General features: G+C 36.5%; 52 protein-coding genes (2 of these 52 running past the window's edge). 34 read left to right on the top strand and 18 right to left on the bottom strand.

From position 1 onward, the window contains the following. The 3 genes from BLQ00_RS13295 to BLQ00_RS13285 form a co-directional block, all read left to right on the top strand. Positions 1–1,625, top strand: the 3' portion of a protein-coding gene (locus BLQ00_RS13295; RefSeq protein WP_093144809.1) for an alpha-ketoacid dehydrogenase subunit alpha/beta. Its footprint begins 790 nt before the window's first position; only the last 1,625 of its 2,415 coding nucleotides appear in the window; the start codon falls outside the window, past its left edge; the stop codon is at positions 1,623–1,625. Between the two features lie 271 nt (positions 1,626–1,896). Continuing rightward, positions 1,897–3,561: an asparagine synthase B gene (gene asnB / locus BLQ00_RS13290; protein WP_093144808.1), complete on the top strand. Its 1,665-nt coding sequence runs from the start codon at positions 1,897–1,899 to the stop codon at positions 3,559–3,561. Positions 3,562–3,699: 138 nt separating this feature from the next. After that, entirely contained in the window at positions 3,700–4,338 is a 639-nt protein-coding gene (locus BLQ00_RS13285) for an SDR family oxidoreductase (RefSeq protein ID WP_093144807.1), read from the top strand. A gap of 118 nt (positions 4,339–4,456) precedes the next feature. Here the strand turns inward: BLQ00_RS13285 and BLQ00_RS13280 are convergent, their stop codons facing one another. The 3 genes from BLQ00_RS13280 to BLQ00_RS13270 all read right to left on the bottom strand — a co-directional run bounded on the left by BLQ00_RS13280 (position 4,457) and on the right by BLQ00_RS13270 (position 6,332). Then, the gene (locus tag BLQ00_RS13280; protein WP_093144806.1) at positions 4,457–4,696 is read right to left on the bottom strand and encodes a hypothetical protein; all 240 of its coding nucleotides are present in this window, start codon (positions 4,694–4,696) and stop codon (positions 4,457–4,459) included. Continuing rightward, positions 4,697–5,383 (bottom strand): hypothetical protein, encoded by a 687-nt coding sequence (locus BLQ00_RS13275; protein ID WP_093144805.1) that lies wholly within the window; start codon positions 5,381–5,383, stop codon positions 4,697–4,699. It abuts the gene before it with no gap. A 109-nt stretch (positions 5,384–5,492) separates the two neighbouring features. Beyond that, complete coding sequence (locus BLQ00_RS13270) at positions 5,493–6,332, bottom strand: 1,4-dihydroxy-2-naphthoyl-CoA synthase (RefSeq protein ID WP_093144804.1); 840 nt, start codon at positions 6,330–6,332, stop codon at positions 5,493–5,495. Between the two features lie 89 nt (positions 6,333–6,421). On the opposite strand from BLQ00_RS13270, the gene BLQ00_RS13265 reads away from it, so the two are divergent. Both BLQ00_RS13265 and BLQ00_RS13260 read left to right on the top strand, forming a co-directional pair. Then, complete coding sequence (locus BLQ00_RS13265; protein WP_093144803.1) at positions 6,422–7,543, top strand: C1 family peptidase; 1,122 nt, start codon at positions 6,422–6,424, stop codon at positions 7,541–7,543. A 36-nt stretch (positions 7,544–7,579) separates the two neighbouring features. Then, positions 7,580–8,056 carry a hypothetical protein gene (locus BLQ00_RS13260; RefSeq protein ID WP_093144802.1) on the top strand — a complete coding sequence of 159 codons (477 nt, stop codon included), beginning with the start codon at positions 7,580–7,582 and terminating at the stop codon, positions 8,054–8,056. A gap of 37 nt (positions 8,057–8,093) precedes the next feature. Here the strand turns inward: BLQ00_RS13260 and BLQ00_RS13255 are convergent, their stop codons facing one another. Then, positions 8,094–8,933, bottom strand: a complete 840-nt coding sequence (locus BLQ00_RS13255) for a CvfB family protein (RefSeq protein WP_093144801.1) — start codon at positions 8,931–8,933, stop codon at positions 8,094–8,096. A 185-nt stretch (positions 8,934–9,118) separates the two neighbouring features. On the opposite strand from BLQ00_RS13255, the gene BLQ00_RS13250 reads away from it, so the two are divergent. Continuing rightward, the gene (locus tag BLQ00_RS13250) at positions 9,119–9,526 is read left to right on the top strand and encodes a hypothetical protein (RefSeq protein ID WP_093144800.1); all 408 of its coding nucleotides are present in this window, start codon (positions 9,119–9,121) and stop codon (positions 9,524–9,526) included. Between the two features lie 2 nt (positions 9,527–9,528). On the opposite strand, the gene menD is transcribed toward BLQ00_RS13250, so the two are convergent. From menD to BLQ00_RS13235, 3 genes are read right to left on the bottom strand one after another with little or no spacing between them, the layout of a single operon-like run. Beyond that, positions 9,529–11,193 (bottom strand): 2-succinyl-5-enolpyruvyl-6-hydroxy-3-cyclohexene-1-carboxylic-acid synthase, encoded by a 1,665-nt coding sequence (gene menD / locus BLQ00_RS13245; protein WP_093144799.1) that lies wholly within the window; start codon positions 11,191–11,193, stop codon positions 9,529–9,531. 31 nt (positions 11,194–11,224) lie between these two features. Then, entirely contained in the window at positions 11,225–12,292 is a 1,068-nt protein-coding gene (locus BLQ00_RS13240) for an isochorismate synthase (protein ID WP_093144798.1), read from the bottom strand. 6 nt (positions 12,293–12,298) lie between these two features. Next, positions 12,299–12,718 (bottom strand): hotdog fold thioesterase, encoded by a 420-nt coding sequence (locus BLQ00_RS13235; protein ID WP_093144797.1) that lies wholly within the window; start codon positions 12,716–12,718, stop codon positions 12,299–12,301. Between the two features lie 42 nt (positions 12,719–12,760). Between BLQ00_RS13235 and BLQ00_RS13230 the strand changes: the two genes are divergently transcribed. The 6 genes from BLQ00_RS13230 to BLQ00_RS13205 all read left to right on the top strand — a co-directional run bounded on the left by BLQ00_RS13230 (position 12,761) and on the right by BLQ00_RS13205 (position 19,928). Next, positions 12,761–13,408: an alpha/beta hydrolase gene (locus tag BLQ00_RS13230; RefSeq protein ID WP_093144796.1), complete on the top strand. Its 648-nt coding sequence runs from the start codon at positions 12,761–12,763 to the stop codon at positions 13,406–13,408. Positions 13,409–13,503: 95 nt separating this feature from the next. Beyond that, positions 13,504–14,208: a leucine-rich repeat domain-containing protein gene (locus BLQ00_RS13225; protein ID WP_093144795.1), complete on the top strand. Its 705-nt coding sequence runs from the start codon at positions 13,504–13,506 to the stop codon at positions 14,206–14,208. A gap of 163 nt (positions 14,209–14,371) precedes the next feature. Beyond that, a complete protein-coding gene (locus BLQ00_RS13220) occupies positions 14,372–16,033 on the top strand; it encodes a T9SS type A sorting domain-containing protein (protein ID WP_093144794.1) in 1,662 nt (553 codons plus the stop codon). A 76-nt stretch (positions 16,034–16,109) separates the two neighbouring features. Further along, positions 16,110–17,333 (top strand): alpha/beta hydrolase-fold protein, encoded by a 1,224-nt coding sequence (locus tag BLQ00_RS13215; protein ID WP_093144793.1) that lies wholly within the window; start codon positions 16,110–16,112, stop codon positions 17,331–17,333. A gap of 1,254 nt (positions 17,334–18,587) precedes the next feature. Next, the gene (locus BLQ00_RS13210; RefSeq protein ID WP_093144792.1) at positions 18,588–18,857 is read left to right on the top strand and encodes an ArsR/SmtB family transcription factor; all 270 of its coding nucleotides are present in this window, start codon (positions 18,588–18,590) and stop codon (positions 18,855–18,857) included. A gap of 54 nt (positions 18,858–18,911) precedes the next feature. Further along, positions 18,912–19,928, top strand: coding sequence for an LLM class flavin-dependent oxidoreductase (locus BLQ00_RS13205; RefSeq protein WP_093144791.1), 1,017 nt, complete (start codon positions 18,912–18,914; stop codon positions 19,926–19,928). A gap of 244 nt (positions 19,929–20,172) precedes the next feature. On the opposite strand, the gene dnaK is transcribed toward BLQ00_RS13205, so the two are convergent. The 6 genes from dnaK to BLQ00_RS13175 form a co-directional block, all read right to left on the bottom strand. Next, complete coding sequence (dnaK, locus tag BLQ00_RS13200) at positions 20,173–22,077, bottom strand: molecular chaperone DnaK (RefSeq protein ID WP_093144790.1); 1,905 nt, start codon at positions 22,075–22,077, stop codon at positions 20,173–20,175. Positions 22,078–22,404: 327 nt separating this feature from the next. After that, positions 22,405–22,893 (bottom strand): P-loop nucleotide/nucleoside kinase family protein, encoded by a 489-nt coding sequence (locus tag BLQ00_RS13195; RefSeq protein ID WP_093144789.1) that lies wholly within the window; start codon positions 22,891–22,893, stop codon positions 22,405–22,407. Positions 22,894–23,009: 116 nt separating this feature from the next. After that, complete coding sequence (locus BLQ00_RS13190; RefSeq protein WP_093144788.1) at positions 23,010–23,876, bottom strand: T9SS type A sorting domain-containing protein; 867 nt, start codon at positions 23,874–23,876, stop codon at positions 23,010–23,012. Positions 23,877–24,056: 180 nt separating this feature from the next. Further along, entirely contained in the window at positions 24,057–25,058 is a 1,002-nt protein-coding gene (locus BLQ00_RS13185) for a DUF4397 domain-containing protein (RefSeq protein WP_093144787.1), read from the bottom strand. Positions 25,059–25,172: 114 nt separating this feature from the next. Continuing rightward, positions 25,173–26,444: a Y-family DNA polymerase gene (locus tag BLQ00_RS13180; protein WP_093144786.1), complete on the bottom strand. Its 1,272-nt coding sequence runs from the start codon at positions 26,442–26,444 to the stop codon at positions 25,173–25,175. Beyond that, on the bottom strand, positions 26,441–26,809 hold the full coding sequence (locus BLQ00_RS13175) for a S24 family peptidase (RefSeq protein ID WP_093144785.1): 369 nt from the start codon (positions 26,807–26,809) through the stop codon (positions 26,441–26,443). Before BLQ00_RS13175 ends, BLQ00_RS13180 begins: the two co-directional genes overlap by 4 nt. Positions 26,810–26,966: 157 nt before the next feature. Between BLQ00_RS13175 and BLQ00_RS13170 the strand changes: the two genes are divergently transcribed. From BLQ00_RS13170 to BLQ00_RS13160, 3 genes are all read left to right on the top strand, one after another. Beyond that, a complete protein-coding gene (locus tag BLQ00_RS13170; RefSeq protein ID WP_093144784.1) occupies positions 26,967–28,256 on the top strand; it encodes an APC family permease in 1,290 nt (429 codons plus the stop codon). Between the two features lie 129 nt (positions 28,257–28,385). Continuing rightward, a complete protein-coding gene (locus BLQ00_RS13165; protein ID WP_093144783.1) occupies positions 28,386–29,810 on the top strand; it encodes an L-serine ammonia-lyase in 1,425 nt (474 codons plus the stop codon). 262 nt (positions 29,811–30,072) lie between these two features. Then, a complete protein-coding gene (locus BLQ00_RS13160) occupies positions 30,073–30,597 on the top strand; it encodes a hypothetical protein (RefSeq protein WP_093144782.1) in 525 nt (174 codons plus the stop codon). Positions 30,598–30,600: 3 nt separating this feature from the next. Here the strand turns inward: BLQ00_RS13160 and BLQ00_RS13155 are convergent, their stop codons facing one another. Next, positions 30,601–31,068 (bottom strand): nuclear transport factor 2 family protein, encoded by a 468-nt coding sequence (locus BLQ00_RS13155; RefSeq protein WP_093144781.1) that lies wholly within the window; start codon positions 31,066–31,068, stop codon positions 30,601–30,603. Positions 31,069–31,131: 63 nt separating this feature from the next. Between BLQ00_RS13155 and panB the strand changes: the two genes are divergently transcribed. Together panB and BLQ00_RS13145 are read left to right on the top strand one after the other, a co-directional pair. Then, on the top strand, positions 31,132–31,950 hold the full coding sequence (panB, locus tag BLQ00_RS13150; RefSeq protein ID WP_093144780.1) for a 3-methyl-2-oxobutanoate hydroxymethyltransferase: 819 nt from the start codon (positions 31,132–31,134) through the stop codon (positions 31,948–31,950). A gap of 94 nt (positions 31,951–32,044) precedes the next feature. After that, a complete protein-coding gene (locus BLQ00_RS13145) occupies positions 32,045–32,701 on the top strand; it encodes an RluA family pseudouridine synthase (RefSeq protein WP_229792631.1) in 657 nt (218 codons plus the stop codon). Here BLQ00_RS13145 and BLQ00_RS13140 read toward each other — a convergent pair. The 4 genes from BLQ00_RS13140 to BLQ00_RS13125 are packed head-to-tail and all read right to left on the bottom strand — an operon-like array spanning position 32,698 to position 35,163. Next, positions 32,698–33,351, bottom strand: a complete 654-nt coding sequence (locus tag BLQ00_RS13140) for a response regulator transcription factor (RefSeq protein ID WP_093144778.1) — start codon at positions 33,349–33,351, stop codon at positions 32,698–32,700. The two genes, BLQ00_RS13145 and BLQ00_RS13140, sit on opposite strands and share 4 nt — an antisense overlap. Then, on the bottom strand, positions 33,344–34,141 hold the full coding sequence (locus BLQ00_RS13135) for a sensor histidine kinase (RefSeq protein ID WP_093144777.1): 798 nt from the start codon (positions 34,139–34,141) through the stop codon (positions 33,344–33,346). Before BLQ00_RS13135 ends, BLQ00_RS13140 begins: the two co-directional genes overlap by 8 nt. Then, positions 34,114–34,803 carry a hypothetical protein gene (locus BLQ00_RS13130; protein WP_093144776.1) on the bottom strand — a complete coding sequence of 230 codons (690 nt, stop codon included), beginning with the start codon at positions 34,801–34,803 and terminating at the stop codon, positions 34,114–34,116. The genes BLQ00_RS13135 and BLQ00_RS13130 overlap by 28 nt, the downstream gene beginning before the upstream one ends. Before the next feature lie 3 nt (positions 34,804–34,806). Further along, positions 34,807–35,163, bottom strand: a complete 357-nt coding sequence (locus BLQ00_RS13125) for a hypothetical protein (RefSeq protein ID WP_093144775.1) — start codon at positions 35,161–35,163, stop codon at positions 34,807–34,809. Positions 35,164–35,421: 258 nt separating this feature from the next. Here BLQ00_RS13125 and BLQ00_RS13120 point away from each other — a divergent pair, with 258 nt between their 5' ends. The 17 genes from BLQ00_RS13120 to BLQ00_RS13045 form a co-directional block, all read left to right on the top strand. Further along, positions 35,422–36,015: a Pvc16 family protein gene (locus BLQ00_RS13120; protein ID WP_093144774.1), complete on the top strand. Its 594-nt coding sequence runs from the start codon at positions 35,422–35,424 to the stop codon at positions 36,013–36,015. Further along, the gene (locus BLQ00_RS13115; RefSeq protein ID WP_093144773.1) at positions 36,012–36,869 is read left to right on the top strand and encodes a hypothetical protein; all 858 of its coding nucleotides are present in this window, start codon (positions 36,012–36,014) and stop codon (positions 36,867–36,869) included. The genes BLQ00_RS13120 and BLQ00_RS13115 overlap by 4 nt, the downstream gene beginning before the upstream one ends. An 18-nt stretch (positions 36,870–36,887) precedes the next feature. Next, on the top strand, positions 36,888–38,822 hold the full coding sequence (locus BLQ00_RS13110) for a phage tail sheath family protein (RefSeq protein WP_093144772.1): 1,935 nt from the start codon (positions 36,888–36,890) through the stop codon (positions 38,820–38,822). A gap of 39 nt (positions 38,823–38,861) precedes the next feature. Then, positions 38,862–39,299, top strand: coding sequence for a phage tail protein (locus tag BLQ00_RS13105; protein WP_093144771.1), 438 nt, complete (start codon positions 38,862–38,864; stop codon positions 39,297–39,299). After that, positions 39,299–39,739, top strand: coding sequence for a phage tail protein (locus tag BLQ00_RS13100; protein WP_093144770.1), 441 nt, complete (start codon positions 39,299–39,301; stop codon positions 39,737–39,739). Before BLQ00_RS13105 ends, BLQ00_RS13100 begins: the two co-directional genes overlap by 1 nt. A 1-nt stretch (position 39,740) precedes the next feature. After that, complete coding sequence (locus tag BLQ00_RS17595) at positions 39,741–39,902, top strand: DUF5908 family protein (protein WP_175445453.1); 162 nt, start codon at positions 39,741–39,743, stop codon at positions 39,900–39,902. Then, on the top strand, positions 39,902–40,591 hold the full coding sequence (locus BLQ00_RS13095) for a CIS tube protein (RefSeq protein WP_093144769.1): 690 nt from the start codon (positions 39,902–39,904) through the stop codon (positions 40,589–40,591). The genes BLQ00_RS17595 and BLQ00_RS13095 overlap by 1 nt, the downstream gene beginning before the upstream one ends. Beyond that, on the top strand, positions 40,591–42,336 hold the full coding sequence (gene vgrG, locus BLQ00_RS13090) for a type VI secretion system tip protein VgrG (RefSeq protein WP_093144768.1): 1,746 nt from the start codon (positions 40,591–40,593) through the stop codon (positions 42,334–42,336). The genes BLQ00_RS13095 and vgrG overlap by 1 nt, the downstream gene beginning before the upstream one ends. A 4-nt stretch (positions 42,337–42,340) precedes the next feature. Then, a complete protein-coding gene (locus BLQ00_RS13085; RefSeq protein ID WP_093144767.1) occupies positions 42,341–42,628 on the top strand; it encodes a PAAR domain-containing protein in 288 nt (95 codons plus the stop codon). 11 nt (positions 42,629–42,639) lie between these two features. Next, the gene (locus BLQ00_RS13080; RefSeq protein WP_093144766.1) at positions 42,640–43,050 is read left to right on the top strand and encodes a GPW/gp25 family protein; all 411 of its coding nucleotides are present in this window, start codon (positions 42,640–42,642) and stop codon (positions 43,048–43,050) included. 5 nt (positions 43,051–43,055) lie between these two features. Beyond that, entirely contained in the window at positions 43,056–46,196 is a 3,141-nt protein-coding gene (locus BLQ00_RS13075; protein WP_093144765.1) for a baseplate J/gp47 family protein, read from the top strand. Next, entirely contained in the window at positions 46,184–48,850 is a 2,667-nt protein-coding gene (locus BLQ00_RS13070; protein WP_093144764.1) for a YegP family protein, read from the top strand. The genes BLQ00_RS13075 and BLQ00_RS13070 overlap by 13 nt, the downstream gene beginning before the upstream one ends. Before the next feature lie 11 nt (positions 48,851–48,861). After that, positions 48,862–51,531 carry a hypothetical protein gene (locus BLQ00_RS13065; RefSeq protein WP_093144763.1) on the top strand — a complete coding sequence of 890 codons (2,670 nt, stop codon included), beginning with the start codon at positions 48,862–48,864 and terminating at the stop codon, positions 51,529–51,531. A 235-nt stretch (positions 51,532–51,766) separates the two neighbouring features. Then, positions 51,767–53,308, top strand: coding sequence for a contractile injection system tape measure protein (locus BLQ00_RS13060; protein WP_093144762.1), 1,542 nt, complete (start codon positions 51,767–51,769; stop codon positions 53,306–53,308). A gap of 18 nt (positions 53,309–53,326) precedes the next feature. Continuing rightward, entirely contained in the window at positions 53,327–53,695 is a 369-nt protein-coding gene (locus BLQ00_RS13055) for a hypothetical protein (RefSeq protein ID WP_093144761.1), read from the top strand. Between the two features lie 11 nt (positions 53,696–53,706). Then, positions 53,707–57,294, top strand: coding sequence for an eCIS core domain-containing protein (locus tag BLQ00_RS17800; protein ID WP_229792630.1), 3,588 nt, complete (start codon positions 53,707–53,709; stop codon positions 57,292–57,294). A gap of 11 nt (positions 57,295–57,305) precedes the next feature. After that, positions 57,306–57,671 carry the start of a tetratricopeptide repeat protein gene (locus BLQ00_RS13045; RefSeq protein WP_093144760.1) on the top strand. 615 nt of this gene lie beyond the right edge of the window, so only the first 366 of its 981 coding nucleotides appear in the window; the start codon lies at positions 57,306–57,308; its stop codon lies off the right edge, out of view.

The following is a 57,671-nucleotide window of genomic DNA, read 5'->3' as shown; positions in this document are numbered from 1 at the left end:
TCGAAGAATATCAAAAAGCAGGAAAACTTGCAAGAGAAGAACACGTTCCTGTTTTAATTCACGTACAACAACTTACACAACCACAAGGTCACTCTACCAGTGGTTCACACGAACGATACAAAAGCCCTGAACGTTTACAATGGGAATCTGAGTTCGATTGTAATGTGCAAATGAGAATGTGGATGCTTGCCAATGACATGGCTACGGAAGAAGAACTTAGTGAGATTGAAAAGCAAATCAAAAAGCAAGTTAGAGAAGGTAAAAAAGCCGCTTGGGAAGCCTTTTTAGCCCCTCAAAAAAGAGAACAACAAGAAGCTGTTACCTTGTTAGGCAATTTAGCTGAAAGTTCTTCTAATAAAATATTTATTGAAAAGTTAAAAACTGATTTGGCTGCTGAAAAGGAACCAAATAGAAGAATGATTGCTGCTTCAACGAGAAAGGCGTTGCGTTATGTCGCTTCGGAAACTTCTCCTGAAAAAGGACAACTTCAAGATTGGATTAACAACTATTTTGAAATCATTCAACCAAAATACAGCTCAGATCTTTATTCTGAAGCAAAAGAAAATGCAACAACCGTTACGGAAATTAAACCTACTTACGACGACAAAGCAACTGATGTAGATGCCCGTTTGGTTTTACGCGATAACTTTGATGCTATTTTCACAAAACATCCAAATACATTAATTTTTGGAGAGGATGCTGGAACCATTGGCGATGTAAACCAAGGTTTGGAGGGTATGCAAGATAAATACGGTGAGCAACGTGTTGCAGATACTGGAATTAGAGAAGCTACCATTCTCGGACAAGGAATTGGAATGGCAATGCGAGGCCTACGCCCTATTGCCGAAATTCAATACTTGGATTACATTTTGTACTGCCTTCAAATAATGAGTGACGATTTGGTCACAGTTCGTTACAGAACCAAAGGAAAACAAAAAGCACCGCTTATTGTTCGTACTCGTGGTCACAGATTGGAAGGTATTTGGCATAGTGGATCGCAAATGGGTGGTTTAATTCACTTACTACGTGGAATGTACATTTTAGTACCACGAAACATGACGAAAGCTGCTGGTTTTTACAATACACTTCTTGAAACTGACGAACCAGCATTGGTCATTGAATGCTTAAATGGATACCGTTTAAAAGAAAAAATGCCAACAAACCTTGGAGAATTTAGAACTCCAATCGGTTTGGTTGAAACGATAAAAGAAGGAACTGATATCACTCTTATTTCCTACGGAAGTACCTTACGTGTGGTTGAAGAAGCTGCTAAAGAGTTAAACCAAGTTGGAATTGACGCTGAAGTAATTGACATACAATCATTATTACCGCTCGATTTAAATAAAGACATGGTGAAAAGTGTTCAAAAAACCAATCGTGTTTTAGTCATTGACGAAGATGTTTCTGGTGGTGCTTCTGCGTATATTTTGCAAAACTTATTAGATGAGCAAGATGGATACAAACATTTAGACAGTAAGCCACAAACACTTACTGCTAAGCCACATAGACCTGCTTACGGAACAGATGGAGATTACTTTTCTAAACCTTCAACCGAAGATATTTTTGAAAAAGTGTACGATATGATGCACGAAGTAAATCCTGTAAATTTTCCGAAGTTACGCTAATCGTTTAAAATAGTTTCAGAAGGACAATTATCAATAATTTTACATTTAATTCAATAAAAATTTGGATTCCATGTTTTTTTTATTGAATATTTACCAAAACAAATAAGATACATCAAGTATTATGTCACAATTCGTATTTAATAATAATAACATTAATAATAATCGTCTAACGTAACAGAAGCTTGTACCCTATACTAAACCGTCAAGTTTCCTAACTTGACGGTTTTTTTTTGAACTAATTTTAACAAAAACGAACTATAAATTAAAAATTATGTGTGGAATTGTATGCGCCTTCAAACTGAAAGAAACAGCAGAGACCTTGCGCCCTCAAGTATTAGAAATGTCAAAATCTATTAGACATCGTGGTCCAGATTGGAGTGGTATTTTCAGTAATGAGAACGCGATAATGGCACACGAACGTTTGGCTATTGTAGATCCAACTTCTGGAAAACAGCCATTATTTAGTGAAGACAAAAACCTAATACTAGCCGCAAACGGTGAAATTTACAATCACTTACAATTACGCAAACAATTTGAAGGCACGTATGCGTTTCAAACAAAAAGTGATTGTGAAGTAATTTTAGCGCTTTACAAAGAAAAAGGCAATGCCTTTCTTGACGAACTAAACGGGATTTTTGGATTTGCCATTTACGATGTAGAAAAAGATTCCTACCTAATTGCTCGTGACCATATGGGTATTATTCCGTTGTATATGGGATGGGATCAAAATGGAACTTTTTATGTAGCTTCGGAATTAAAAGCTTTAGAAGGAGTTTGTACAAAGATTGAATTATTTCCTCCAGGACATTATTTAGATAGTACTGAAGGCGAATTGAAACGTTGGTACACCCGCGATTGGATGGAATACGATGCGGTAAAAGAAAATGAAACCGACATTAAAAAACTTCGTAAAGCGTTAGAGGATGCTGTACACCGTCAGCTAATGAGTGATGTGCCTTACGGTGTTTTATTATCGGGAGGATTAGACTCGTCTATTACTTCTGCCATTGCCAAAAAATATTCAGACAAACGAATAGAAAGTGAAGATCAAGACAAAGCGTGGTATCCGCAATTGCATTCCTTTGCTATCGGATTAGAAGGTTCTCCAGATTTGGCTGCTGCCGAAAAAGTTGCCAAACACCTAGACACCATTCATCATGAAATTAAATTTACCATTCAAGAAGGTATTGACGCGATTAAAGATGTTATTTATCACTTAGAAACATACGACATTACAACCATTCGTGCCTCCACTCCTATGTATCTTATGGCTCGTGCTATTAAAGCGATGGGAATTAAAATGGTATTGAGCGGTGAAGGTGCAGATGAAATTTTTGGAGGGTATTTATACTTCCATAAAGCGCCAACTGCTAAAGATTTTCATGATGAGAATGTTCGCAAACTAGACAAATTACACATGTACGATTGTTTACGTGCTAACAAATCTCTTGCTTCTTGGGGCATTGAAGGTCGTGTCCCTTTCTTAGACAAAGAATTTATGGATGTCGCCATGAGCATCAACCCACAAGACAAAATGATTAATGGCGAACGCATGGAAAAATGGGTCCTTCGGAAAGCTTTTGAAGATATGCTTCCAGAAAGCGTTGCTTGGAGACAGAAAGAACAATTTAGCGACGGCGTTGGCTATAACTGGATAGATACGTTAAAAGAAATGGTAAATGCAGAAGTAACTGATGAACAATTGGCCAATGCACATTACAAATTCCCAATTCAGCCACCGACCAGCAAAGAAGAGTTTTACTACCGTTCTATTTTTACTGAACATTTTCCGAGTGACGCTGCTGCATTGAGTGTACCATCGGTTCCTAGTGTCGCTTGTAGTAGTCCTGTTGCTTTGGAATGGGACGAAAGTTTCAAGAACATGAACGACCCTAGCGGACGTGCTGTAAAAAACGTACACGATGAAGCTTATTAAATAGAATTCGCTCAATCATTTACAGAGGAGGTTTAACGACCTCCTCTTTTTGTTAAACAATCTTAAAACTTTGAAGATTGCACGTTAAAAGAAGTTAAGCTCTATTTCTACGCATAGTATATTAAGTATCTTGTATGTATGGAAAAAGTATTAATAGCAGGTGCGACAGGCACCACCGGAACTAAAATTGTCAATATATTAAAAGACTCAGATCAATATACTCCTGTTGCGATGGTTCGGAACGAGGATCAAAAAAAGAACTTTGAATCGCAAGGAATAGAAACCGTTATGGGAGATCTGGCTAAAGATGTTTCACAAACTACTAAAGGAATAGATAAAGTGATTTTTGCAGCAGGATCTGGAGGAAAAGATGTTGTTAATGTTGACCAGGAAGGCGCAAAACGATTAATTGATGCTTCTAAAAAAGATCGCATCTCAAAGTTTGTAATGCTGAGTTCTATGGGAGCCGATAAGCCAGAAGAAGCCACCGAATTAAAAGAATATATTAAAGCAAAGTACAACGCTGATCAGTATTTGGACATTAGCGGACTTACATTTACTATTGTTAGGCCAGGTGCTTTAACGAATAATGAAGGAACTGGGAAAATTCAATTAGACCAAAAGTTAAATACACGCGGAGAAATACCACGTTGGGATGTTGCACATACTTTAGTAGAAAGTTTAGAAAACAACGTTGCTAAAAATCAAGCCTTTGAAATTCTATCAGGAGAAACTATTATTCAAAAAGCTGTAAATTCCTTTCAAGTCCGCTCATAAACTTAGATACTACAATTACAAGCTACCTACTCACCTAGGTGGCTTTTTTTATGAACCTATTAAATAATTAATTTTAAATACTTAAACATTACGAAGAAGAAATTGTTAAAATATCCGTTTACTTTTCAGAAGTAATTTTCAACGACTTAAGGTAACTATCTTGAAATCTTTTAACAATTGTATTTCCCCAGAATTTCCAATAAAACATCGGTGTTATATGAATTCGATACCACGTAATATTTTCGACCTTTGTTTTATTTTCTGAAAGTTCAGTAAGCTTTACATCACCTCGTACAGATACGAAATAACCATTTAAATGCATAGGATGAATTTCCCAAAAAGGGTTATTCTCTATCATTTACATAGGAGACTTTTTTGTTTCAAAAGAAATTAAATTAGGAGCATCCCATGCTGTAACAGATTGCAAATAACTTCCCGTAGAAAAATTAAAGTCTCTAGTAGCGCCCACCCCTTTATTAAAAAAGGTAATTGACTTAGGATAGCCTATTCCAAATTTATCTAAAAATAAATCGGGTTTAGAAATCTCTATATTATTGGTTGTTACTTCCCAAATAGTTTCAATTGGTTTATCTATAACAATGCTAGAGGTTATAGGTATTAATTGGTTGGTATCATTTACGTAATCAAGTGTGAAAAAAGAAAGAATATATGCTAGTATAATTAATAAAATGATTCTAGGATTGTTAATTTTTTGAATATTAATGCGATCCACCAAAAGAATCCCTAGAAAAGTTGCAGCTATAAAAAGTGGTGAAGCCATTAAAATACATATTAAACCTTCAACACCTAGAACAACAAGCCCCAAACAAGCTAAAAAAAGAGAAGTAAACCCTAAAACATAAGACTTTTTTTTAGAAACAGGTTCTATATTAGATATTACAAAAGAAGGAGCAAAACCTAATAAAAAGGGAGCTAATAAAAATAGCAACCAACCATAATTTCCAAAAAACGCTATTGAAAGATACCCCAAAGCATACACAATTAATAGCGTATAAGAAATAGATATAATAACGAGTTTATTCAACGTATCATTTGGGGGTTAATGAGTAGCGTGCGAATTTAATAAAAATACTTAAAAGTAGGCTTTTTCTTACCTAAATATTTAGTGTATACAACCACTCATAAATAGTTCTTTATGGCAGCCATTTTTTGTCGAAATTTGGTTTTCTTTTTTCTAAGAAAGCATCGCGACCTTCTTTGGCTTCATCTGTCATATAAGCCAAACGTGTTGCTTCACCTGCAAAAACTTGTTGTCCAACCATACCATCATCCGTAAGGTTCATTGCAAATTTTAGCATTTTAATTGACGTTGGTGATTTTGCTAATATTTCTTGTGCCCATTCAAAAGCAGTACTTTCTAATTCATCATGAGGTATCACCGCGTTTACCATTCCCATCTCGTAAGCTTCTTGTGCGTTGTAATTTCTTCCGAGGAAAAAGATTTCACGCGCCTTCTTCTGCCCTACCATTTTTGCTAAATACGCACTTCCATATCCTCCATCAAAGCTAGTAACATCGGCATCTGTTTGCTTAAAAATAGCATGCTCTTTACTTGCCAAGGTTAGATCACAAACAACATGTAAACTATGTCCGCCACCTACGGCCCAGCCAGGAACCACACAAATAACTGCTTTAGGCATAAAACGAATTAATCGTTGCACATCTAATATGTTTAAACGATGGTATCCATCTTCACCAACATATCCTTGATGCCCTCTCGCCTTTTGGTCTCCACCACTACAAAAACTATACACACCATCTTTTGAAGAAGGTCCTTCAGCCGATAGCAAAACAACTCCAACGCTTGTATCTTCTTGCGCATCGTGAAACGCATCTAGTAGCTCTGCGGTTGTTTTGGGCCTAAAGGCATTCCGAACATCTGGACGGTTAAATGCGATACGCGCAACGCCATCACATTTTTTATAGGTAATATCTGTATATTCTTTTACAGTTTTCCAATTAGGTGTACTCATATTTATTAAATTTACATCAAAGATATAAATTAATCTTGGCTCGCAAACCAGAACAGTAGTCTTGCGCCAGAAATAACACCTTTTATAGAATGAAGTACTTGTTTTTTTTCTTCGGAATCCTTTTTACACTTAACGCTGTACGTGCTCAAGAAGCCTATGTTTTTACAGAACAAATTGATCTTGAAACAACTCCAGTCATAAGTCAGGGACGCACAGGAACCTGTTGGAGTTTTTCTACCTCTTCCTTCTTAGAATCTGAAATTATTCGACTGACAGGAAAAAACATTGATCTTTCTGAAATGTACACCGTTCGTAATACCTACCCAAAAAAAGCAGAAAACTTTGTCATGCGTCAAGGAAAAGCACAATTTAGTGAAGGAGGTCTAGCACACGATGTATTAAATTCGGTACGCGAGTATGGATTGGTTCCTCAAGAAGCCTTTAGCGGCTTATTTGCTTCAGAAACAAATCACAACCACGCTGAGATGGTTGCCGTATTAGAAGCCATGGTTAAAACCTATGTTGACAATCCTGGACGAAAGCTTAGTAAAAATTGGACAAAGGCAGTAGATGCTGTACTTGATGTGTATTTAGGGAAAAATACGACTCAATTTATGTTCGAAGGAAAACAATACACACCTGCTTCATTTAGAGAAATGACAAAAATTAATCCCGATGCTTATGAAACTATCACTTCGTTTACACAAGCTCCTTTTTACAGTTCTTTTATCTTAAATATTCCCGACAACTGGAGCAATGGAAGCATGCATAATGTCCCTTTAGACGAAATGATGGAAACAATTAACAATGCCCTTCAGAAAGGATTTACGGTAGAATTGGATTGCGATGTAAGTGAACGTACATTCTCTGCAAAAGATGGTGTAGCTGTCGTTCCGAAAGATTCAGAAAATAACATTAAAGCGTTACAGGGAATCTATCCTGAAATGGTTGTGACCCAAGAATACCGCCAAGATGAATTTGAAAACTACGATACCACCGACGATCACTTAATGCATATTACGGGAATGCTGAAAGATCAGAAAGGAACGACTTATTATAAAGTAAAAAATAGCTGGGGAACCGATGATACAAAAATCGCAAATGACGGTTATGTTTATTTTAGTGAAGCCTATATGCGTTTAAAAGCAATAAGCATTATGGTACACAAAGATGCAATCCCAAAAAATATTGCTAAAAAATTAAAGTTGTAATCTATCTTTGGTGTAATTCTTGTTATGAATAGGGAGATGAAAAAAATAATCTGTATTGTAGTTTTTTTGTTGCCACTTTTAGCGAGTGCGCAATTCGATTTTGATACACGTTATTTTACAATTAACGCCACTTCATTACCTGATGTTCCACAAATCAATGAAGATTTTCAAGTTAAAAGATCACCTTCAGAAAAAGCTGGCACCTTCACATTAGAAAATACTCCAACTTTTGCTGCGACATTAAATGCTATTAAAATAAGCGCTACCAATTATTGGGAGCCTGTGAATATGATGGATGCGGTAACGGTAAGTACTAATTATTTAGACAAAACATTAAGTATCGCACCCGTTGACTCCAATAGATTTGGTTTTAGTGGGTATACTTCAGATGCGTCATCAAAAGTGAAGAATACAGTTTATTCTGAGGTACGAGGTTTGGATATTTTAGATCCGTGCCCTCCTTTTGGAATTTGTCCACGCTGTGCTCCGTACCGCTTCCGAAGAGGGTATTAGAATTTGTAATGAACTTAAATTTTTAAGGATACATAGCTTACTCTGCTACAACCATCTCGATACCGTCCTCTTTCAGAATAATTTGCTTGTCTCTGTAAAGAGTCCCTATCGCCTTTTTAAAACTCTTTTTACTCATCCCTAATTCATTTTTAATGGTTTCGGGATCGGTTTTATCGTGAAAAGGAAGAAATCCTCCAGCGGCCTGCAACTCTTCTAATATAAAGTTTGCATTGGGCTCAATACTTCTATAACCAGGAGTTTGAAGTACAATATCAATTTTATTATCGTCTCTAATCTTCTTTACATACGCTTTGGTTCTATCGCCAGTACGAATGTCTTCAAAAATATCTTCTATGTAAATTAGTCCTTTGTGAACACCATTTACAATCACATTGGCCCCTTTTTCAGTAAGGTGCGTTACCAAGATATTTACTTCTTCAAAAGCAGAAACTGTAAGATTGTCATTTTGAACAAAACGATTGGTTTTACTAGAACCTACCAAACGTTGTGTAAGTTCGTCAATATATAAATAGACAATATACCAACTTCCTGCCTTCATAGGTCTTGCTTGTTCTTTAAAAGGAACAAATAATTGCTTTTCTAAGCCCCAATCCATGAAAGCTCCGTATTTGGTAACATCACTACAATACAAATAGCCAAAAGTATTCAGTTGTAAAAAAGGTTCTAATGTTGTAGCAATAGGACGCTCTTCATTATCTAAATACACAAATACTTCTATTTCGTCATCAATCTCAAAATGTTCAGGTTTGTACTTGTGCGGAAGCAAAACGACATTCTCTTCGTCATCACCTAAATACAGGCCTGGATCGGTCTCTCGAAGTATTGTAAGCGTATTATATTCACCAATTTTTATCATACTGCAAAGATACACTTTCCGACGTAAAAATAATACTAAATATACGTATCAAAAGAAAGGGCGTAGCGCATAGAATTCTGGACATTTACAAAACAGCTTTTTTTTCCATGCGTTTTGTCGAATAATTTTTAATTTAAAGTAATATTTCATATTTTTATGAAGAATATTCTTACATCCCCAGCATTATGACAAATACTACCCCTGACCAACTTAATGATAAAAAGACTACCACGACCCTAGAAACGGACCTAGGTACTTTTTATATTACAGGAGGAATCTTAATGCTAGAAGCTAAGGAGGATACTTTTATCTCTTTTAAAACGGGGCTTCCCACTCTTTTAAAGTTATCACAAATAATGGGTACAAGACCCGTTGTTTATATCTCTCACAGAATTAATTCGTATTCGGTAGATCCTACTGATTATAAAATTCTTGAAAAAATACCGACACTTAAGGGAATTGCTGTTGTAAATACAAATCCAAACGGCATACAATCTGCCAAATTAGAAAAGATATTTTTCAAAAAACCTTTTAAAATTTTCACCGACTTAGAGATTGCTAGAAAGTGGGCAACGACGCTTTTAGAATCTTAAAACTACTTTATAAATTTAAAATAGTTGATTAGGATTTGATCATTTACTTTGGAAGGTGTAAAAATCTCCAATAATTTTGGTCCTTCGGAAGGACTATAAAATTGCTGTAACGATTGCTGTAAAGAAGCTTCACCTGTCACGGAAGCATAATCTAACCCGTACATTTCTGAAAGTTGACGTGCGGTTAACGAATGTTTTGTTTCAAAAAACCTATCAAATTTCTCTGTATTCTTTTCGCCAGGTAAAATTCTAAAAATACCGCCACCCGCATTATTAATCACAATAATTTTGAAGTTCGCAGGAATGTAATTATTCCACAAGGCATTGCTATCGTACAAAAAGCTAAGGTCGCCCGTTATAAAAACCGTTGGTAAGTTTGACACATACGCCGCGCCTATTGCAGTGCTCATGCTCCCATCAATTCCGCTAGTACCACGGTTGCAAAACACTTCTATAGAAGCATCCAATTCAAATAGTTGTAAATAGCGAATCGTCGCACTGTTGCTTAATTGCAATTGTAATGGCTTCGGAAGTGTTTCAACAATTTCTGAAAACACTTTAAAGTCGGAGTATGCTATTTCTGAAACATATTCTTCATGTTTTGCCAATCGATGCTCCTTCACCAATTCCCAATCTTTTGCATAACTAGAAGAAACAGAAGCTGTTTTCGGTAAAAATTTCGCTAAAAAAGTATTTGGAGTCACCTTAAAATGATGGCTTAAACAAAAATAAGTATCGTATGCTTTTTTGGAGTGTACATGCCAATGGGCTTTAGGTTGATATTCTCGTAAAAAGGCTTTTATTTTTTTTGAAATAACCATACCTCCAAAGCTTAACAGAATCTCCGGTTGCAAGGCTTTGAATCCAGTTGCATCTAAAGGAGCAATTAATTGATCTATCGCTGGAAACATATGGTCATGATGCAAGTTTGAAGTTGTTTCAGTTAGTATCATAACACTTTCATCTGTTGCCAGTTGATCTATAAACCGTTGTTCAATACTATTTGGAGGTAAAACACCTACTAAAATGAGCTTCCGCTTACTAGCATTCCATTGTTGAACGTACGGCGTTAAATCATCTATAATCCCTTCCGAAGAAAAAGACATATCAATCTTTTCTGGTTGCACTTCTAAAACATCTACTTTATTGTAAAGAGGTTCCGAAAAAGGCACATTAATGTGTACAGGCCCTTGCTGCTCATACGCAACTGTTAACGCTTTTCTAATAATGTTTTCATTGCTCGCTTGATGTTCTGCTCCTTCTATACAGTTGGCATTGTACAAACTATGTTTTCCATAAACGTCTTGTTGTTGTATGGTTTGGCCATCTCCAATTTCTTGTAAATGTTCAGGTCTATCGGCTGAAATGACTACTAAAGGAATATCGCTATAAAACGCTTCGGAAACTGCAGGAAAGTAATTAAGTAATGCCGAACCTGAAGTACATACTAATGCCACAGGTTTCTGAAGCTGTTGCGCCAAGCCTAGTGCAAAAAAAGCCGCACAACGTTCGTCTACAATACTAAAACTATGAAAATCTGGATGCTCTGTAAACCCTATTGTTAAAGGCGCATTACGAGATCCAGGAGAAATAACAATATGGTCAATTTTGCTAGACAAGCATAATTGTGTAATTGTTTGCGAAAGAATTTTACTTGAAAACTTCATTAGCTACAAAGGTACAAATAGTGTGCTATAATTAAAGAAATGGTTGCAGTACTTGTAGCATTGTTTGCATTTTATTTTTGGTTTCTTCCCATTCTTTTTCAGGCTCCGAATCAATTGTGATTCCACCACCAACGTACAATGTCGCTGTTGTCTCTTCAATTTTTAAACAGCGTAAATTCACAAACAACTGCGAATCACCACTTCCAGGATTAATAGGTCCTGTGAAACCGGTATAAAATTCTCGGTCATAGCCTTCATTAAACGCAATAAATGATTTCGCAAATTTTGTAGGGGTTCCACAAACTGCGGGTGTAGGATGTAGTGCATTAGAAATAGTAGCTAGAGTCGCTTTTCCATTTTTTAAAACTCCAGAAATATCGGTGCGTAAATGCGCTAACGAGCCTGCTAACTGTGTGTACGTTTTCGAAATTTTGACAACAGAAGTCACGCGTTGCAAACTAGTTGTTATCGCATCGGTCACATATTGCTGTTCTGTAATCTCTTTACTTGTCCAATCTGGCGGACGTTTACTATTTACTTTTTGCGTGCCTGCAAGTGCCATTGTTGTAAATGAAAGTCCTTCAGTTTTCACTAAGGTTTCGGGCGTTGCACCACACCAGAGTCCTGTATCGGGGTGGTACCAAAGATAACGATACGTATTTGAAAATAAATTGAATAATCGATTTAGTAAGATTGAAAAATCTAACGGCTGTATAACAATATCTTTCTTGCGCGAAACAACTATTTTATTCGCTTTTTTGTTCTTGATAGCGTCTCTTGCTGCTTTAACTAACTTTAGATGTTTTATTAAATCCTCTTCTTTTTCATCAATAGAGACTTCTTGTTGCGTGATACTATTCTTCGGAAAGGGAATCGATACAACTTCTGCTTTATTTGCTGGAATACAATACAAAGGTTTTTCAGAATCGAAAGGGGCGAATAGCATATCTTGTTCTAAAAAACAATTTCCTTCCATTATTTCGTTTTTAATCTGAAAATAACACGTAATAGTATCGCTATCGGGAAGACTATATATTGAAAAGGGGATTTTAGAATCGTACTGACTTTTTATTTTTTCTAACATCGCTGAATACTCCATACGAAACTATTTATATAAAGTTAATGTAGTTAGTTTTACTAACGAGATTAATTCGTCTGCTTCATTTGTAATTCGAATTTGCCACAATTGAGTCGTTCTACCTTTGTGTACAATTTTAGCGGTTGCATATACAAATCCATCTCGAATGCTTTTAACATGATTAGCCGCAATTTCAATACCTCGAATCATTGCTTTTTCGGTATCTAAAAAAATGAATGCCGCAGCACTTCCAATACTTTCTGCTAAAGCCACAGAAGCGCCTCCATGCAACACACCGTCGGGTTGATGCACACGAGGGGTTACAGGCATTTTAGCGACTAAAGTATCGTCGGTAACCGATATAAATTCAATGGAGAGCGTTTCCATTAGTGTGTTTTTACACATATCGTTACATTTGGCTAAAATTTCTTCTTTAGTGTACTTCATAGGAATGTTTTACTTTTGCTAAAGTACAAAATGCACCAATAAATGACACCTCAAAAACAAGTTTCTTACTCAACTACAAACACATATTCAACGCTTAATACGATTACTTCAGAAACAAAACATATTTGGCTTGTTTTTCACGGTCTCGGGTATTTAAGTAAATACTTTATCAACTATTTTTCAGAATTAAATCCTACTGAAAATTTCATCATTGCACCACAAGCTCCCGCTAAATATTACCAGGATAAAAAGTTTCGCCACGTAGGTGCTTCTTGGCTTACACGAGAAAATACAACTCTTGAAATTGAAAACGTATTAAATTACATAGACGCTGTGTTTGACGCAGAAAAACCCAACACACTTCCTAATTTTATTGTACTTGGTTATTCGCAAGGTGTTTCAATTGCAACACGATGGGTCGCAAGCCGCAAAATTAAATGCAACCACTTAATTCTTCATTCTGGAGGAATTCCGAAGGAATTACAACCTGAAGACTTTACATTCATGAGCCCTACTACAAAAGTTACTTATTTGTATGGCGACAACGATCCATACATTACAGAAGCTAGGAAAACCGAAGAAGAGCTTAAAGGAAGTAATCTGTTTGGAGAAAGACTTGAAGTACATGTGTTTAAAGGGGTTCACGAAGTAAATAAAGAATTTCTCATTACCACAGCGAAAGAAAAATAAGACAAAAGAGTGTATTTCATCGAATAAATTTGCATATAATCAAGTTAAGCCTTTAATTTACATCAAATTGTAGGAAAAAACTTAACCCCGCTTATATGAAAAATTTGATCTTAACCTTAGCATTTATTTTTACTAGTATCGCACTAGTAGCACAGGTAGCTCCAAAAGAAAAGCAAGCACTATTAGACTTTTACATCGCTACAAACGGTGAAAGCTGGGTAAACTCTTGGGATATCAATCAACCTGTTAAAGATTGGTTTGGCGTAACAGTTAAAGAGAATAAGATTACAGGCGTAAGTCTTTTATTTAATAATATGACAGGAACTATTCCTGCTTCAATTGGCGACTTAGAAAACTTGGAAGTATTTGAGGTTTCTTTTAATAAGTTATCTGGAAATCTTCCTACTGAATTGGGTCAACTTTCTAAATTAAAAGTTTTAGCTATCAATGGAAATAACATTTCCGGAAATATCCCATCTACCATTGGAAATTTAAGCGCTTTAAAAGAGTTACACTTAAGCAGTAATAAATTAGACGGAAGCATTCCAACATCTCTTAGTAACTTATCAGAATTAGAGATTTTAAATGTATTCGATAACAATCTTGTAGGAACATTACCTATTGAGTTATCTTATTCTGAAAACTTAAAAAAGTTGGTGATTGCTGAAAATGAAATCATCGAAACAGAATCATTTGCATCTTTACTTCTTTTCAATCAAGAAGCGAACTTTAAAAACCCAAACATAACTCCTTCAGCTAAAACAATTATAGCGAGTGAGGTTAATGACGACGAAAATTAATATTTCATATTTTTATTTTTTATTTGGTTATAACGACTCTCTAAACGGAGTCGTTTTTTGTTGGTTGAAATACAATTAAAACGAACTAAAGTACTGTTTGGCAAGTTTTTTAGTATTTTGCAAGTAGATTACTTGCAATAATGAACTTTTAAATAGCACTATTATGAAAATTCAATACCTACTTATCGTTTCCCTTTTCTCCTCAACCCTATTTTCTCAAAGTTATTTTCAGAAAAAAGCAGACAATACACCCATCGAAAATAAAACAACCGCTACTACTCTTGTGGCTAGTATTCCCTATCAAGGTTATGACGAAACACAAGCCTATTTTGGTGAAGGTGAGTATGAAATATTTTTAGATATTATTAACGGTGAGCTGGACAAACCTATTATTATTCTAGATGGTTTCGACCCTGGTGATGGTAGAGATATTAACGGACTTTACAACAGCTTAAGTTATGGAGGAGATAATATGGCAGATGTGCTACGATCTGAAGGTTTTGATATTGTAATTTTAAATGCACCACTTTATACTACCGATGGAAAAGACATTGATGGTGGATCTGATTATATTCAACGAAATGCAATGGTGTTAGTCGAACTAATAAACTTACTAAATGACCAAAAAGTTGGGGATGAAGAGCTAGTGGTTTTAGGACCTAGTATGGGCGGTTTAATTGGCCGTTATGCGCTTTCATATATGGAGCAAAATAGTCTTGATCCTGAAACTCGTTTGTATATATCATTCGATTCACCGCACAAAGGAGCAAATATCCCTATCAGTTTACAATACTTAATTAATTACTTAGCACAACAACTAGGAGATCCACAAGCAATTGCCATTGTAGACGACGTTTTAAATTCGCCCGCGGCTAAAGAAATGTTGTACGACCATTTATCAGGACATTTATTAAGTGGTTCAACTTTTGAGCAAGACCCTACATTAGTTTTACCTGCAGGAGCACCCAATTTTAGAGCTGCGTTTCAAGCAGAATTAGACGCGCTAGGTTTCCCGCAAAATGTTCGAAATGTTGCCATGATTAATGGTAGCGGACAAGGGACAACAACTGGAACTGCTGGGATGCAAGTGGTTAGTACCAATGTAGATTTAGGTAGTGGATTATCGGCAGACATCGAATTACATTTTACACCAGCCGCCAGTCAAACCAATTCACCAACCTTCGTCGAAACACTTTTCACAGGAATTCCTTTAACCGAATTTACTACGGAAGCTGAATCGTTTTCATTTACAGATGGTATTGATAGCGCACCTGGAGGAACCTCAAACATATCAAGCGCTTTGGGTGGCGGTGGAAGCTCTAACCCTATTATTGTAGCATTTATCGCAGCCCTAGACCAAGACGATTATTCATTTATTCCGACCATAAGCGCACTTGCTATAGAAAATGAAGACAATTGGTTTGCAACACCAGATATTGGCGGCACACACACTTCCCCGTTTGTAAATACATTTATTCCTTCTGAAAATGAATCACACGTAGCAGTAACTCCAGAAAGCGCACAATTTGCACTCGATGAAATAAGAAACGGTGTTGCAGGTATATCAGATTTTAATGCTTCGGAAAAATACGTTCTTGACAGAAACCCAGTAACAGATGCAATTACACTTCACCTGAAGACTTCAACTGTTTCTGAAAAGGTACAATTATCCATTTATAACAGTACTGGACAACTTTTAATAAATGAAACTTACAGCAACCCTGCTTCAGAAATTACGTTGAAGCATGCGTTACAGTCAGGAATATACTTACTGCAAGTTGAAGATTCAGAAAACACCCAAACATTAAAATTTGTAGTAAAATAATTGCTCTCTTTTAAATTGAAAGTTGGAAATCCCATTATAGATAAAACAGCTAATTGCAGATAGTTACATAGATAGAATGAATACGTTTTTCACGCTCACACTCCTTTGTTTACTCGCTATATCTACAAAATTAGTGGCACAAGATATAACGATTGGCAGCCGTGTGTCTATCACTTCCGAAATATTAAAGGAAGAGCGACCGCTACTCATCTATCTGCCTCCTTCCTATTATTCAAATAAAGATCAGCAATATCCTGTACTATATATATTAGACGGAGACTATAACTTTCAATACGTCACCGGGCTCATTGAATTGCAATCGAATATTAGTGAGAACATCCCAGAGATGATCGTAGTTGGTATTTCAGGAAAAGGTACCAAAACCTACAGAAAAAACTGCAAACCGAATATTCAAGGTGCTAAAGATATTGGCAATGCAGACGAAACGCTACAATTTATTAAATCAGAACTCACACCCTATATTCATTCAAACTACAAGGCAGCCGATTACAAGATATTAGCAGGACACTCCATTGGAGGACTCTTTGTAATTAACAGTGCTCTTGTACAACCAGACCTATTTAATCATTACATCGCAATAAGTCCAGCGTTATGGTGGTCGGATAAAGCGATACAAAAAAGAGCAAAAGATATTTTCAAGAAAAACACTAGCTACTCCTCAGATGTATATGTTTCATTAGCAGATGAAAAAGGAATGGAAGTGGCCTCTTTTTTAAAGCATACCAATGATGGTTTTAAGTTTAAACAATTTGAGGAAGAAAATCACAACTCTGTGGGTGAGCCTACGTACAAATGGGCGTTAAAAGCTATTTTTAAAACTTGGAAAACAGAACAGCCATTTTTTGATTCTTCGGAAAGTTTTATAACTCATTACAACAAGGTGAAATCTCATTATAATACAACTTTCAATATTCCGAATGGAGTTTTAGGATATACCCACTATAAGTTAAAGTCGAAAGAAGCTGAAATTAAAAAAATTCAGGAGTTTGTTTCTGAATCATACCCTGCTTCCCTACCCTATTTCAACACTTTAATAGCTGCTAATTATCTTGAATATAAAGCGTATGAAAAAGCGGAAACACTCCTGACTGAAACATTGAAACAGTATCCTAATTCGTTTGAGGTGCTTCAAAAATTATCTGAAGTAAATAAAGAGCTAAACAAGCTTCCTGAAGCCAAAACACATATTGAAACCGCTATTCGTTCTGCAAAAGAACAACAAGCTAGACAATGGCAAATTAATGAGTTACTCGAAGCCAAAGAAATGCTTCAAAATTGAATTTACCCTTTTTTATTAGAAGCCTAAATTGCTTTTAACACAGACAGAAGGAACTGAAGTTACGTAAAACTTTCCGAAGAAAAACCAATATAAAAAGAAACAGCCTTAGCTATGAATCTAAGGCTGTTTTAACATAAGTTAGGTATGCAATCAAACATGTTCTTTGGGAAATTAAAAAAACTAAAAATTAACTATTTCAGCTCTGCTTTTTATGAAGTGTTGCTAGTATTCCTTAAAAAAAGGTCTGGCATTTACAGATACACTTATTTTACTGATCCCATATAACTAATGTCTCCTAATAAAGTACTACTCTTATTGTTTTAACCATTAGTATTTAATCACTATGTAAATATACGGCCCTAATACAGTTGTAAATCAATCTTTTAGATTAGCGTCAAATTTATGCCGATGAGAGGCTAGAAACTTCCGTTAAATGGTAAAAAACACCTATGCTAACAACTTTTTCTAAAATAATACCATCATTGAAAATTAATAATTCCGAATTGCTAGTTTATAAAAACACGAAAAATACATCTTAAAACCGCCGTATGTTTACCGTAAGATAGAGTTGTAAACCTCTAAATTTTCAGAAAAAAGTAAACACAAAAAAAGCCTTAGGTAGCAATCTAAGGCTATTTTGTGTAAGTAAGTTTTCAAACCAAATTGGGGATTTGGGGATTTTAAACTATTATAGTCTTACAACTAAAATAGAGTTCTTAACAGTTATAACTAATGCTCATAATTATATTGTAAATATACAAGTGCTATTAAAATATAAATCAACATATTAGATTAGGTTAATGTTTCTATAGACGAGTTGCAAGAAGCTTCCGATAAACCGTAAATAGTTATATTTCTTTAGCATAAAACTCATAAGCCAATAAAAGTGACTGGTAGTAGTATCTTACAAAAGAAAGTAGTAAACAAAAAAAACAACCTTAGGTAGGATCTAAGGCTGTTTGGCTTAAGTAGGTTTGTACTAAAATTGGGGACTATAAAAAATTTATTGGGGATATAATTTATATTCTTGTTATAATTACTTTACTATTTAATTACACTGTAAATATACTTCTTCAATACACTTATAAATCAACATTTTAGATTAGCGTCAATTTAATATAGACCAAAAGCTTAAAAATACCGTTAAACGGAAAAACTAATAGAAAACAATATAAATCCATCTGTATACCCTTATCATACTAGTTTGGCAGTCTTCTTATTTATAGATACATTTGCATGTGTCTATCTATTATTATGGAATTAAAACAAATTGAAAAAATATCGAAAGCCTTAAGCGACAGTAACAGGCTTAAGATTTTGCAATACATGCAACAACACCAAGGTAAGATGGAATGCCAAGAAATTGGGTCGTTTCTAGATCTCACACAACCTTCCATTAGTCACCACATTAAAAAATTAGTCGAAGCCGATTTAATTCAACCACAAAAGGAAGGAAGGCATTACAACTATACAATTCATGCCAAAACATGGGAAGAATACATTACTTCACTAACCAAAATGTAATTTTTTATTTATCAAATACATCGAAACTTTTAAATATATCAATCTATAAAGCAAATGTCTTTACTAAAAAAACATACAAAATACTCCCTATTAGATCTCGTATTAATTTCTGAAGGAATTAGTGCTTCGGAAACATTACAACTTAGCAAAACGTTAGCGCAAAAAGCAGAAGCGTTAGGCTATCATAGATACTGGCTGGCAGAACACCACAATTCGATTGCAATTGCCAGCTCGGCAACCACCGTTTTAATGGGATACATTGCTGAAGCTACCAAAACAATAAGAGTAGGTTCGGGCGGAATTATGCTTCCCAACCACTCCCCGCTTATTGTGGCTGAACAATTTGGAACCTTAGGATTACTGTATCCAAACCGAATCGATTTAGGTTTAGGACGAGCGCCAGGTACCGACCAAGAAACTGCATTTGCCATTCGGTCTGATAGAATGCAAGCACAGCATCAATTTCCTGAAGAGATTGAAAAAATTCAGCAGTACTTTTCAACCGAAAATAGCACCGCTAAAGTAAGAGCCAATATTGCTGAAGGTGTCGATGTACCGTTATACATTTTAGGATCTAGCACCGATAGCGCACATTTAGCGGCTAAAAAAGGACTCCCCTATGCTTTTGCGAGTCACTTTGCAACAGCACAATTATTTGAAGCGTTAGCTATTTATAGAAATGAATTTCAGCCTTCAGAGTATTTAAAAGAACCGTATACGATGGCAGGGATTAATGTAATTACTGCAGAAACGGACGCGGAAGCAGAACGAATTTCAACATCCTTAATCAACATCATCTTAGGTATTGTAACAGGGAAAAGACAATATGTTCCTGCACCAACAACCATGACGGAAGATTTGATTGAAATAAGTAAGCATCCTGCCATTCATCAAATGTTGAAGTATTCTTTTATAGGAAGCAAAGCATCTGTTAAAAAACAAACGAAAGACTTTCTTGATAAAACACATGTAGATGAAGTCATTGCAGTAACCAATATATACGATGCGCAAGATAGAGTTAGATCGTACTCCTTATTTTCAGAAATAATGAAAGAATTAAATAAAGTATAAAAGATTACTGCCAATCCTTATTAAACAAAAAACCCGCAACTTTAAAAAGTTGCGGGTTTTTATATTTTTTTAGATTTCTTGTAAAGATCTGCCTGAGACGAATAAGCGATTCACTACATTTTGCATTGCAATAAAAAATGCCTCACTTTCGCAAGGCATTTTATTATATAGTTTAGGCTGTAAAGATCCGCCTAAGGCGGATAAGCGATTCACTACATTTTGCGTTGCAAAATGTGTTCTCTGCTTATTTTACTTCTTCAAAGTCTACGTCTTCAACATCTGCATTCTCATCGCTAGATGCTCCTGCGTCAGCTGTTGGTTCTCCAGCTGGAGCTCCTTGTGCATCTGCTTGTGCTTTGTACATTTCTTCAGAAGCAACTTTCCAAGCCTCGTTAATTTTATCTAACGCTGGTTGAATGGTTTCAACTTCTTTTGTTTCGTACGCTTTTTTCAACTCTTCTAAAGCAGCTTCAATTGGCGCTTTCTTATCATCAGATAATTTATCACCAAACTCTTTTAATTGCTTTTCAGTTTGAAAAATCATTCCATCCGCTTCATTCAGCTTATCCGCTTTTTCTTTCACTGCTTTATCAGATTCAGCATTTGCTTCAGCTTCTTGCTTCATTTTTTTGATTTCCTCTTCAGTTAAACCAGAAGAAGCTTCAATACGAATGTCTTGAGATTTGTTTGTCGCTTTGTCTGTAGCACTTACTTTAATAATACCGTTGGCATCAATATCGAAAGTAACTTCAATTTGAGGTACTCCTCGTTGCGCTGGTGGAATTCCATCTAAGTGAAAACGACCAATCGTTTTGTTATCTGGAGCCATTGGGCGCTCTCCTTGCAATACGTGAATCTCAACACTTGGTTGATTATCGGCAGCTGTAGAGAATACCTGACTTTTCTTAGTAGGAATTGTTGTATTTGCTTCAATAAGTTTTGTCATTACACCACCCATTGTTTCAATACCTAATGATAAAGGTGTAACATCTAATAACAATACATCTTTTACATCACCTGTTAAAACACCCCCTTGAATGGCAGCACCAATTGCTACTACTTCATCAGGATTTACTCCTTTGTTAGGTGCTTTTCCGAAGAATTTCTCAACCGCTTCTTGCACAGCAGGAATACGAGTAGAACCTCCAACTAAGATAATCTCATCAATATCGCTTTTTGAAATACCTGCTGCTTTTAATGCAGTTTCACAAGGCTTAATTGTTCTTTTTACTAAATCGTCGATTAATTGCTCAAACTTCGCTTTTGTTAACGTTTTCACCAAGTGTTTTGGTCCGCTAGCAGTAGCTGTTACGTATGGCAAGTTAATTTCTGTTTGTGCTGCAGATGATAATTCAATTTTCGCTTTTTCAGCAGCTTCTTTCAAACGTTGTAAAGCCATTGGGTCTTTTCTAAGATCCATTTGCTCCTCTGCTTGAAACTCGTCTGCCAACCAGTTAATAATTTTTTGATCTACATCATCCCCACCTAAGTGTGTATCACCATCGGTAGATAATACTTCAAATACACCGTCTCCTAATTCAAGGATTGATACATCATGCGTACCACCACCAAAATCAAATACTACGATTTTTTGGTCAATACCTTTTTTGTCCATACCGTAAGCAAGTGCTGCTGCAGTAGGCTCGTTTATAATTCTACGTACTTTAAGTCCCGCAATTTCACCCGCTTCTTTAGTCGCGTGTCTCTGACTGTCGTTAAAGTATGCAGGAACAGTAATAACTGCTTCTGTTACGTCTTGCCCTAAGTAATCCTCAGCAGTTTTCTTCATTTTTTGAAGAACCATTGCGCTCAATTCTTGTGGGGTGTACAATCTACCATCAATATCTACACGAGCAGTATCGTTATCACCTTTTACAACTTTGTAAGCTGCGCGGTCTGCTTCACTTTTAGATTCTGAATACTTATTCCCCATAAAACGTTTTATAGAAGAAATAGTCTTGGTAGGGTTCGTTACTGCTTGTCTTTTTGCAGGATCTCCAACTTTAATTTCACCACCTTCAACAAAGGCGATTACAGAAGGTGTAGTTCTTTTTCCCTCTGCATTAGGAATTACTGTTGGCTCGCTACCTTCCATAACAGCCACACAAGAGTTGGTAGTTCCTAAGTCGATTCCAATTATTTTACTCATAATGTTATAGTTATAATTTACTAATTTATTTTTTATTTACGATGTGTATATGACAAGGATTATGCCACTAGAACATATCTGACATGATGGCAGAATGTTAGTAACTGTAGTCGAACGATATAAAGATACTAATGACGTGGGTAGGTTCTATCCCGAAGCTTCAGGAGGGTCGGACTTTCATTACTCGCTTCCCGAAGAAAAACTAGGAGAGCTTGCCTGCGGCAGAGGGAGGCTCAAACAAACCGTTCTATCCCTCTCGCTGATGTTATATTTCTTTTTTAAAGTAAAGGTATCAAGACACACCTCTATTTACTTACTTCTTACAACTTAATGATTGATCCAAACACTTTCCAACAACTCATCATCGGTAGGGCGTTCAAACCAAGTTTCCATGAATTCAAAATTTTCTTCGGTTACTTCAAATTCAAACGTGTCTCCTTTTTCAGTATTTCGTTGCAAAACACGCTCCTTCCGAACCTCCTTCGGAATATCTAAAAAATGAAGCTTACACTCAATGTCATGCGCAATTGCAAACTGTCTAAATTTTTCACGATGGTTAATTTTTGACAGTCCTAAATCCAATATTGCATCTACCCTCGATTCGTGCAATTGCAGTATTAGCTGCTGCATAAGTGTTTCAGCACGCTCAATACGCTCTAAAAACCAATCTAAGCCATCCGTTTCTTTCTTGTCGGGAAGAAATAACGTATTATTCCAAGCATCAATAGAGAAGATAATTCCATTCGTTTTTTTCTTCAACTCCCTTGCATAAGTTGTTTTACCAGCCCCTGTATTTCCTACTATTAAGTGTATCATTGTTGCAAAACTACTATTTTTCAGAAACAAAACAAGACAGTGTTTTCTTTAAAAATTCTTTCTACTGCTTGCTTACAGACTTCTTACTTAAAATAATAATAATTGAATAGAAGTGTTTACTTTTTTAATAATTTAAAAGTTTCAGAAACACCTCTGTTTGCTGTTACTTTTAAAAAATAAGGTCCAGAACTTAAAGAAGAAATCATTGCGTTTAGTTTTTCTTCCGTAGAAACTTTGAATAACGTTCTTCCCAATAAGTTAAGTACTTCAAAAGATGTGATATCTTCTGTGCTATTTATAATAAGCTTATCCTCTACCGGATTGGGATAAAACTGAAAATCTAATGCTTCAAATTCTTCATTGGCAAGAATAGCATATCCTAAAGGACCTTCTACCAACTCAATGGTTTCAGTTTCTAACTCTAATAATGGTTTCAATTCACTTGCATTACAATCGCAGGCTGCAATATACGTTCTTTCAAATTGAGTCCCTCCAGAAGGAAAAGCAGGTTCAAAATATAAAACATCAAAATCTTCAAAAATGATATTTAAATCATCATTGTCTGTAATTACTGCTCCTGATGAAGTTGTTGTCCCTGTATTTGTACCATTGTCTAATGTTATCAATTTAACATACAAAGCATTCATTGTATGTGGCGCACATTGAATGGTATTTTCTATAACCGATGAGTAATTCATAAGCGCTTGTTCAAACGCATTAATATCACAGCCATCGCAAAGTATAAAATGAGTACGGTCATACCATTCCGGAATGTAACTATACCCTGGGTAATAAACCGACGCATCAAAAGCCGCGAATATATCATTAAGTCCACTGTCATTAGATTCAGGAGTATATCCAGGAATTGGGTTTCCAATAGGGTACCCTACAGTTGCATCTACCAATCGTAATTCGATTTGGTATTGCTGTCCAAACAATAAAAAATTGGAAAGTACTACAGCTAAAAATATATATTTTTTCATGCTACAAAGTATTTATTAAATATAATCAAAATTTTACGATTTATGCGTTTTCAATAAAAACTCCTTTTACCTCTTCTAACAATTTTTGATATAAGGTATGTATTTTCCAAAAGCTATATTCTTAAAACAAAAAAACACCCGAACATTCGGGTGTTTTTTAACTATTCTAATTCTTTTACACTATTGCTTTACAAAACGAATTGTTTTAGACGCATTCGCATCGCTAGTAATCGTCAACAAATAAATCCCTGAGTCTAAATTTGATGTACGGATTTTACGGTTCGCATCTGAAATTTTATTTTCTAACAATACACGTCCGTTCACATCAATAATCGATACACTATAATCACCTTCTATTTCTCCAAAAAGTGTCAATCTATCTGCTGTCGGATTTGGATACACACTTAATTGTGAAAGTGTTTGATCTTCTACTCCCAACGTTGCGGGAGGAAGAGGAATTAATGCGCCACCAGAAGCTAATGCAACCCACAGCCCAAATTCAGGTCCATTCGAGTTTTGAGAAGGATCTAAAAACCCAGAAGCCAACACTACGAGTGCCTGACCTTCTAATGCTAAAGTGCTTAAAGGAGCTCCGTAAGCAGCAACACCTACTGTTCCTGATGCATCTTGTATTTGCAATACATAATCTGCCGTTGGTAATTCTAAATATCCTTGAAATTCACTGTATGAAATATCATCAACTATGACACCAGCTCCAACTCCCGATTCTACTACATCTACCGTAGGTGCATCGGTAGCACCGTGGTGTACTAATACATCTGTGTTTGATCCATTGGAAGCCATTTCTCTCCCCATAGCATATACTTGAAGACTTGCAGCAGGCGATGGATTGTAGCCTGTCGGACTTATAATTCCATCTGCAACCACAACATAAGTTTCATTCTCGGCTAAAGTTACCGGCACAGTTAATACAGCATCCCCAACATCAGTACTGCTAGAAGGTGCTATAGATAGATCTATCGATACTCCTGCAGGTAAGTCGATAAAAGGTGTTGCGGTTCTAAACGCAAAATCATCTATTGCTAAATCTGAATTTACATACACATCTACCTCTGAAGCCAAAGCATCGGCAGAATTATGAATTACCTGCACTCGGGCAGTTTGCGAAAAAGCAACAGTAGTCGTAAAAAAGACAATAAAAATAAAGAGTAATTTTTTCATAATAACAGTTTTTTGTTAATGTTCAGGGAACAAGATAATTACAAATTCATTTTGTTTAATCTTTTTTATAAAAAGTTTAACAAAATGAAGAATCAACTATTTTTATCATCTCTATTAATTTGTCTTTACAACCAGTAGTTCTCCCCATTGTGTTGTATATCGAGGACTTCGTTCCTTTTTAATAAGTTCCCATTCGTTCATGCGAGTTCCTATCATGGCAGAGGCTACTGTAGACTTTCCGTATTTATTGTTGAGGGTATCAAATACTGCGATTAGTTCTTTTTTACCCAACTTTGATGGTTGATGAAACAAATTTCCTTGTACGTATTCCTGCGGAATAATACCGCTTAAATTCACCCCTACTTTTTTATACCGATAGCCAGGTTTATAAATATGTCGCAAGGCTTTACGTGCTTCTGAAATTAACATAAACGTATTGTTGGTAGGTACTTCTAATGTCACTGTGACACTATTTGAATACTGTTTGTCAATATTGCTGTGGTAATTGGTATGTAAAAAAACCTGTACGTAGGTTGCACAGCTTTTTTGCGCCCGTAACACTTCACTTACCTCACTAATATAGTAAGCACAAGCCTCTTCAATACGACCAATATCTTCTAACTTTTGTCCAAACGATTTTGCGGTCCCTATCCCTTTTTTTGGCTTCGGAAGCGTTGTAAACTCCAAACACGATTCCCCGTTCATTTCGCGCCACATCCGCTCTCCCACTACAGTCATCTCTTTTCGTACCCATGCCAACGGAAGATTTGTGAAATCATACGCCGTATGTACTCCTATAGTTTGCAAACGTTTTGCATGTTTGCGTCCAATGCCCCAAACATCGCCAATTTTTGCCCATTGCAAAGCTTCAACCCTTTTCTGTTCGGTGTCTATTACAAACACATGATTATTACTCGCTACCTTCTTAGAAATTCTGTTCGCCAATTTCGCTAATACCTTCGTAGGTGCAATTCCGACGCCGACAGGCAAACCAGTATTCTTGTAAATTGCATCCTTCATTTGGTGACCGTAACCTGTCAACGAGACGTATTTCATTCCGAAGAGATCCACAAACGCCTCATCAATGCTATACACTTCAACTTGTGGCGAAAAAGTGGTGAGAATATTCATTACGCGCTGCGACATCTCTCCATACAAGGTGTAATTAGAAGAGAAAAAAGACACTTTATTTTTAATCAATAAGTCTTTAATTTTAAAAACAGGCTCGAACATCGGGATATGTGCCAACTCCTTTGCTTCCTTGTTTGCAGCAATAACACAACCGTCGTTATTACTCAGCACAACTACGGGCTTTCCCCACAAATCGGGACGAAATACTTGTTCACACGACGCGTAAAAGCTATTGCAATCTACCATGGCAATCATAGCGCGTAATGAATTATATATGTAATAACACCCCAAAGTGTAAAGGAATCTTCTTTCGCCGTTTTTGGCATTCGCTGTACTGTAAATTCACCATCAGAAACCGTTAAAATTAAACTCCCAACTTTGGGTTGCAACGACCGATCGATAATTAAAACATCCTTATGTTTAATCTGCATGTTTGCATACCCATTTCCATCTACGCGAATAAAAAAAGTAGCATCTTGATTCTGTATCAACTCCTTATGCAAATCGATAGGTGCTTCTAAATAGTGCGTAGCCGCACTTGGAAATCCCGTTTGTTTTGAGACTTCTGGTGCGTGGCGATCTTTGCTTTTCTGAAGCTTTCCTGAAGTAGTTATTTCCATGTTTCAAAAGTAGGAATTATTCCTAAAAATTGGAATTATTCCAATAAAAGATATGAACATTCAGAAAATAGTTTTGTTCCGTAGAAATGAATAAATTTGACTCCCTAAAGTACAAGACTATCATATTGTATTTTCAATCGTTCCCTAAAAAAACACCATGGATAAAAAAATAGGTTTAAAAGAAGCGATATCCATTGGTATTGGAGGAATGGTTGGCGGCGGAATCTTTGCAGTATTAGGGTTGGCCGTTGCCTTGGCAAAGGGAGGAACACCTATTTCTTTTTTAATCGCCGGACTTATAGCGCTTATCACTTCCTATAGTTATGTAAAATTATCGCTTCGTTATCCAGACAGAGGCGGTACTGTGAAATTTATAAATCAAGGGTTTGGCATTGGCGTATTTAGTGGAGGTATTAATAATTTACTTTGGATTAGTTACATTATAATGCTGGCCTTATATGCTTCGGCATTTGGCTCGTACGCTCCCAACTTATACCAAATTACAAGTGATGCTACGATAGATTCACACATCTACGCATCGGCTATAATTGTTCTAGCCTCAGTTATTAATTATTACAGTATTGCGGTGGTTGGAAAAATTGAAGCCTATGCCGTAATTATCAAATTAGTTATTTTATTAACTTTTGTAGGCTTTGGAGCCTACGGACTTATAGGAAATCCACATGTCACCCAGCTATCGCCAACCCATTGGGAAGCTCCGTTTAAGCTTCTTACCGCTGGAATGGTGATTTTTGTGGCGTATGAAGGTTTTGAGCTCATTGCAAACGCGGCGCCGGATATTATAAACCCCAAGAAGAATATTCCGAGGGCTTATTATGGGTCGGTAATTTTTGTCATCTTTTTATACGTTATTATAGCAGCCATCACTGTTGGTTCTTTAGATTTTGCGCAAATAGCAACTGCCCAAGATTATGTGTTGGCCGAAGCTGCAAAACCCATGCTGGGAAAAGTTGGATTTACCGTGATTACCATCGCAGCTCTAATCTCTACCTTTTCAGCCATCAATGCTTCTCTGTATGGAGGCAGTAAAGTAAATTATGAAATTGCTGAAGACGATGAATTACCTAAAGAGTTTACACGCTCACTATGGAATCAGCCCATTGGATTATTAATTACTGCTATTACGACACTGATTTTGGTAAATAACTTAAAATTAGAAAGTATCTCCACAGCAGGAAGTACTGGTTTTTTATTAATTTTTGCTATTGTAAACTACACAGGGTTTAAACTTTCAAAAGAAATAAACGGAAGAAAAAGTATTCCTTTTATAGGTTTTATATTTTGTCTTGTGGCACTCGTTGCGCTGCTCGTTCAACATTTTTCAGAAAGTAAGTCTGATGTGTTTATAGCTGTAGGAATCATTGTTTTTTGCTTTCTATTAGAGTTTCTATACAAACAAAGTGAACGCAGAACTTCGACCAAATAAAAGAATACCATAATTAGTCCCGTTACAACCCCTTCAATTTTAAAAAATCTATAAATTTTAGGTGTAATTTTTAAGTTTCTCCTAAATAGATACGTTTAAATTTCTTAGGTTTGATTTAGATTTAAAACTATGGAAAGTATTAGTGTTTTCGACATGCTTAAAATTGGTGTAGGACCTTCAAGTTCACACACTTTAGGACCTTGGCGCGCGGCAGGACGATGGATTGATGAATTAAAAAAGAAAGGAACTTTTGATAATGTCGCTTCTATCACTGTAGATTTATACGGATCATTATCTTTAACAGGAAAAGGACATGCAACCGATATTGCGGTACTTTTAGGATTATGTGGCTTTGACCCTGTAACCTTTCCAATAGAAAAGATCGACGAAACCATTACTAAAATTACTACGGAACACAAACTACAACTCAACAGCGAGTTAGCAGTACCTTTTATTCCGAAGGAACATATAAAATTCAACCGAAAATTTTTAGATTTTCATCCAAACGGAATTACGTTTCGAGCAACACTAACTAACGGAAAAAAAACATTTTCTACCTATTATTCGATTGGAGGAGGCTTTGTTGTGAAAGAAGAACGAAAACGCGCCAAGAAAAAAGTGGAACTGTTTTCTCATTTTCCGTTTCCTATTGAAAAAGGAACCGAATTACTCGCTTATTGCAAAGCGGAAGGCAAATCGATTAGTGAAATTGTTCTCGAAAACGAAAAATCAATTTGTTCAGAAAAAGAAATTAACGACAAACTAAAGGCTATTTGGGATGTTATGTTAGATTCTATGTACGTAGGCTGTCATACTGAAGGTACGCTTCCTGGCGGATTAAATGTAAAACGCCGCGCTTACGAAACAAATAAAACACTACTTACCAGTACCTCCTATTCCAATGCCGAAGAATGGATTGCGACCATTCGAAATACAGAAGTGAAATTTAGACAAATCCTAAAATGGGTTTCTTGTTTCGCTTTGGCCGTAAACGAAGTAAATGCCTCTTTAGGACGTGTGGTAACAGCACCTACTAATGGAAGTGCAGGTGTGATTCCAGCCGTAATGATGTACTATATGGTGATTGAAAACCACGATGCTAATTTTGAAGATATTCGTAAATTCTTATTAGTCAGTGGAGAAATTGGAAGCTTGTTTAAAAAAGGAGCTACCATTTCGGCTGCTATGGGGGGCTGTCAGGCAGAAATTGGCGTTTCATCCGCAATGGCAGCAGGAGCGCTTACCGAACTTATGGGAGGAACTCCAGAACAAGTACTCATGGCTAGCGAAATCGCGATGGAGCATCACTTAGGACTTACCTGTGACCCTATTGGCGGATTGGTACAAATACCGTGTATAGAACGCAATGCGATGGGCGCTATTAAAGCAATTAATGCGTGCGAAATGGCATTAGATGGTGATCCTGCCAATGCGAAGGTTCCATTTGACAAAGTGATTGAAACCATGTGGGAAACAGCAAAAGACATGAATACGAAATACAAAGAGACTAGCGAAGGCGGTTTGGCTGTGAAAGTAAACATGAGCGACTGCTAAATCATTCATAATAAAATCATTACTCTTCTTTTTTATTTTTCTTCGGAAAAGACTAAAATATAGCTTTCACATTTACGTTAGCTATCTAACTCTATTACAATAGTTTCCATTTTTCAAATTTGTATGTAGGAAAATACTTAATATTTCACATTTTAACATTTGTAATGCAATTTTAATCGATTAAATGTGTTTATTTATCGTTAAAGTGTTCAACTAAAGAATACTTTGGCCCTAAAATCTATATTCATTTAATTCCTACATTATGAAAAAGCCCCTAATCGTATTGTTTATTTTAGCAACAACATTTTCGTTTACAACTTCTGCGCAAGAGGTAAGTATTGATGGCAGACTAAAACCGCATTTAGATGCCTTTTTTGAATTGTGTAAAACCTATAACATTGAATACAACGATAAGTTATTTGCCTTGAAAAAAATTGCTGTGGTAGAAACACTTCAAACATCTTCAAAGGGTTCTACTTTAGGAATGCTACAAAGAGACGAAGATAGAAACGTTGAAAACATCGCCATCAATTGGATTGCCATGCTTGACCCTGAAATTTTAAAAGTAGTAGCTTTTCACGAATTTGGACACTATTTTTTAGAGTACGACCATCATGTATGTGACGACTGTGGTATTATCATGTCTGTGGTTAATACGAGCTATTTTGATATCGCTAACGATTGGGAAAATCAAATTAAGATCCTTTTTGAAAAATCACCAGCCTACCTTAAAAATCAAAATTCAATGAATACGACTGTCGCGCAGCAAAACTACTCGGGAAACTAACGACTATTCTTGTTGGCAACCTGCCTGTCTGCGGGAGTCTATAATGTGATGTATTTTCCATCCTGCATTGGTCTTAACTATTGTAAAAGAATTGGCGCCACAATGACTAAAGGTGCCATTTACCCAAAACTCATAAGGCGTCCAAACATGCGCTAAATTACCATCTATGGCGATGGTATATCCCAAAATACGCTCTTCCCACTGTTGATCGGTTGGGCGTTTTGCAATAGCCGTTACCAAACTGGAGGCGCTTTTTGTTGTAATAGTAGCCACTCCTTCTTTGTTTGTAAATGCCGTTTCTAACATTGCATGAGACGTTAATAATGTGCTCATTTGCAAGGTATTTCCTTTATGGAATCCTTCAAAAAAAGTTGCTATAATTTGTTTTGCTTCAGCTTCGGAAAAATCCTGCTGCGAAAAACAAAGGGTGCTTCCGCAGAAAGTAATAAGGAGGAGGAGGAGTAACTTCATGATACAAATAGTAAAGATTGAATCTCAAAATTAGTACTTTTACCTCTCAATTTCAGAAAAAATATGTCAACAGCAAAAAAAGAGTACAAACGTATCACCACAAAAACGTTGGTAGATATGAAAAACAGAGGTGAAAAAATTTCAATGCTTACTGCTTATGACTATACCATGGCGAAGATTGTAGATGGCTCTGGTATTGATGTCATATTAGTAGGTGATTCTGCTTCCAATGTGATGGCTGGACACGAGACTACATTACCGATAACACTTGACCAAATGATTTATCACGCAGCTTCTGTAATTCGTGGTATTGAACGCAGTTTGGTCGTGGTAGATCTCCCTTTTGGAAGTTACCAAAGTGATCCTAAAGAAGCGCTTCGTTCTGCCATTCGTATTATGAAAGAAAGTGGTGCACATGCTGTTAAAATGGAGGGTGGAAAAGAGATTAAAGAATCTATCAAACGCATTTTAAATGCGGGTATTCCTGTTATGGGGCATTTAGGACTTACACCTCAGTCTATTTATAAGTTTGGTACGTATACGGTTCGTGCGAAAGAAGAGGAAGAAGCTGAAAAATTAATTGAAGACGCTTTATTGCTAGAAAAAACAGGTTGTTTTGCTATTGTAATGGAAAAAATTCCTGCAAAACTTGCCAGACAAGTTGCTGAAAAATTGACCATCCCTATTATTGGAATTGGTGCCGGAAACGGTGTCGATGGGCAAGTACTGGTAACCCACGATATGCTGGGAATGACGCACGAGTTTAATCCACGATTTTTAAGACGTTACCTAGATTTATATACGGAAATGACGAATGCTTTCGGTCAGTACAGTGCCGATGTAAAAAGTGGTAATTTTCCAAGCGATGCGGAACAGTACTAAAACGTATTTATTCTGTAAATAAGTTCTAACCACTAACGCTTCTGCCATCCAAAAATCAAACTCGATACATAGTACCAAGGAGAATCTTCAAGTGTTGTTTGAAGACAATCATTTATTGATTGTAAACAAGCGTCCTGGAGATATTGTACAAGGAGATAATACAGGAGACACGCCACTTTCGGAAGTTGTAAAGCAATACATTTCTGAAAAGTACAACAAACCTGGCGCTGTATTTTTAGGTGTTGTGCATCGATTAGATCGGCCAACGAGTGGCGTGGTTGTTTTTGCAAGAACTTCAAAAGCATTGACCCGTTTAAATAAACTATTTGCAGAAAGAGAAACACAGAAAACATATTGGGCGATAGTACAAGAGGTCCCTCCTAACGCTTCAGAAAAGTTAGTCCATTTTCTAAAAAGGAATCCGAAGCAAAACAAATCGTACGCGCACAGTAAAGAAGTTCCTGAAAGCAAAAAGGCGATATTAACCTATACCATTCAGAAAAAATTAGATCGGTACACTTTATTAGAAATTGCACTAGAAACTGGGCGTCACCATCAAATACGTTCGCAACTTTCAGCAATAGGATCCCCTATTAAGGGAGATTTAAAATATGGTTTTAACCGAAGTAATAAAGACGGGAGTATTCACTTACACGCTAGAAAATTGACGTTTGTGCATCCCATTAAAAAAGAAGAGCTGACCATTGTAGCACCTCCTCCCAATGATGTTATTTGGAATGCTTGCCTTTAAAGAATGGATATTTCGTTTTTTAACGCATACAATACCAAACCGACTCTGTTTTTAACTTGTAGTTTATGAAACAAGTCTTGACGGTATCCATCGATTGTTTTCGGACTTAAATTCATTTCGTATGCAATTTCTTTGTAAGTCATTTCGCTACAAGCCAACTTCATAAAAATTAATTCATTTTCTTTAAAAACGGGTGCTTCTGCTTTCCCATCATCGTGAAGCGACTGTAAGAGTGTTGCATTTACTTTATCGGAATGATAATATCCTTTGTCCATTACCTCGTGTAAAGCTTCAATCAAATTGTCGGGATGAATGTCTTTAAGTAAATAACCTTTGGCACCATTACAAAGCATTTTTAGGATAATATCATCATCATCTTCCATAGAAAGAGCTAAGACTTTAATATGTGGATGATTCTCTGTGAGCCAAAGAAGAGTTTCGTGCCCATCCATTACAGGCATATTTATATCTAATAAAATAATCTCTGGCTGAATTTTTTCTGAAGCAATTTTGTTTTGAAGATCAAATCCATTTTTAGCGTGGTACAATACTTTAAAACCTGGAAAAGAATGGATTAGTTTTTCAAGAGATTCTGCAAATAATAAATGATCGTCAACAATTACAATACTTGCTTTTGGGGAACTAGTCATTTTGATACGGATATTTTAAAAATATTGTTGTTCCTTTTCCAATCGTTGAATTGATTGAAAAATCGAGATGTAGTAATTCTGCTCTACTCTTCATTGTTTCCATACCCGAACTATCTGTTATTAAGCTTGTATCGAAACCAACACCATCATCTTTTACTTCTATCTCTAAAAGGTTTTCTTTATAGGATAAAAGTACAAATAATTTTTTTGCTTTTGCATGTTTTATAATGTTTGAGAAAGACTCTTGCAGTATTCGAAATAAGATAATCTCGTTGGTGTTCTTAAAAGCCACTGGAGTTCCTTCTACTTTTAGTTTCGCTTCTAAAAAACTCAATTTATTAAAGCGCTCTAACTCTAATTCGATCGACGTTAAAATTCCGTTTTTTAAAATAACATCGTTGTTTAATATTTTTGAAAGAGTTCTAATCTCATGAACGGCATCTTTTACAACATCTTTTGTTTCATCAATTTGAGGATGAAATGATGGTGGAACCGTATGCGATAACATATTAAGCTGAATATTGACTACAGAAAGCAACTGCCCTACATTATCGTGAAGCTCCCAAGCAATATTTTTGAAGGTTTGTTCTTGAATCTCTAGTTTAGATTTTTCAATTTCTTTTTCAAAACGTTGAGCTACTTCAAGACGTTCTACTAAAAATTTATTTTTTCTGCGTTGAAAAGCAATCACAAACACGACCGTAAAAACAGTAAAGAATAACAAAATAGCTACAAAATAAATAATAAGTAGTGTCTCCTGTTCTAATAAAGGTCCCTCTCTCTTGAGCATATTAAAAATCCTGCTATGTAAATTGAATATGTTAAAATGTTTGTGCTATTTACCACGATGATATAAAGTTTCACGAATTCTGGGTCTAACGAATTGCTAAAATAATAGCTATAAATCATAAATGGCGTTACACATAAATGCCAAATTAGTGCCGCAACAGAGACGTAAAAAGGCAACGTTTTATGTATTTTTAATATTCTATTACTGTTTAGCAACTCTAAATAATACAAGGCCACACTTAAAAACACAAATAATGTTCCTACAATCATTGTAAAAGGTGAAAAGCCGATAAAAAAGATAGGTGTAAAAAACAAGTATGTAATACTCCCCACTAAAAATAAAATAGAGAGCATATTAATTAATTTGATGTTCTTTTTAGATTGATAATACCATTTAAAATAATGAATATAGAAAAGCATACTAATTATTAGGTAAATATTGAAATACCAATAATTTTTTTCGAATGGAGTTCCTTCTAAGAAATATAAAAAAGACCCTTCTTTTACAAAATAGGCATACCATCCGAAACATTCGGAAAACACAGTTAGCCCTAAAAATAAAACAAGATATAATGTATATTTAGTTCTATCCTTACGGTAATAATAAATACTTGTAATAAAAGCAATTACCTCTAGGGCTTGAAGTGTAAAAGTATACTTCACTTATTAATAATTTGTTGGTGGATGTCCTCCAATACCAGCATTCATAGGCGCAATATTGTAGTTATTAGGCGAATTAGCTGCAATTCCTTTTGTTGGAGACATGAACATCGTTGCTTTTGTAGAAGTATCACTATTATAAGCTGCAAAATAAAAACGTATCCCTGGCGATGAAACACCATCCTTTAGAGATTGTTCTCTAACGTAATCCAAAAATTCTTGTAATTCTTCTACAGAATACACAAACTCTCTTGTGTCTTGTACTCCTAATGAATTTTGAATACTTGATGCTCGCGTAGCAACCCAATTATCTTGTAATTGTCTTGCAGCTGCTTCTGTAATGCATTTTGCTGGTTTCCCCATGATTTTTGTAAGTTTAGTTAGTAATTAAGTATCTAAAATAAACAAAAAGCAACCCTACTTCCTAACCAAATTCAAAAAATAGGTAAAACCCTAACCCAAAAAAGGGTTTCGCCTTTTCTAACAGAGTGATTACACTGACCAAATTAATAGATAAAAACCCTAAAATAATAGGTAAATAACTATTGTTTAGATAGTTATATTTAATAACTTTATAGTCCCATCCCTACTTCCCTATTCTTACTTCATACCATTCTAAAAATGATATACGAGACATTGGAAATATTAATGGAACAAATTACCACGTATTTGGGTACAAAACCTAATGACGATAGTGTTTTACTATTAGAAAACAGTGCCAAACTTGACGATACAACACTCACCAAAATAAAGGATAGAGTGGTTGTTACTTTATTAAATCTTGAAGAAGAAACTACGCTAAAAAACATTCCTAATACGGAGTTTAAAAACGGTAAAACGATTTATAAGAACAAACCTGTAAATCTCAACCTCTATGTGCTATTTGCAGCAAATAGAACGATGTACGAAAAATCACTGATATCCATTTCTAACATCATTGCTTTTTTTCAATCCAAAAAAGTATTCACACAAACAAATACACCTTTTTCTTCAGGTAATTCTGCTTTTGACGATTTAAAAGAATTCAAATTTGTGGTTGACCTCTACACACCAACCTTCGAACAATTGAATTACATCTGGGGCACTTTAGGAGGTAAATCGGTGCCTAGCGTACTTTACAAAGTGAGTATTTTACATATCGAAAATGATATCATACAAGATATCGGAACACCTATCAGTCAAGTACAAGCCACTCTAAAAGACACCAAACAATGAGTTTTAATATAACATATAAACCCTTATGCCATGTAAATGCGTACCATCATTATTTTTTAGACGATGGCACTACAGCTTTTGACGATCTTGGTGAACCTACCTTAAAAGAAGAACAACTTGAAAAGTATAACCTCAATAGCTTTTTAAAGATTGTTCCGTCTTTAAAAACACAACGCATGTTAGCGGGTCAAAAAATACGATTTAAAGAAACGAATACTGGCTTTTCGTTATGGATTGCTTCGGAAGAAACCGTAACTCCAAACCTGTTTGAACCTAAGATTGAACTTTCGCAAAGCGAGACGCTTCAATTTCTACTGTATATTAAAGATTCTCTATTTGAAAATTATTCAACCGTAGTAGCTACCCCTTCTACTCCTTTCTATTTCTCGAATAAAAAACCTGATACAGAACCGGTCAGTTTCAGCGAAATTAATCTAGAGGAAACAATACCTCATACTTTAATTTCTAATTTCACCAGTACTGAAGCTACCTACGTAAAACTTTCCGAAGAACTTTCAGCTACAGAAACACAAAACCTATTTGGTATCATTTCGCTTCAAGTTGAAGCAGACACTCCTTCTAAAAGCTTACTAGATGGAAGCGGACAACTTCCAGCAACACCACCTACTTTCAAAATACAAATTAAAAACAGAGAAACTTTCTGGCAGTATTTAGATCAAAAAGACGGAAGTTTTATTCATAAGTCCCCTACCGAGTTACCCTTAGTAAAAAACGGAATTGTTGGATATAGTTTTGACAGTATAAAACGTCCTGCCGCAGCGCCCAATCGATTGCTTTTTGTGAAAGATGGCGGCGGAACGATTATAGAAACAATTTCAGAAATATTTATATAAAAATTAAACCTTAAAATTATGGCAACATCGTTTAAAACACCGGGAGTTTATGTGGAGGAAATCTCAACCTTTCCACCCTCAGTAGCTCAGGTAGAAACAGCAATCCCAGCTTTTATAGGCTACACAGAAAAAGCCTTTATTAGTGGGACCGATTATCACACTGAAGAGATTATTAAACCCATAAAAATTAGTTCGCTCCCCGACTACGAGTTTTTATTTGGAAAAGGTCCAGACCCAACCACTATCAATATTGATTTAAAAAGTGACAACACCGTAAAATCGGCAACCATCAACAGTATTAATTTACTTTACGACTCCATTCGCATGTTTTATATCAATGGAGGTGGCGATTGTTATGTGGTTTCTGTGGGAGGTTATAACGCCCTTACTTCAGAAATTGTAAAAGAAGACCTTACTGCTGGACTGGATTCACTACATAAAGTAGACGAACCAACCTTATTAGTCATACCAGAATCGGTACACCTCTCAGCAGAAAATGCAGGTGAAGTTCACGCTGCAATGTTAGCGCAATGCAACAAATTACAAGACCGATTTGCAGTGTTAGATATTGTAAATGGTGATTTAGAAGCCACTCCACTACTCGATCCTGTAGAAGTATTTAGAAGCTATGTTGGAATGAATAATTTAAAATACGGAGCAGCATATTACCCTTGGATTAAAACAACGCTTCCTTTCAAAATAGATTATGACACCATCGTTAACGGAACATTTACCAAAGAAGGAAATCCTGTCCCTGCCATCGAATCTTTTTTTAATTCTGATATCGTTGCTGCGATTACCAATAAAGATGCAGATATCACTGCCGCTGAAGCAGTACCGGCTGTGGATCCAGCAGTTCCAGGAACTCCATCACTAGCAAACTTACCTGCTTATGTGGAAGACATTTTTGATGCGTATAAAGAGTTTTTTGATCTTTCTTTTGCAGATAACACTGCAGATTCTAACTCTTCAACATCCATTCATACACGTTACACCAAAGATGGTTCTGCTTTTCACGGTTTATTAAAAACCTTTTACGATTATATTCACTTTAGCGATTCCACCAATGGAGGTCCGTCGCCTTGGGCTAGCCCTGGATTAGGAGATCTTAGTGTTGCTCCATTAGATCCTGCTGTTGCCTTTCCAACTTTGACTTTTAGTATTCCTGAAAGTGCAGGAAATAATGTTTTTCAAGCCACTGGAACAGCAGCTGGAATTACTCCTTATTTTGAAGTAATCTACGACAAACTAACAGCGTTAGTCGCTGCTTTTATTGAAGAATTAAAGGCTTCACGTACTACGACCACCGAAACACTGTCGCAAGTAGATGCTGTGTATAGAGGAATTATAACAGCCATTAATGCTCAAAAAGTAATTCTTCCTCCAAGCGGTGCAATGGTAGGTGTTTATGCCTACGTAGATAACAATCGCGGTGTATGGAAAGCGCCTGCAAATGTGAGTATTTCAGGGGTGGTTGCTCCTACCGTAAATATTTCGCATGAAGAACAACAAGGCTTAAATGTAGATGTGGTCGCAGGAAAATCGATAAATGCAATAAGACCTTTTGTTGGTAAAGGAATTTTAGTTTGGGGAGCAAGAACGCTTGCCGGTAATGACAATGAATGGAGGTATGTTCCTGTACGACGCTTTTTTATCATGGCTGAAGAGTCTATCAAGAAAGCAACCGAGCAATTTGTTTTTGAACCTAACGATGCCAATACATGGGTTAAAGTTAGAGCTATGATTGAAAACTTTCTCATTCTACAATGGCGCGCAGGAGCTTTAGCCGGAGCGAAACCTAATGATGCCTTTTATGTAAAAGTAGGATTGGGGGAAACAATGACTGCCGACGATATTTTAAACGGAATAATGAACGTAGAAATAGGAATGGCTGTGGTTCGCCCTGCTGAATTCATTGTATTGAAGTTTTCTCACAAAATGCAAGAATCATAAATCATTAGACAAATTAATAATCTTTAAAATCAAACAAAAATGGCCGATTTATATCCTTTAGTAAAGTTTCACTTCTCAGTAGATTGGGGAGGAACAAATATAGGTTTCACTGAAGTTTCAGGACTAGATGTAGAAACAGAAATGATCGAATACCGCCACGGAGCAAGTCCGGAATACAGCAAAATAAAAATGCCTGGTATGCAAAAATTTAGCAACATCACTCTAAAACGTGGATCGTTTGCAAATGACAACGAATATTTTGCCTGGTGGAATACTGTAAAACTCAACAAAATAGAACGTAGAGATGTAACTATAAAACTACTAAATGAAGCACATGAACCTGTAATTGTTTGGAAAGTTAAAAATGCATGGCCCGTTAAAGTTCAATCTACCGATTTAAAAGGTGATGGTAACGAGACCGCTATCGAATCTATGGAGATTGCACACGAAGGATTAGTAATTCAAAACGGCGATTAATGGCAACGTACTATCCTCCAGTTAGCTTTCATTTTAAAGTGGAATTCAACGGAATTACCCAACAAGAAACAGATATGCAATTTCAATCCGTTTCGGGTCTTTCCGTAGATATAGACACAGAAGAATTTGCCGAAGGAGGAGAAAACAAGTTTAAACATAAGCTTCCGGTACGAACAAAATATCCAAACCTGGTATTAAAACGAGGAATGGTTACCGATTCTAATTTGATCGATTGGTGCAGAGATGCTATTGAAAATTTTCAATTCAAACCTGTAGATCTTACCGTGAAACTTTTAAATGATGAGCACGAGCCGCTAGTAACCTGGAATGTTATAAACGCATATCCTGTAAAATGGTCGGTAGATGATTTTAATGCTGAAGAAAACAAACTAGCCATCGAAACAATCGAATTAGCTTATAACTATTTTACCCTCGTTTAGTATGCCAATTGAAATTAAAGAACTTATCATTAAAGTAACTGTCAATGATCCCAATCAGACCAATGCGTCTGCTGAAAAAAAATCGGGAGAGAAAGCAGAAGAAATTATGAGAGCCTGTATAGAGCAAGTACTAGAAATTCAAAATCGTAAAAAAGAACGGTAATGAGCACAGGAGAACTGAAAAAATTACGTGTCACAGGATATAAGGATGATAAATACACCGAAAAAGTGGACGATGGTGAGTTTACAACCTTATTAAATCCTGAAAAATACACGTTTAAATACAAAGTGGAATATACCGAAGCACAAGGGCAAGGAACTAGTGCTACGCAACCCAAATTTGTACGTACTCCTCCTGAAGATTTCGAACTCGATTTTCTGTTTGACAGAACCGGCGTTCTTCAAGGAAATGACAATAAAAATGGCGATGGAATTATTGAAGATATTGATAAATTCAAGAAAATTATTTTTGATTATAGTGGCGACGAACACAAACCAAATTATGTTCTCATTGGTTGGGGAACCTTATTATTTAAAGGAACGCTACTCGAAATGTCCATCGAATTTAAACTCTTTGCTCCCGACGGTACACCTATACGCGCTGTTGTAAAAACTAAATTTAAAGGCTCGGTAGAAGACGACCTTCGAGTGGCTAGAGAAAATAACAACTCTCCCGATTTAACGCACATCAGAACAGTAAAAGAAGGAGATACATTACCGCTTATGACCTTTAAAATATACGGAGACAGCAAGTATTATTTACAAGTGGCACAAGCCAACAAACTCACCAATTTCAGAAAATTAACCGCAGGACAACAAATTAAGTTTCCTCCTATCGAAAAAGCAACCTAATGAGTAACGAAAGAACCATAAACACTTCGCAAAGTTCAGACTTAATAACCTTTACTATTTTAATTAATGGGAGCGCTATTTCTGAAACCTATCAGGTAAAAAGCATCGCAGTAGAAAAAGAGGTTAATCGAATTCCTTTTGCACAATTGGTGTTTTTTGATGGTAGTGCAGCTAGTCAAGACTTTCCGTTGAGCAATAAAGATGAGCTTATTCCAGGAAATGACATTGAAATTAAAGCTGGATACCACAACGACGAAGCAACTATTTTTAAAGGACTTATTATAAAACAGAGCCTAAAAATAAGAGAAAACGGAGCCGTTCTTATTGTAGAGTGCCGAGATAAAGCGGTTGCAACAACACTCGGACGCAAAAGCAAATACTTTTACGACAACTCAGACAGTACTATTATCGAGGAGATTCTTAATGATTATAACATCGAAATAGACATCGCAAAAACCAATTACGACCACAAAGAAATGGTGCAATACAATGCTTCCGATTGGGATTTTATGATTACCCGAGCACAAGCGAACGGTTATGTCTGTTTTGTGGATGACGGTAAAATAACCATTGACAAACCGAATCTTTCCGAAGCACCAATTCAAACAATTAGATACGGTGACACCCTTCTTTCTTTCGATGCTGAAATGGATGCACGGAATCAATATAATAAAATAACAAGCTACGGATGGAATCCTTCAGATCAAGAAATTGTTGAAAATGAAGCTAGAAACCCACATTTAGTAGTAAATGGAAATATTTCTACTTCAGATTTGGCGAAAGTATTTGATGTTGAAAACTTACAACTAAAGCAAGGCGGAAACTACAATACGGCTGTACTGCAAGAATGGAGTGATGCGAAAGCAGTTTTTCAGCAGTTATCAAAAACAAGAGGCAACGTAAAATTTCAAGGCATCCCTGAAGTAAAACCCGGCGTCATTTTAAAACTTGAAGGTGTGGGAGACCGCTTTAACGGATCTGTTTTTATCAGCGCAATTCGACACGAGCTCGTAGATGGGAATTGGACCATAAATGCCGAATTTGGAATCAATCCGCAATGGTTTAGCGAAACATACGACATCAATGAAAATCCTGCCTCAGGGTTGCTACCAGCCGTAAATGGATTACAAATAGGGATTGTTTCTCAATTAGAGTCAGATCCCGATGGAGAAGACCGAATATTGGTGCAAATACCGATCATAAATAACGAAGAACAAGGGATTTGGACACGAGTCGCTTCGCTAGATGCTGGAGAAAATAGAGGTGCTTTTTTTAGACCAGAAATTGGAGATGAAGTAATTGTGGGATTCATAAACGACGATCCAAACCATGCTGTTGTCCTCGGAATGTTGAACAGTAGCGCAAAACCGGCGCCTATCGATGCAACAGACGACAACCATGAAAAAGGGTTTGTCACCCGAAGCGAAATGAAGTTGCTATTTAACGATGATAAAAAATCCATCACTATTGAAACACCCGCAGGTAAAAAAATTACCATTGATGAAGAAGCAGGATCTATCATTATTGAAGACGACAATAATAACACCCTTACACTAGACAGCGATGGAATTATAGCCAATAGCGGTAAAGATGTAACACTAAAAGCAGTGGGAGACGTAACCATTGAAGGAACCAATGTAACAATAAATGCAAATACTCAATTTAAAGCGGAAGGAATCTCCGGTGCAGAAGTATCGACAAGTGGAATTGCCGTTTTAAAAGGATCATTAGTACAAATAAATTAAAAATATGCCCGCAGCAGCCAGAATAAACGACATGCATGTGTGTCCCATCGTAACTCCAGCAGGAGCTCACGTTGGAGGCCCTATTTTACCTCCAGGAGATGTTACCGTATTAATTAGTGGTATGCCAGCCGCACGAATGGGAGATATGGCAACATGTACCGGTCCCCCAGATATGATTATTGGAGGTTCGTCAACAGTACTTATTGGTGGTAAACCCGCCGCACGAATGGGCGACACCACCGCACATGGCGGAACCATTGTTTTGGGAGATTTAACCGTATTAATTGGATAAAAAGAAAGAATATGTACGATGAAAATACATTTTTAGGAGAAGGTTGGAGTTTTCCTCCTCATTTTGATAAAACTACAGGAACCCTTGTAACTACTACAGGCGTAGTAGATATTAATCAAAGTCTAGAGATATTATTATCCACCCGTTTGGGCGAACGCGTGATGTTACCAAATTACGGGTGCAACTTAGAAGAAATGTTATTTCAAACCTTAGATGTAACATTAAAAACCTACATCAAAGATTTAATTACCACAGCAATTTTATACCACGAACCTAGAATTGATATGCTAAAAATAGAACTAGACACCACTAACGAATTAGAAGGTGAAATTTTAATCCGAATCGAATACTTAGTTCGGAATACAAATTCGAGAGCAAATATGGTCTTTCCATTTTATAAAGTTGAAGGATCTGAAGTATAACAACCATGGCTAAGAACTGCGAAAATACATTCCTATTACAACATGGCGGCACTGCACAATCGCAACGGTTTCGCAATGCACTTGCGCCTGAGAATCTGAAGCTGAATGATTTTTCGGTGGCAGAATGGATGCAGTTTGCGCATACCTTTGCAAAAGAAGTTAACTATTTCAGTATCGAAAATGATACAACGCCTGCAGGAACTTGGGAATCGTTTTTCTTAGAAAAAGATAAAATTGCTGCATTTATTAACGAGATTGAATCTGGAAGCAAGCTTACTCCGCATCTTACGCTATTTGTTTGTTTTCTGAAGTTATTAGAAATTTCAAAAAATAGGTTTAACTCTATTACAAAACGGCATCTCGATTTCTATTATCAGGAAATCCTTCAGATAGAGAAAAAAGCGCCTGTATCAGATCAAGTACACCTCATTTTTGAAGTGGCCAAGAATATTTCGGAAACTAATATTGAAGCTGACACATTTGTTGAAGCTGGAAAAGATTCCGAAGGAAAAAGACTTCAATATACTACGAACAAAGAGGTGGTTGTAAATAAAGCTGCGGTTGTTTCTTTAAAGAGTGTGTATCATCATCATAAAAAAAGTGCTACAGAACAGAATGCATTATACGCTGCGAGTGAAGTAAATTCGGTAGATGGGAAAGGAGAACCTTTTAAAGAAAATCCACAATGGCTTCCATTTGGATACCCACAACATTACAAGCCTTCCCTCCCATTAGATACACCAAAATTAGGATTTGCCATCGCCTCACCTACCTTGAATTTACAGGAAGGACACCGTGATATTTTGTTCCACTATGCGACAAACAAAGCATTTACATCCTTAACTAACGCGCAACTTTCCGAAGTTATAGAAGTATACGCAACAGGCGAAAAAGGGTGGCTTGGCCCGTATAAAATTGAAACTACGAGTAAAACAGGATTTGCCACAGTTCTTTCTGGGAATGTTTTAGATCTTTTTGTCGCAATTCCTAAAAGTGAGCCAGCTATTACGCCATACAATCAAGAAATCCACGGCGAAGGGTTTACAACAACGCATCCTGTATTTCGGTTTCTTCTGAAAACAACGCAACCTGAATATGCGGTAGGTTATTCCTTATACACGCAATTGGTAGAAAAAAGAATTCTTGCAGCATCTATAAAAGTAACGGTTTCTGAAGCTGAAAATGTTATACTGCGGAATGATTTAGGAAACCTAGCTGCCAACAAGCCTTTTCATCCATTTGGCGCGCAACCGATTGCAAAATCTGCTTTTTATGTGGATTATCCGGAAGCTTTCAGTAAAAAATGGACCAACATCCAATTAAAAGGCGATTGGCTCAATACACCTCCCGATTTTAGAGAACATTATATTGCCTATCGGAAGAACAATAGTAGTCGGAATTTATCACCAAGTTTATACTATAAAACATTGTATCAAGAATTTACCGATGGTATTTTTCAAGCTGTAAAAGAAGTCGATGGATTTAAAATTACTGCTAATACACCCACGAATTTATATGTAGACGACAACGATTATTTTAAAGCTAAAGTCACACTTAACAACAACGAAACAACCGATACATTAACGTCTAACCATGTTTTATTTTCTTCGGAAGGTGATCCCTTTCAGTTGCAGCTTTCTGTAAACGCCAAATCAAATTACGTCGTTGGAAAAACGGGTCCGTTGAAATTAGCACTAAATCAGTCGTTTTTACACGCTATTTTTCCGCAGGTATATGCTTTGGCAATCACTAATACTGAAGATACTTTATTACCCAACGAGCCGTACACACCTATTCTTGAGAAATTATACCTCACGTATACTGCGACGCAAATGGTTAACTTTTTAAGTCCGCCAGGCACCACTAAAAATCTTGACAAGATTCAATTATTTCACGAGCATCCTTTTGGCCAAGCAGAAAACAACAACACTATTGTTCCGAAGTATTGCGTAGGAGGTGCATTGTACATTGGACTCACTAACACGAAAGCATTACAACAAGTACAGCTTTTATTCCAATTATTGGAAGGCACTGAAAATCCTTTAGCGACCTCCTTCACTCAAAACGAAAAAATAGAATGGGCAGTGTTAAGTGGAAACGATTGGTTTCCGTTACAAAGCAATCATTTATTAGGAAATACAACCGATAACTTTCTTAAAACAGGAATTGTAACAGTTAGCATTCCGAGAGAAGCTTCTATTGAGCACTCATTATTGCCTTCAGGAATGGTTTGGCTACGTGCTAAAACCGATAAAAGCTTCGATACCGTTTGTCGCTTCATGGCTATTAAAGCGCAAGTGGTAACGGCAACTTTCAGAAATAATAACAACGAGCTTTCACATTTAGAAAATGGACTTCCCTCAGAAACCATTAGCAAACTCACCCAAAGGGATGCGCATATCAAGAGTATTTCGCAACCGTATGGCACGTTTGGAGGAAGCCCTGAAGAAAGTGATTCGCACTATTACCAGCGCATTAGTGAACGTATTAGACATCGCGATCGTGCTATTAATTTGTGGGATTATGAGCATCTCATTTTAGAGAAATTCCCCGAAGTTCACAAAGTAAAATGCTTAACGCATACGCTCGATTCAAACTTTCATGCACCTGGAAATGTTGCCCTAGTGGTCATTCCAGATACGGTGAACCAGAATGCGTTCGATATTTTTCAGCCACGACTCAGTACCGCAAAACGGAATGAGATTCAATCGTACATCAATCAATTGAACACGCTATTTGTGACAGCTCAAATTATCAATCCGCAGTATGAAGAAATTAAAGTGAGTCTAAAAGTTCGGTTTAACACAGGCTTCGACGAACATTTTTATACTACAAAATTGGAAGAAGACATCAAAGAATACTTATCGCCTTGGGCGTATAAAACAACTGCGGGATTGCGCTTTGGCGTTACATTTCATAAAAGCAAATTGATTGCCTACATAGAACAACTTCCGTATGTAGATTTTTTAGACAGTGTAGTTTTACGACACATAAAAACACCAGAAACCACTGGCGAAGTAAAAACAAATATAGTTCCGTCGTCTCCAAAAGCGATTTTGGTTTCGGCAAAGCAACACGACATTGAGTCCATACAATCTAATTGTAAAAAGAAAACACCAAATACCGATCCTATATGTCTGCCATAGATCCATATACAACGATTGCTAAAAGTACAGCGAGTCAAGATGATCTTGATTACGATTTCCTGCGCAAAAAAGGAATTGAGTACATCGAGGCGTTGGGAAGTAAACTATGGACAGATTACAACTCCCACGATCCTGGGATTACCATTTTAGAAGCCGTTTGCTATGCTATTACCGATTTAGGCGCGCGAATGTCACTTCCTGTTCCGACACTTTTAGCCGAAGAAGACACCCCCGATTTTCTAAAAACTCAATTTTTAACTGCGGAAAAAGCGCTACCTATCAAGCCTGTGACCGTTCAAGATTATCGGAAAGTTTTTATTGATATTGACGGAATTAAAAACGCTTGGCTGAAGAAGCACAACAAAACGGTATATGTTAATTGTAAAGAGGATCTTCTTTCCTACCAACCCTTCGAAATTGATCCCAAGCAGCAACACGAATTTGTACTCAACGGTTTGTACGATGTCTTGATTGAAATTGACGAATTAGATCCCGAAATTTACACTACAGAAGCCAAACGAAAAGCACAACTCAAAAAACTAAAGAAAACAGTTCGAGAAGTGTATCAATCGCATCGAAATCTGTGCGAAGACCTAATAAATATAGAGGAGGTTTCAGAATTTCCAATTGCTGTCTGTGCTCAAATTGAATTGGTTCCAAATGCAGATGAGGAGTTGGTACACGCCCATGTATTAGATGCCATTGAAGAATATTTATCACCTTCCCTCCGCTTCTATTCGCTTAAAGAAATGCTAGAAAAAGGCTACACAACCGATCAAATTTACAACGGTCCGATGTTGGAAAATGGTTTTATAGATTCGGAAGAATTACGCGCTACGGCATTGGTAAAAGAAGTGCGATTAAGTGATTTAATAAACCGCATTCAGCAAATTGAAGGCATCAATGTGATTCGTGATATTACCATTAATAAATGTGACGGAAAACCCACAGACACCCAAGAATGGAATATCTGTGTTACTGAAAATAGGAAACCCAAGCTTTGCGACAAAAGTGCGTTTAGTTATTTTAAAGGGTTTTTGCCGCTAAACATCAATAAAGACAAAGTAGAAGCCTATCGGAAAGCACAACAAGCCGAAGAAGAATTGGCCATCGATTTGGTCGCTTCGGAAAGCAAAGAACTCGAATTGCCACAGGGAGATTATTTAGATATGGGAAGTTATACCACCCTTCAAAACGATTTACCTGAAATATATGGAACGAGCGAAATTGGAACCAAAGCACGCGCAACCGTAGCCCAAAAAGCAAAGGCGAAACAATTGAAAGCTTATTTGTTATTTTTTGATCAGATTCTCGCCAGTTATTTTGCACACTTAGAGAATGTAAAAGAGGTTTTCTCCATCAACGGAACCCTTAAAAAAAGTTACTTCTCACAAGCGGTAGATAATGTGAAAGACCTTGACAGCTTAGTATCTGCACAATACACCACAGACGAAAACATTACCCATGTATTATTTAATGAACTAGACGATACTGTTGGCAGACGTAACGAACTGTTAGATCATTTACTCTCTCGTTTTGCTGAAAATTTTAGCGATTACGCCTTTTTAATGAAGCAATTGTATGGTACTAATACCGATGAAGAGGTGATAAAAACAAAGCAACGTTTCCTTCAGAATTATGAAACAATTGGTTGTGAGCGTCCGCTGAGCTTCAACTATTGGAAACAAGCCCCTGAAGATTTATGGGATACTGGAAATGTCTCCGCATTTCAGAAAAGAATTGCACTCATTACAGGGAATCCGAATTATTTCCGAAGAAATTTTTCAGACAATCCGTTAGAAATCTACGAAGAAATTGACACCGATGGTAAAATTGAGTACCGCTTCCGTTTCCGAAGTAATTCAAACATCATTTTATCTTCTTCGAGTAAGCATTACCATACGCTTGCAGCCTTATACAATGAAATTTTAAACGTAAAAAACTACGGTCGCTTTGAAGAAAACTATGAGATAAAAACAAATGTTTCTGGAAAGTTTTATTTCAACCTAACCAATCCTGAGTTCCCAGATACAAGCGACGAGCGACATGTAATTGCGAGAAGAATTTCATCATTTACAACGCGCACTGCTGCCGAAAATGCCATTGCAAAAGTTACTGCATTCATGGAAACCCTCGATCCAAATGAAGGAATGTACGTACTAGAACATATTTTATTGCGTCCAGACGTGACCAAAGAAAATGCACTTCCCGATCACTTTTTACCTATTTGTACGGAAGATTGTGAAGCGTGCGAGAGTATTGATCCGTATTCATTCCGAGTGTCTATTATATTACCCGGTTGGACAGAACGCTACTCCAATGTAGATTTTAGACGTTTTATGGAAGAACTCATTCAGCAAGAATTACCTGCACATATTTTAGCGAAAATTTGTTGGATTGGATATCCGAAAAGTTATGATACCGAAGGTGATGAAAATGAAATGATAGAACTGGAAGAAGCATATAAGGCATGGCTACTAGCAAAAACAAATATAGGTCAGAGACAACCTATTACGAAATTGAAACGCCTTACCAAAATAATGAGCAGCCTGCACACCATTTACACGCAGGGAAGACTTCACAATTGTGACACTGATGAAGAAGAACAACAACAAGATATTATACTAGGAAGAACCAATTTGGGGAAACTTTAAAGCATACCGTTATGAGCCGAACACTTTTAGAAATAACACCACAGTACAGCTCCTTTGTGGACGACCAAGTACTTACTTCAGCAAAGCTCAATGAGTTTATGGAGTATTTTGATGAGCAAGATAAATTAACACGCGTGTGTCTTACAGGAGTTGGAGTTGCCTGCGGATTTACAGTAAAACTGAATAAAGAAGCGCCTTCAATTACCATATTACAAGGCTGCGGAATAACCTCTGACGGCGATTTATTAAAGCTGCAACGCGACATTGAAGATCTTCAAGCTCCAAAAGGGAAATCGTTTAAGGACATTCAAGAAATGGTGGCGCAGTTAACCTATACACATTACAAAACCTTTGCAGACGAACATGCCGAATATGCCCCTTTTAGAAATGGTTCTTCTGTCATCGACATAAAAGAATTAATTACAGATTTTAATGCGCCAGACGATTCGGAAGGTATTTCACTTACACCGACCCTTCTAGCAGATAAAGTCGTGGTGCTCTATTTAGAATGCTATGCCAAACCCGCAGATATTTGTACAACGACCAATTGTGACAACCAAGGGCAACCCAATATTCAGAATGTAAAAGCACTACTTATTGATAAAGAAGATGTTATTTCTATTGTAAATAATGAAGACACTATTTTTAACAAGCATGATGTGTATGAAGCTATTTTGGCACTACCAAGTACTGCTGTTGAAAAGGTGATTTTAAACGCCGATTTTGGGATAAATAACAACATTTCAGAATATTCAAAATTAGCAAAAGCATATACAACTAAAATTACTTCAGCTAAAAATGTATTAAACGCTGCTTACAGTGGTCTTTTTGATGGCTTTTCTGAAATATTAGATATTAGCAATGGGGTTCGGAATACGGTTTTAAACCAGATAGATGATTTAGATAATTTCAATAATGCCGCTCGAATTCAATACAGATATGATCTTACAAAAGATATTAGCGATACGTATAATGAAATTGCAAAACTTTTGCTTCAGTTAAAGTCGGAATGTTGTCCGAATATAAATTCCTTTCCGAAGCATTTATTATTAGGCTGCTTAGATTCAGAAAAAGTATATCCCGAATTGCGTCACGATTTTTACCATGCTCCTGTAAATAATGGTTATGCAACGATTGTAAAACAAGCAAAATCGTTAGTTAATAGAGTCCGTATTTTATTAGATAATTTCAATCTTCATAACACGCAAGAAGTACTAATTACACCTTCCATTAATTGTGGAGATTTGGGAGAAAAGGCAATTCCGGCGTATTACGATGTGGACGCTTCTTTTTTACGTTTTTGGGACTTTAAGAAAACCCAAAATTACAAACAAAACCTAAACGTAAGTTATCATAAAGGACTTTTAGCCGCTGGAAGTTGGGTTCAGAATCCGTTAAACTTTCAATTAGATGGCACCAATTTTTATCGAATTGAAGGTCATTTAGGGATGAGTCCGTCGCAAGGAATCACAGCTATTGAAACGATTAAAAAAGAATACGCGTTAGATTTTGACATCGTAGAATTTGACATCAATGAAGATGCACAAGCCTTTACTTCGTTTGTAAAAAACAACCCTTCTATACTTCATAAAGCAGGTGTTGACAAAGGAGGAACCTTTGTTATACTTAGTAACAAGGAAGAAATACTTGCCGATTTTTGTGTGTCGTATAAAATCGCTGCAAAAGGAAACGAGCAAGGTTGTTGTTCATTGATGGAGTGCACTTTTCCATGGATTAGTTCGCTGAAATATTTAAACAACTTATCGCGTAGTTTAAACGGAACACAAAGCAGACGAAAGTTTATGCCTCAAAATTATACGCTAGACATTATAGAGTATAAAATTAATGGCGAACAACTCATCAATCGAACTGTTCGAATTACGATTCCGTTGTCACAAATATTCTTGCGCAGAATGCATGCAATTACAGATGCTCTAAACTCCAAGTTTGACAAAGGAGTGGTGTTTGATTTTAATGAAAATCAGAAGCGGTTTGTAATTACGCGCGCGAAGGAAGATCGGTATGTTATTCGATTGCGAGATGCTACGTTAGGAAGCAATCCAATTTATACGTATAGCAATACTGGGATGTACCGCAACGACAAAATATTCAGACCTGATGCGATGCGATGCCGCGATTTAAAATCGTACAATCCTTCGTTTTACGAAAAATTACATGCACAGATTGCACCCGTTAATAAAGATGATGATTACGGAACCTATGACGATAAATGGGCAAAATGGTATTTATTACGAGACAGATTAGTTACAAATCCATTTTTTGAAGAAGCGAAACTGAAAAGAATGATCACTAGTGCTAGTGAATTACCTGATGATTTAAAAACAACACTTCGAAATTTAAAAAGAGATTTTGATGCTGTAGCGAGTGAAGCCAATGTGAAGTTAGCGTACCAGCTTGATGGCGATTGGGTAAACGGTGTTTGGGTAAACGATGCTATGTTGACCTATCGTAGAGAAAATATAAAAAACACACACGACGATATTGTACTCTTTATAAACCTTAGAAAGTTTTTACATAACGAAACCGGTGTTACAAAACTATCAATTTATATCACGGGAAGTCCGTATAATACTATGTTCGATGAGGTTCTTTCTGAGTATAAAGGGGTTGCTGATTTTTACTTCGGAAACCCAAGTGGTATAAACGCTATAAGTATCTAATATGGAAGCTTCGTTAAAAATAGGGCATAAAAAAGGGTATCAGTCGGTCAATTATTGCAATCCGAATGATACCCAATGGGTCCAATTACCGAAACTTCTTTGTTATTATCAAACTTTGTTGTTGAAAACCAACTACGCCGTACGACTTTTCACACGTCTATTACTGAAACTTAAAACCCAGTAATTCATTTCTGAACTTAAAGTATAAATATACCTAAAATTATCTAACAATCAAATGGTTACAGAAAAAAATATCATAAAAAAATTGAATATAGAGGTACAAACACCTTCTGTAACTGTAGGGACGCAATTTAATGACGAAATAGGTGATTTTTTTAAGAATGAAATCATACCTGAAATGGACATTCAGCTGGATGAAATGGCAAAACAATTCCCTAATAAAATAGTGCGTTTTGATCACATTGAATTAGATATCCATATAGATAAATCTACTAGTTTTAAAAAATTAAAACCTCTAATACTAACCGCATTAAAAAAACAAATTGCAAAAGACACCCCTAAAGAAAACCGTACGAATACTGTACTGCCACATGTACTTACAACCGCTAAAAATAAAGGCGATGCGTTTTTATTCTTTATTGAAGCAGGAACCTATCCTTGGTGGTATGATTCAAAAAAAATATTTACAAAAACAGACTTTCAAAATATGTTGGAAGTGTCTTCCTTTTCTGAAAAACTAAAACAAAAATTGAAGGATAAACACATTCAGAAACGGATTATTTTTCAATTCGATTTTGAAATGATTGAAGCTATTTACACGGCAATAACTGATACAAAAGAAATTCAACATGCCTCATATAAAGTGACACAAACTTCAAGATTTCAGTCCTTTAAAGTTCCTTTTTGGAGCTCAGTATTTGACTACTCATATACAAAAAAGGAAGCTGGATTACTTCAAAAAATTGATGCTATTATAAGTTCTATTGCTATAAAAAAGAACAACAAAACAACGAAAAACTATCAAATAGAACTCTCTTTTCTTAAAGAAGTTTCAAAAATAGTTACCTATATAAATGAACTATTAAATCTAGGAATACTTCTAAAAAAGACAAAACAAGAAAATATTCGGTTGACGCTAGATAAAAACACATCTCCTTCAGCTTCAACTACACTAAATAACGAAACACTTAAAAGCATTGAATCTAAAATGGTGACTTATTCCCGTTTAGACACTAATAAAGTAGAAGATGAATTTATAAGCATTACTAAAAATGATCGCTTTAGTACTAAAATTTCAGATGAGGGCATTCTTGTTCAAAATGCTGGGTTGGTCATTTTACATCCTTACATTCCTCTATTATTTGAAAGGTTGGATTTTCTTTCCGAAGATTCAGAAGGGAAACTCAAAAAAACAATAAAACCGAATAAAGTAGCCACTGCCGTACATCTACTCCATTATCTAGCGTGTAGAAAAGAACAACCGTATGAGCATGAATTAACAGTAGAAAAATACCTCTGCGGACTTCCTCTAGAGCAGTCCTTAGAAAGAATGATTTCCCTTTCGGAAGAACAAAAAGAACAATGTAATTCGCTATTAAAAGCAGTTCTCGATCACTGGAAGGCATTAGAATCAAGCAATATAGAATTACTTCAAAACGAATTTTTAGTACGTGAAGGAAAGTTATTTTTCACTAAGGACACTGAAAAAATATACGTCCAACGAAAAGTTTACGATTTATTACTAGATAAAATTCCGTGGAATTTAGCGTTGGCAAAATTTCCATGGAAACAAAAAATGATTCATATAGAATGGTAAATACCTAAAAGAAAGATTATGAAAAAGCTGAGAAGAAGAAAGAAAAACAGAACGGATACCTCAAAATCTGATGCGCCATTTTTCCCAGCGGTACAAGAAAAACTAGCGTTAGGTAAAGCAGACGATGCTTATGAGAAAGAAGCAGATGCCATGGCTGATACAGTGGTTGGAACTGCTGAAAACACAAACGTTCAAAAAATGGAAAATGAAGAAGAGAGCGTACAGCAAAAATCACTTTCTGATACTATAACTACCATTCAGAAGGAAGAAATGGCTGCGGAAGAAGAAACAGTTCAGAAACAGCAAGATGAAGAAGAGGAACCGCTTCCGCAAACTGAAACCGAAGAAAAAGCAGTTCAAAAAATGGAGGAAGATGAGACGTCCTAATACAATATAATATGAGAGCTTTTGCCAAAAATAACGGACTTACAGCTGTTGCTAATGCTTCAAAAAGCACGGGCAGCAATCCGTTTTTTGGTGTTCAAACAAAACTTTCTGTCGGAAAATCGGGTGATGCATACGAACAAGAAGCAGATCGTGTTGCCGATTCGGTAGTTGAAAAGTCGAACCAGCAAAACAGCTTCTTCAGTACCCATAACTACTTTCCTCCTACTTCAAATCCTACGGTTCAAAAAGCTTCCGAAGAAGATATTCAAAAACAAGAAAATTCCGAAGAGCTACAAGAAAAACCATTGTCTGATACAATTACGCCTTTGGTACAACGTGTTTCAGAAGAAGAGGAATCAATACAAACAAAAGGAGGGACAAATACGATACCTCCGAGTCTCGAATCTAATTTAGCCAGTTCTAAAGGGAGTGGAAATCCGTTGCCAGCAACCACAAAGTCACAAATGGAATCTAGCTTCGGTACAGATTTTAGTCATGTGAGAATTCATAATGATTCCAATGCCGTACAAATGAGCAAACAGTTAGGTGCGCAGGCGTTTGCCAATGGTAATGATATTTATTTTAATGAAGGGAAATACAATCCGTCATCCAAAGAAGGACAACATTTATTGGCGCATGAGCTTACACATACCGTACAACAAGGCGCATCGGTACAACGAAAACTGATACAAAAAGCAGCTGCCATTCCGCCAACTACAACTGCCGAGACAACACCCGACGAAATAGCAGCTCCAACCAACGAATTTACAGATCCTGATAAAGGAACCATCAATACTAGTAGTAAAACTATTAGTATTCCTAGTTTACCGGTTCCTACTTTTAAACACGCCATAGATCCTACCCCAACGGCTAAAATTGAGATTCCCCCAGGTGGTTTCCCACGTAATAATACACATATTACTGCTTGGGAAACGGCAGCAATGGAAGGACAATCTACTTTCAATACACGATTTACTGATTATGCAGCTTCGAGTGATGCCCCTGCTTTAAAGGACGGACAGCAACAACAATTATTTTACCTTACATTAAAAGGAGGAAGTCGGGCTCAACGAAGAAACTCTGGACACTCAGGCGATGGTGATTCTGGGGTTATTTTTGGAAGTCTAGGTGCTATTCATAGACGAACGAGTCGACCTTATTGGACTAAAAATGGGGCGTTCCATCCGTATGATGTAGACCATAAAAAAGAACTTCAAATTGGAGGTTCGGAAGATAGTGTTAGTAATATGTGGATGCTGGATGCTACTGCCAATAGATCGTCTGGCAGTTACATTAGAGCCTCTAGAGAGCGTAAGGTAACAGAACTACTAACAGCAAGTGCCGGACAGCTAGTTAGTCCGCCAGCTTCGTATACCGCAGTTAAAAATGAATACCGAATAACTTTCGAAAACGGTGTGGTTCCAGACAATTCGATGACTGTTGAAAATTTTACTGAAAAATGGGATCTAGATCAAATTAAAAACGGGGAACATTTAGATGGATTAAAATTTCTAACGGAAAGTGAAGTTGAAGCCGCAGGTCTTCGTGGTAGCCCAGATAATTTAGTACTATTTACAGGCTTAACAGGCGGTTTACCTATTAACATTCCGTGGGATGAAGAAGCCAGAGCAGCGGGTAGAAAAGACGGATTAAGCATTCGAATTGGAAAACGTGGTGGCGCAATGCTCTATATCAACTCAATTATTTACAATTCTATATCGGGTGCTGAAAATCAGGGCGGAAACGGTCGAATTCTATGTACCGCCTTCCCTGGATCCACAGGCGTCATTAGTGAAAAAACAAATTTATCGTTTGATATCCGTCCTATTGAAGGTGTTTCATACGGTGGCTATATTGAAAGAGCAAGCGTACAACAAGCTTTTGTAAATGCACTCTTCTTTAATTATATGAGTCCGATCACCATCACAGAAGTTGGTTTAGATGACGAAATTGGATTCCGTGCTTTGGGGATTATTTCGCCATCAGTTCCTTTGATTGGAAATGCTGGAATTGAACTCGTTATAGACGAGCAAGGAGCCCGTTTTAGAAAAGTTTTCGAAAAAAGTGATTATAATTTTCCAGCTCCTTTTGAAATATCAAATTCTGCATTAGAAGTTTTCTGCGGAAGCGAAGGTTTTGGTATTGATGGAGAGATGAACTTTAAAATAAACCATGTTGGCGATGGATTTTTAAGAGGAAATTTTTCTACAGATCGTGGTTTTGCATTGGCTGGCGGATTTAATTTTGATACTGAATTATTTGACCCAGCAAGCATTGAAGTTAGTTATGAAGAAGAAGTACTTACTGTTACCGGAACCATTGGAATTCCTGAAGGGAAATTACAAGGTGTTAAAACAGCTTCCATTACAGCAACCTATGCCGAAAATACCTTTACTGCAGCAGGAGAAGCAGAATTAGACGTTCCAGGCATTCAACGAGGTGCAATGACCGCTACGTATACTGAAGAAGGTTTTTCTATTGGTGGTGACTTTCAATTGAAAGATGACATTCCTGGAATTCGAGGTGGTAGTGTTGCTGCAACCATTTCAAAACAAAATGGTGAAGAAGCCTATTCTATATTCGTCTCTGGAACAGCACAGCCTGATATTCCTGGCATTGACACAGCTCTCTCAGTTACGTACGAAAATGGCGCTCTGACTATTGCCGGAACTGCCGATTATAGCAGAGGGATGCTTAGTGGCTCTGTAAATATTGGCGCAACCAACCGAACTATTGGCGAAGACGGCGAGCCCAACGGAGCGCCAGACGGTATCATGCGTGTATATGGTGGCGGCAGCCTTACCCTAACCTTTACCCCTTGGCTACAGGCAACTGCAGGCGTACAATTTTTACCAAATGGAGAAATAGAAGTAACAGGGCGTATTGCGCTACCAAGCGCTGTAGATGTGTTTAATAGAAAATCGATCGATCGCAATCTATTTTCAATGCCTGCAATCGAAATTCCAATTTTTGCCATTCCATTAGGACCTCGAAGTATAGGATTGGTAGCTAGAATAACAGGAGGCTTAGATTTTTCTGCTGGATTTGGTCCTGGACAATTACGCGATTTATACGCAGATGTTACTTACAATCCCGATCGGGAAGAAGAAACCACTATTTCTGGGCACGGTGAATTTGCCATTCCAGCAGATGCAGGTTTGACCTTGCGAGGCGATTTAGGATTAGGTGTAAGTATCGGAATTGCTAGTTTAACTGGCGGAATTGAAATCGCGGGAGAATTAGGATTGGAAGGTGAAGCTGCCGCCGAAGTAGACGTAAATTGGAGTCCGCAAATGGGACTTGCCATAGATGCGACGGGTAGGATTACGGTTCAACCAAAATTCACATTCGACGTAAATGCCTTTGCCCGTGCAAGTTTGGATCTTTGGTTGTTTTCTATTTCTGAAACATGGCGATATAACTTAGCTTCCTTCTCTTGGGGACCCGACATACAGTTTGGAATTGTATTTCCTATTCATTACCGAGAAGGCGAACCATTCGATATGTCGTTTGACGATATTGAAGTATTGTATCCTGAATTAAATATTGGAAATATGATTACAGGATTGGCAAAAGATGTAAAAAATGATATTTTTTAATACTGAAAGAAATGGATAAGCAAGTAAAAAAGTTGAATAATGAAGGAGTAAAACTATTTCTGAATGGAAATTTTGAAGATGCTAAATTAAAATACAAAGAAGCTTTAAAGGTGGCTCCTACTTATGCTACGACGCTTAATAATTTAGGAATGATTTCATTACAAGAAAAAAAGTACAAGAACGCGGAAGCCCTTTTTAAATCGGCCTATGATAAGCAAAAAAAGGCAACTTATATTTTAAATTTAGGACACGCGTATGCCAATCAAAATAAGATAGACAAAGCGAGAGAGAGTTATTTAAAAAGTATAGAATTAAGTCCGAAATCATTAATGGCTTGGAAAAGCATTGCTGTTTTGTACCAACATCAAAAACAATTT

Origin of the sequence: Ulvibacter litoralis (assembly GCF_900102055.1) — a bacterium.
In the GTDB taxonomy this organism is placed as follows: Bacteria; Bacteroidota; Bacteroidia; order Flavobacteriales; family Flavobacteriaceae; genus Ulvibacter; species Ulvibacter litoralis.
This window is presented reverse-complemented; position numbering and strand designations above follow the sequence as displayed.

Coding starts and splice junctions, on each gene's coding strand:
- asnB (WP_093144808.1), top strand. CDS start 1,897: ATGTGTGGAATTGTATGCGCCTTCAAACTGAAAGAAACAGCAGAGACC.
- BLQ00_RS13285 (WP_093144807.1), top strand. CDS start 3,700: ATGGAAAAAGTATTAATAGCAGGTGCGACAGGCACCACCGGAACTAAA.
- BLQ00_RS13280 (WP_093144806.1), bottom strand. CDS start 4,696: ATGATAGAGAATAACCCTTTTTGGGAAATTCATCCTATGCATTTAAAT.
- BLQ00_RS13270 (WP_093144804.1), bottom strand. CDS start 6,332: ATGAGTACACCTAATTGGAAAACTGTAAAAGAATATACAGATATTACC.
- BLQ00_RS13265 (WP_093144803.1), top strand. CDS start 6,422: ATGAAGTACTTGTTTTTTTTCTTCGGAATCCTTTTTACACTTAACGCT.
- BLQ00_RS13260 (WP_093144802.1), top strand. CDS start 7,580: ATGAAAAAAATAATCTGTATTGTAGTTTTTTTGTTGCCACTTTTAGCG.
- BLQ00_RS13255 (WP_093144801.1), bottom strand. CDS start 8,933: ATGATAAAAATTGGTGAATATAATACGCTTACAATACTTCGAGAGACC.
- BLQ00_RS13250 (WP_093144800.1), top strand. CDS start 9,119: ATGACAAATACTACCCCTGACCAACTTAATGATAAAAAGACTACCACG.
- menD (WP_093144799.1), bottom strand. CDS start 11,193: ATGAAGTTTTCAAGTAAAATTCTTTCGCAAACAATTACACAATTATGC.
- BLQ00_RS13240 (WP_093144798.1), bottom strand. CDS start 12,292: ATGGAGTATTCAGCGATGTTAGAAAAAATAAAAAGTCAGTACGATTCT.
- BLQ00_RS13235 (WP_093144797.1), bottom strand. CDS start 12,718: ATGAAGTACACTAAAGAAGAAATTTTAGCCAAATGTAACGATATGTGT.
- BLQ00_RS13230 (WP_093144796.1), top strand. CDS start 12,761: ATGACACCTCAAAAACAAGTTTCTTACTCAACTACAAACACATATTCA.
- BLQ00_RS13225 (WP_093144795.1), top strand. CDS start 13,504: ATGAAAAATTTGATCTTAACCTTAGCATTTATTTTTACTAGTATCGCA.
- BLQ00_RS13220 (WP_093144794.1), top strand. CDS start 14,372: ATGAAAATTCAATACCTACTTATCGTTTCCCTTTTCTCCTCAACCCTA.
- BLQ00_RS13215 (WP_093144793.1), top strand. CDS start 16,110: ATGAATACGTTTTTCACGCTCACACTCCTTTGTTTACTCGCTATATCT.
- BLQ00_RS13210 (WP_093144792.1), top strand. CDS start 18,588: ATGGAATTAAAACAAATTGAAAAAATATCGAAAGCCTTAAGCGACAGT.
- BLQ00_RS13205 (WP_093144791.1), top strand. CDS start 18,912: ATGTCTTTACTAAAAAAACATACAAAATACTCCCTATTAGATCTCGTA.
- dnaK (WP_093144790.1), bottom strand. CDS start 22,077: ATGAGTAAAATAATTGGAATCGACTTAGGAACTACCAACTCTTGTGTG.
- BLQ00_RS13195 (WP_093144789.1), bottom strand. CDS start 22,893: ATGATACACTTAATAGTAGGAAATACAGGGGCTGGTAAAACAACTTAT.
- BLQ00_RS13190 (WP_093144788.1), bottom strand. CDS start 23,876: ATGAAAAAATATATATTTTTAGCTGTAGTACTTTCCAATTTTTTATTG.
- BLQ00_RS13185 (WP_093144787.1), bottom strand. CDS start 25,058: ATGAAAAAATTACTCTTTATTTTTATTGTCTTTTTTACGACTACTGTT.
- BLQ00_RS13180 (WP_093144786.1), bottom strand. CDS start 26,444: ATGATTGCCATGGTAGATTGCAATAGCTTTTACGCGTCGTGTGAACAA.
- BLQ00_RS13175 (WP_093144785.1), bottom strand. CDS start 26,809: ATGGAAATAACTACTTCAGGAAAGCTTCAGAAAAGCAAAGATCGCCAC.
- BLQ00_RS13170 (WP_093144784.1), top strand. CDS start 26,967: ATGGATAAAAAAATAGGTTTAAAAGAAGCGATATCCATTGGTATTGGA.
- BLQ00_RS13165 (WP_093144783.1), top strand. CDS start 28,386: ATGGAAAGTATTAGTGTTTTCGACATGCTTAAAATTGGTGTAGGACCT.
- BLQ00_RS13160 (WP_093144782.1), top strand. CDS start 30,073: ATGAAAAAGCCCCTAATCGTATTGTTTATTTTAGCAACAACATTTTCG.
- BLQ00_RS13155 (WP_093144781.1), bottom strand. CDS start 31,068: ATGAAGTTACTCCTCCTCCTCCTTATTACTTTCTGCGGAAGCACCCTT.
- panB (WP_093144780.1), top strand. CDS start 31,132: ATGTCAACAGCAAAAAAAGAGTACAAACGTATCACCACAAAAACGTTG.
- BLQ00_RS13140 (WP_093144778.1), bottom strand. CDS start 33,351: ATGACTAGTTCCCCAAAAGCAAGTATTGTAATTGTTGACGATCATTTA.
- BLQ00_RS13135 (WP_093144777.1), bottom strand. CDS start 34,141: ATGCTCAAGAGAGAGGGACCTTTATTAGAACAGGAGACACTACTTATT.
- BLQ00_RS13125 (WP_093144775.1), bottom strand. CDS start 35,163: ATGGGGAAACCAGCAAAATGCATTACAGAAGCAGCTGCAAGACAATTA.
- BLQ00_RS13120 (WP_093144774.1), top strand. CDS start 35,422: ATGATATACGAGACATTGGAAATATTAATGGAACAAATTACCACGTAT.
- BLQ00_RS13115 (WP_093144773.1), top strand. CDS start 36,012: ATGAGTTTTAATATAACATATAAACCCTTATGCCATGTAAATGCGTAC.
- BLQ00_RS13110 (WP_093144772.1), top strand. CDS start 36,888: ATGGCAACATCGTTTAAAACACCGGGAGTTTATGTGGAGGAAATCTCA.
- BLQ00_RS13105 (WP_093144771.1), top strand. CDS start 38,862: ATGGCCGATTTATATCCTTTAGTAAAGTTTCACTTCTCAGTAGATTGG.
- BLQ00_RS13100 (WP_093144770.1), top strand. CDS start 39,299: ATGGCAACGTACTATCCTCCAGTTAGCTTTCATTTTAAAGTGGAATTC.
- BLQ00_RS17595 (WP_175445453.1), top strand. CDS start 39,741: ATGCCAATTGAAATTAAAGAACTTATCATTAAAGTAACTGTCAATGAT.
- BLQ00_RS13095 (WP_093144769.1), top strand. CDS start 39,902: ATGAGCACAGGAGAACTGAAAAAATTACGTGTCACAGGATATAAGGAT.
- vgrG (WP_093144768.1), top strand. CDS start 40,591: ATGAGTAACGAAAGAACCATAAACACTTCGCAAAGTTCAGACTTAATA.
- BLQ00_RS13085 (WP_093144767.1), top strand. CDS start 42,341: ATGCCCGCAGCAGCCAGAATAAACGACATGCATGTGTGTCCCATCGTA.
- BLQ00_RS13080 (WP_093144766.1), top strand. CDS start 42,640: ATGTACGATGAAAATACATTTTTAGGAGAAGGTTGGAGTTTTCCTCCT.
- BLQ00_RS13075 (WP_093144765.1), top strand. CDS start 43,056: ATGGCTAAGAACTGCGAAAATACATTCCTATTACAACATGGCGGCACT.
- BLQ00_RS13070 (WP_093144764.1), top strand. CDS start 46,184: ATGTCTGCCATAGATCCATATACAACGATTGCTAAAAGTACAGCGAGT.
- BLQ00_RS13065 (WP_093144763.1), top strand. CDS start 48,862: ATGAGCCGAACACTTTTAGAAATAACACCACAGTACAGCTCCTTTGTG.
- BLQ00_RS13060 (WP_093144762.1), top strand. CDS start 51,767: ATGGTTACAGAAAAAAATATCATAAAAAAATTGAATATAGAGGTACAA.
- BLQ00_RS13055 (WP_093144761.1), top strand. CDS start 53,327: ATGAAAAAGCTGAGAAGAAGAAAGAAAAACAGAACGGATACCTCAAAA.
- BLQ00_RS17800 (WP_229792630.1), top strand. CDS start 53,707: ATGAGAGCTTTTGCCAAAAATAACGGACTTACAGCTGTTGCTAATGCT.